At 77.3% G+C, this 55,852-nt stretch carries 58 protein-coding genes and 1 pseudogene (1 of these 59 cut by a window edge); 21 read left to right on the forward strand and 38 right to left on the reverse strand.

Annotation, left to right across the window (positions count from 1 at the left end):
• Nucleotides 1-33: 33 nt before the first annotated feature.
• From ACRYMN_RS09935 to ACRYMN_RS09945, 3 genes are read right to left on the reverse strand one after another with little or no spacing between them, the layout of a single operon-like run.
• Nucleotides 34-906, reverse strand: coding sequence for an LLM class F420-dependent oxidoreductase (locus ACRYMN_RS09935; RefSeq protein ID WP_432494503.1), 873 nt, complete (start codon nt 904-906; stop codon nt 34-36).
• Between the two features lie 29 nt (nt 907-935).
• A complete protein-coding gene (locus ACRYMN_RS09940) occupies nt 936-1,946 on the reverse strand; it encodes an aldo/keto reductase (protein WP_432494505.1) in 1,011 nt (336 codons plus the stop codon).
• Between the two features lie 33 nt (nt 1,947-1,979).
• The gene (locus tag ACRYMN_RS09945) at nt 1,980-2,372 is read right to left on the reverse strand and encodes a MerR family transcriptional regulator (RefSeq protein WP_432494627.1); all 393 of its coding nucleotides are present in this window, start codon (nt 2,370-2,372) and stop codon (nt 1,980-1,982) included.
• A gap of 160 nt (nt 2,373-2,532) precedes the next feature.
• On the opposite strand from ACRYMN_RS09945, the gene ACRYMN_RS09950 reads away from it, so the two are divergent.
• Nucleotides 2,533-3,954 carry an NADP-dependent succinic semialdehyde dehydrogenase gene (locus ACRYMN_RS09950; RefSeq protein WP_432494507.1) on the forward strand — a complete coding sequence of 474 codons (1,422 nt, stop codon included), beginning with the start codon at nt 2,533-2,535 and terminating at the stop codon, nt 3,952-3,954.
• 16 nt (nt 3,955-3,970) lie between these two features.
• Here the strand turns inward: ACRYMN_RS09950 and ACRYMN_RS09955 are convergent, their stop codons facing one another.
• Nucleotides 3,971-4,663 carry a class I SAM-dependent DNA methyltransferase gene (locus ACRYMN_RS09955; protein WP_432494509.1) on the reverse strand — a complete coding sequence of 231 codons (693 nt, stop codon included), beginning with the start codon at nt 4,661-4,663 and terminating at the stop codon, nt 3,971-3,973.
• A 110-nt stretch (nt 4,664-4,773) separates the two neighbouring features.
• Between ACRYMN_RS09955 and ypfJ the strand changes: the two genes are divergently transcribed.
• Nucleotides 4,774-5,715 (forward strand): KPN_02809 family neutral zinc metallopeptidase, encoded by a 942-nt coding sequence (ypfJ, locus tag ACRYMN_RS09960; RefSeq protein ID WP_432494511.1) that lies wholly within the window; start codon nt 4,774-4,776, stop codon nt 5,713-5,715.
• On the opposite strand, the gene ACRYMN_RS09965 is transcribed toward ypfJ, so the two are convergent.
• The 5 genes from ACRYMN_RS09965 to ACRYMN_RS09985 form a co-directional block, all read right to left on the reverse strand.
• Entirely contained in the window at nt 5,658-6,608 is a 951-nt protein-coding gene (locus tag ACRYMN_RS09965; RefSeq protein ID WP_432494513.1) for a hypothetical protein, read from the reverse strand. The genes ypfJ and ACRYMN_RS09965 overlap by 58 nt on opposite strands.
• 208 nt (nt 6,609-6,816) lie before the next feature.
• The gene (locus tag ACRYMN_RS09970) at nt 6,817-7,383 is read right to left on the reverse strand and encodes a dihydrofolate reductase family protein (protein ID WP_432494515.1); all 567 of its coding nucleotides are present in this window, start codon (nt 7,381-7,383) and stop codon (nt 6,817-6,819) included.
• Nucleotides 7,384-7,539: 156 nt separating this feature from the next.
• The gene (locus tag ACRYMN_RS09975; RefSeq protein ID WP_432494517.1) at nt 7,540-8,232 is read right to left on the reverse strand and encodes an NADPH-dependent F420 reductase; all 693 of its coding nucleotides are present in this window, start codon (nt 8,230-8,232) and stop codon (nt 7,540-7,542) included.
• Nucleotides 8,229-9,470 carry an MFS transporter gene (locus ACRYMN_RS09980; protein ID WP_432494519.1) on the reverse strand — a complete coding sequence of 414 codons (1,242 nt, stop codon included), beginning with the start codon at nt 9,468-9,470 and terminating at the stop codon, nt 8,229-8,231. Before ACRYMN_RS09980 ends, ACRYMN_RS09975 begins: the two co-directional genes overlap by 4 nt.
• Entirely contained in the window at nt 9,467-10,150 is a 684-nt protein-coding gene (locus tag ACRYMN_RS09985) for an SDR family NAD(P)-dependent oxidoreductase (protein ID WP_432494521.1), read from the reverse strand. The genes ACRYMN_RS09980 and ACRYMN_RS09985 overlap by 4 nt, the downstream gene beginning before the upstream one ends.
• Before the next feature lie 139 nt (nt 10,151-10,289).
• Between ACRYMN_RS09985 and ACRYMN_RS09990 the strand changes: the two genes are divergently transcribed.
• Nucleotides 10,290-11,147, forward strand: a complete 858-nt coding sequence (locus ACRYMN_RS09990; protein ID WP_432494523.1) for a helix-turn-helix domain-containing protein — start codon at nt 10,290-10,292, stop codon at nt 11,145-11,147.
• Between the two features lie 14 nt (nt 11,148-11,161).
• Here the strand turns inward: ACRYMN_RS09990 and ACRYMN_RS20875 are convergent.
• The 3 genes and pseudogenes from ACRYMN_RS20875 to ACRYMN_RS10005 form a co-directional block, all read right to left on the reverse strand.
• A pseudogene (locus ACRYMN_RS20875) lies at nt 11,162-11,347 on the reverse strand (GNAT family N-acetyltransferase); the annotation flags it as partial.
• A gap of 26 nt (nt 11,348-11,373) precedes the next feature.
• Nucleotides 11,374-11,784 (reverse strand): hypothetical protein, encoded by a 411-nt coding sequence (locus ACRYMN_RS10000; RefSeq protein WP_432494525.1) that lies wholly within the window; start codon nt 11,782-11,784, stop codon nt 11,374-11,376.
• Entirely contained in the window at nt 11,781-13,226 is a 1,446-nt protein-coding gene (locus tag ACRYMN_RS10005) for a dihydrolipoyl dehydrogenase family protein (RefSeq protein WP_432494527.1), read from the reverse strand. Before ACRYMN_RS10005 ends, ACRYMN_RS10000 begins: the two co-directional genes overlap by 4 nt.
• 61 nt (nt 13,227-13,287) lie before the next feature.
• Between ACRYMN_RS10005 and ACRYMN_RS10010 the strand changes: the two genes are divergently transcribed.
• A complete protein-coding gene (locus ACRYMN_RS10010; protein WP_432494529.1) occupies nt 13,288-14,442 on the forward strand; it encodes a glutamate--cysteine ligase in 1,155 nt (384 codons plus the stop codon).
• A gap of 63 nt (nt 14,443-14,505) precedes the next feature.
• Here the strand turns inward: ACRYMN_RS10010 and ald are convergent, their stop codons facing one another.
• Nucleotides 14,506-15,633: an alanine dehydrogenase gene (gene ald, locus ACRYMN_RS10015; RefSeq protein WP_432494531.1), complete on the reverse strand. Its 1,128-nt coding sequence runs from the start codon at nt 15,631-15,633 to the stop codon at nt 14,506-14,508.
• A 104-nt stretch (nt 15,634-15,737) separates the two neighbouring features.
• On the opposite strand from ald, the gene ACRYMN_RS10020 reads away from it, so the two are divergent.
• Nucleotides 15,738-16,250 carry an Lrp/AsnC family transcriptional regulator gene (locus ACRYMN_RS10020; RefSeq protein ID WP_432494533.1) on the forward strand — a complete coding sequence of 171 codons (513 nt, stop codon included), beginning with the start codon at nt 15,738-15,740 and terminating at the stop codon, nt 16,248-16,250.
• A gap of 54 nt (nt 16,251-16,304) precedes the next feature.
• Nucleotides 16,305-16,496, forward strand: a complete 192-nt coding sequence (locus ACRYMN_RS10025) for a hypothetical protein (RefSeq protein WP_432494535.1) — start codon at nt 16,305-16,307, stop codon at nt 16,494-16,496.
• Between the two features lie 53 nt (nt 16,497-16,549).
• On the opposite strand, the gene ACRYMN_RS10030 is transcribed toward ACRYMN_RS10025, so the two are convergent.
• The 7 genes from ACRYMN_RS10030 to purD form a co-directional block, all read right to left on the reverse strand.
• Nucleotides 16,550-17,650, reverse strand: a complete 1,101-nt coding sequence (locus ACRYMN_RS10030; RefSeq protein WP_432494537.1) for an NAD(+)/NADH kinase — start codon at nt 17,648-17,650, stop codon at nt 16,550-16,552.
• Nucleotides 17,651-17,760: 110 nt separating this feature from the next.
• Nucleotides 17,761-18,492: an LrgB family protein gene (locus ACRYMN_RS10035; protein ID WP_432494540.1), complete on the reverse strand. Its 732-nt coding sequence runs from the start codon at nt 18,490-18,492 to the stop codon at nt 17,761-17,763.
• Entirely contained in the window at nt 18,489-18,908 is a 420-nt protein-coding gene (locus tag ACRYMN_RS10040; protein WP_432494541.1) for a CidA/LrgA family protein, read from the reverse strand. The genes ACRYMN_RS10035 and ACRYMN_RS10040 overlap by 4 nt, the downstream gene beginning before the upstream one ends.
• A gap of 42 nt (nt 18,909-18,950) precedes the next feature.
• Nucleotides 18,951-19,895: an oxygenase MpaB family protein gene (locus tag ACRYMN_RS10045; RefSeq protein ID WP_432494543.1), complete on the reverse strand. Its 945-nt coding sequence runs from the start codon at nt 19,893-19,895 to the stop codon at nt 18,951-18,953.
• A gap of 10 nt (nt 19,896-19,905) precedes the next feature.
• Complete coding sequence (locus tag ACRYMN_RS10050; protein ID WP_432494545.1) at nt 19,906-21,363, reverse strand: diguanylate cyclase domain-containing protein; 1,458 nt, start codon at nt 21,361-21,363, stop codon at nt 19,906-19,908.
• A 65-nt stretch (nt 21,364-21,428) separates the two neighbouring features.
• On the reverse strand, nt 21,429-22,343 hold the full coding sequence (locus tag ACRYMN_RS10055) for a phosphoribosylaminoimidazolesuccinocarboxamide synthase (RefSeq protein WP_432494547.1): 915 nt from the start codon (nt 22,341-22,343) through the stop codon (nt 21,429-21,431).
• Nucleotides 22,340-23,602, reverse strand: coding sequence for a phosphoribosylamine--glycine ligase (purD, locus tag ACRYMN_RS10060; RefSeq protein ID WP_432494549.1), 1,263 nt, complete (start codon nt 23,600-23,602; stop codon nt 22,340-22,342). The genes ACRYMN_RS10055 and purD overlap by 4 nt, the downstream gene beginning before the upstream one ends.
• Nucleotides 23,603-23,677: 75 nt before the next feature.
• Here purD and ACRYMN_RS10065 point away from each other — a divergent pair, with 75 nt between their 5' ends.
• Nucleotides 23,678-24,766 (forward strand): FUSC family protein, encoded by a 1,089-nt coding sequence (locus ACRYMN_RS10065; protein ID WP_432494551.1) that lies wholly within the window; start codon nt 23,678-23,680, stop codon nt 24,764-24,766.
• A 31-nt stretch (nt 24,767-24,797) separates the two neighbouring features.
• On the opposite strand, the gene ACRYMN_RS10070 is transcribed toward ACRYMN_RS10065, so the two are convergent.
• The gene (locus tag ACRYMN_RS10070; protein WP_432494553.1) at nt 24,798-25,502 is read right to left on the reverse strand and encodes a hemerythrin domain-containing protein; all 705 of its coding nucleotides are present in this window, start codon (nt 25,500-25,502) and stop codon (nt 24,798-24,800) included.
• A gap of 181 nt (nt 25,503-25,683) precedes the next feature.
• Here ACRYMN_RS10070 and ACRYMN_RS10075 point away from each other — a divergent pair, with 181 nt between their 5' ends.
• Nucleotides 25,684-26,700 carry a siderophore-interacting protein gene (locus tag ACRYMN_RS10075; RefSeq protein WP_432494555.1) on the forward strand — a complete coding sequence of 339 codons (1,017 nt, stop codon included), beginning with the start codon at nt 25,684-25,686 and terminating at the stop codon, nt 26,698-26,700.
• Between the two features lie 94 nt (nt 26,701-26,794).
• Nucleotides 26,795-27,589, forward strand: coding sequence for a siderophore-interacting protein (locus ACRYMN_RS10080; RefSeq protein WP_432494629.1), 795 nt, complete (start codon nt 26,795-26,797; stop codon nt 27,587-27,589).
• A 25-nt stretch (nt 27,590-27,614) separates the two neighbouring features.
• Here ACRYMN_RS10080 and ACRYMN_RS10085 read toward each other — a convergent pair whose 3' ends face one another.
• Complete coding sequence (locus ACRYMN_RS10085) at nt 27,615-28,469, reverse strand: 3-methyladenine DNA glycosylase (RefSeq protein WP_432494557.1); 855 nt, start codon at nt 28,467-28,469, stop codon at nt 27,615-27,617.
• 84 nt (nt 28,470-28,553) lie between these two features.
• Between ACRYMN_RS10085 and ku the strand changes: the two genes are divergently transcribed.
• From ku to aroC, 4 genes are all read left to right on the forward strand, one after another.
• Nucleotides 28,554-29,411 carry a non-homologous end joining protein Ku gene (ku, locus tag ACRYMN_RS10090; RefSeq protein ID WP_432494559.1) on the forward strand — a complete coding sequence of 286 codons (858 nt, stop codon included), beginning with the start codon at nt 28,554-28,556 and terminating at the stop codon, nt 29,409-29,411.
• Between the two features lie 82 nt (nt 29,412-29,493).
• Entirely contained in the window at nt 29,494-29,835 is a 342-nt protein-coding gene (locus tag ACRYMN_RS10095) for a bifunctional 3-phenylpropionate/cinnamic acid dioxygenase ferredoxin subunit (protein WP_432494561.1), read from the forward strand.
• A 94-nt stretch (nt 29,836-29,929) separates the two neighbouring features.
• Nucleotides 29,930-30,415 carry an Lrp/AsnC family transcriptional regulator gene (locus ACRYMN_RS10100; RefSeq protein ID WP_432494563.1) on the forward strand — a complete coding sequence of 162 codons (486 nt, stop codon included), beginning with the start codon at nt 29,930-29,932 and terminating at the stop codon, nt 30,413-30,415.
• Between the two features lie 72 nt (nt 30,416-30,487).
• Nucleotides 30,488-31,729 (forward strand): chorismate synthase, encoded by a 1,242-nt coding sequence (gene aroC, locus ACRYMN_RS10105; RefSeq protein ID WP_432494565.1) that lies wholly within the window; start codon nt 30,488-30,490, stop codon nt 31,727-31,729.
• A 79-nt stretch (nt 31,730-31,808) separates the two neighbouring features.
• Here aroC and ACRYMN_RS10110 read toward each other — a convergent pair whose 3' ends face one another.
• From ACRYMN_RS10110 to ACRYMN_RS10145, 8 genes are all read right to left on the reverse strand, one after another.
• Complete coding sequence (locus tag ACRYMN_RS10110; protein WP_432494567.1) at nt 31,809-32,267, reverse strand: DUF4383 domain-containing protein; 459 nt, start codon at nt 32,265-32,267, stop codon at nt 31,809-31,811.
• 84 nt (nt 32,268-32,351) lie between these two features.
• Nucleotides 32,352-32,639: a glutaredoxin family protein gene (locus ACRYMN_RS10115; protein WP_432494569.1), complete on the reverse strand. Its 288-nt coding sequence runs from the start codon at nt 32,637-32,639 to the stop codon at nt 32,352-32,354.
• 143 nt (nt 32,640-32,782) lie between these two features.
• A complete protein-coding gene (locus ACRYMN_RS10120; protein WP_432494571.1) occupies nt 32,783-33,058 on the reverse strand; it encodes a hypothetical protein in 276 nt (91 codons plus the stop codon).
• 77 nt (nt 33,059-33,135) lie between these two features.
• Nucleotides 33,136-33,609, reverse strand: coding sequence for a GNAT family N-acetyltransferase (locus ACRYMN_RS10125; RefSeq protein WP_432494573.1), 474 nt, complete (start codon nt 33,607-33,609; stop codon nt 33,136-33,138).
• Between the two features lie 7 nt (nt 33,610-33,616).
• A complete protein-coding gene (locus ACRYMN_RS10130) occupies nt 33,617-34,903 on the reverse strand; it encodes an adenylosuccinate synthase (RefSeq protein ID WP_432494575.1) in 1,287 nt (428 codons plus the stop codon).
• A gap of 206 nt (nt 34,904-35,109) precedes the next feature.
• A complete protein-coding gene (locus ACRYMN_RS10135; protein ID WP_432494577.1) occupies nt 35,110-36,159 on the reverse strand; it encodes an NAD(P)/FAD-dependent oxidoreductase in 1,050 nt (349 codons plus the stop codon).
• Nucleotides 36,156-36,584, reverse strand: a complete 429-nt coding sequence (locus ACRYMN_RS10140) for a DUF3151 domain-containing protein (RefSeq protein WP_432494579.1) — start codon at nt 36,582-36,584, stop codon at nt 36,156-36,158. Before ACRYMN_RS10140 ends, ACRYMN_RS10135 begins: the two co-directional genes overlap by 4 nt.
• An 84-nt stretch (nt 36,585-36,668) precedes the next feature.
• Nucleotides 36,669-39,185 (reverse strand): ATP-binding SpoIIE family protein phosphatase, encoded by a 2,517-nt coding sequence (locus tag ACRYMN_RS10145; RefSeq protein WP_432494581.1) that lies wholly within the window; start codon nt 39,183-39,185, stop codon nt 36,669-36,671.
• Between the two features lie 286 nt (nt 39,186-39,471).
• Between ACRYMN_RS10145 and ACRYMN_RS10150 the strand changes: the two genes are divergently transcribed.
• Entirely contained in the window at nt 39,472-39,852 is a 381-nt protein-coding gene (locus tag ACRYMN_RS10150) for an STAS domain-containing protein (RefSeq protein ID WP_432494583.1), read from the forward strand.
• Nucleotides 39,853-39,942: 90 nt separating this feature from the next.
• On the opposite strand, the gene fbaA is transcribed toward ACRYMN_RS10150, so the two are convergent.
• Nucleotides 39,943-40,965 carry a class II fructose-bisphosphate aldolase gene (fbaA, locus tag ACRYMN_RS10155; RefSeq protein WP_432494585.1) on the reverse strand — a complete coding sequence of 341 codons (1,023 nt, stop codon included), beginning with the start codon at nt 40,963-40,965 and terminating at the stop codon, nt 39,943-39,945.
• Nucleotides 40,966-41,107: 142 nt separating this feature from the next.
• On the opposite strand from fbaA, the gene ACRYMN_RS10160 reads away from it, so the two are divergent.
• From ACRYMN_RS10160 to ACRYMN_RS10170, 3 genes are all read left to right on the forward strand, one after another.
• Nucleotides 41,108-41,674, forward strand: coding sequence for a type 1 glutamine amidotransferase domain-containing protein (locus ACRYMN_RS10160; protein ID WP_432494587.1), 567 nt, complete (start codon nt 41,108-41,110; stop codon nt 41,672-41,674).
• Nucleotides 41,671-42,681 (forward strand): TIGR03557 family F420-dependent LLM class oxidoreductase, encoded by a 1,011-nt coding sequence (locus ACRYMN_RS10165; RefSeq protein ID WP_432494589.1) that lies wholly within the window; start codon nt 41,671-41,673, stop codon nt 42,679-42,681. Before ACRYMN_RS10160 ends, ACRYMN_RS10165 begins: the two co-directional genes overlap by 4 nt.
• Nucleotides 42,682-42,824: 143 nt before the next feature.
• Entirely contained in the window at nt 42,825-44,948 is a 2,124-nt protein-coding gene (locus ACRYMN_RS10170; protein WP_432494591.1) for a glycoside hydrolase family 3 protein, read from the forward strand.
• Between the two features lie 19 nt (nt 44,949-44,967).
• On the opposite strand, the gene ACRYMN_RS10175 is transcribed toward ACRYMN_RS10170, so the two are convergent.
• Entirely contained in the window at nt 44,968-45,534 is a 567-nt protein-coding gene (locus ACRYMN_RS10175) for a PadR family transcriptional regulator (protein ID WP_432494593.1), read from the reverse strand.
• 207 nt (nt 45,535-45,741) lie between these two features.
• Between ACRYMN_RS10175 and ACRYMN_RS10180 the strand changes: the two genes are divergently transcribed.
• Nucleotides 45,742-46,074 carry a hypothetical protein gene (locus ACRYMN_RS10180; protein ID WP_432494595.1) on the forward strand — a complete coding sequence of 111 codons (333 nt, stop codon included), beginning with the start codon at nt 45,742-45,744 and terminating at the stop codon, nt 46,072-46,074.
• Between the two features lie 27 nt (nt 46,075-46,101).
• Here ACRYMN_RS10180 and ACRYMN_RS10185 read toward each other — a convergent pair whose 3' ends face one another.
• On the reverse strand, nt 46,102-49,032 hold the full coding sequence (locus ACRYMN_RS10185; RefSeq protein ID WP_432494631.1) for an FAD-binding and (Fe-S)-binding domain-containing protein: 2,931 nt from the start codon (nt 49,030-49,032) through the stop codon (nt 46,102-46,104).
• A gap of 347 nt (nt 49,033-49,379) precedes the next feature.
• On the opposite strand from ACRYMN_RS10185, the gene ACRYMN_RS10190 reads away from it, so the two are divergent.
• From ACRYMN_RS10190 to ACRYMN_RS10200, 3 genes are all read left to right on the forward strand, one after another.
• Complete coding sequence (locus tag ACRYMN_RS10190) at nt 49,380-50,117, forward strand: GNAT family N-acetyltransferase (protein WP_432494597.1); 738 nt, start codon at nt 49,380-49,382, stop codon at nt 50,115-50,117.
• Nucleotides 50,114-51,229: a hypothetical protein gene (locus ACRYMN_RS10195; RefSeq protein WP_432494599.1), complete on the forward strand. Its 1,116-nt coding sequence runs from the start codon at nt 50,114-50,116 to the stop codon at nt 51,227-51,229. The genes ACRYMN_RS10190 and ACRYMN_RS10195 overlap by 4 nt, the downstream gene beginning before the upstream one ends.
• A gap of 131 nt (nt 51,230-51,360) precedes the next feature.
• Nucleotides 51,361-52,695, forward strand: coding sequence for an extracellular solute-binding protein (locus ACRYMN_RS10200; protein WP_432494601.1), 1,335 nt, complete (start codon nt 51,361-51,363; stop codon nt 52,693-52,695).
• Nucleotides 52,696-52,758: 63 nt separating this feature from the next.
• Here the strand turns inward: ACRYMN_RS10200 and ACRYMN_RS10205 are convergent, their stop codons facing one another.
• From ACRYMN_RS10205 to ACRYMN_RS10225, 5 genes are all read right to left on the reverse strand, one after another.
• Nucleotides 52,759-53,037 (reverse strand): YciI family protein, encoded by a 279-nt coding sequence (locus ACRYMN_RS10205; protein WP_432494603.1) that lies wholly within the window; start codon nt 53,035-53,037, stop codon nt 52,759-52,761.
• A gap of 40 nt (nt 53,038-53,077) precedes the next feature.
• Complete coding sequence (locus ACRYMN_RS10210) at nt 53,078-54,211, reverse strand: amidoligase family protein (RefSeq protein ID WP_432494605.1); 1,134 nt, start codon at nt 54,209-54,211, stop codon at nt 53,078-53,080.
• 5 nt (nt 54,212-54,216) lie between these two features.
• The gene (locus ACRYMN_RS10215) at nt 54,217-54,924 is read right to left on the reverse strand and encodes a hypothetical protein (protein WP_432494607.1); all 708 of its coding nucleotides are present in this window, start codon (nt 54,922-54,924) and stop codon (nt 54,217-54,219) included.
• Complete coding sequence (locus ACRYMN_RS10220; RefSeq protein WP_432494609.1) at nt 54,921-55,466, reverse strand: SigE family RNA polymerase sigma factor; 546 nt, start codon at nt 55,464-55,466, stop codon at nt 54,921-54,923. The genes ACRYMN_RS10215 and ACRYMN_RS10220 overlap by 4 nt, the downstream gene beginning before the upstream one ends.
• A gap of 128 nt (nt 55,467-55,594) precedes the next feature.
• Nucleotides 55,595-55,852 carry the 3' portion of a carbohydrate ABC transporter permease gene (locus tag ACRYMN_RS10225; protein WP_432494611.1) on the reverse strand. 675 nt of this gene lie beyond the right edge of the window, so 258 of the gene's 933 nt are visible here — the last part of the coding sequence; its start codon lies beyond the right edge, outside the window; the stop codon is at nt 55,595-55,597.

Here is a 55,852-nt window from a genome sequence, read left to right on the forward strand (position 1 = left end):
GGCCCCGCCCCCGGCGGGGCGGGGCCGCGGCGCTCAGAGGTCGCGCAGGCGCGGGACGACCCGCTCGCCGACGCGGGCGACCCAGCCGGGCAGGTCCCCGCCGCCGTAGGGGCTGACCCACACCTGCGAGATCCCCATCCGCGCGTACGCCTCCATCGCGCTCAGGAACGCGTCCGGGTCGGCCAGCGGGTCGGTGCCGGTGATGACGGTGCGCTCCACCTGCGCGGGGTCGCGGCCGACGTCGGCGCAGTGCCGGTCGAGCACCTGCAGCTTGCGGGCCAGCACGTCCGGACCGGCGTCGTAGAGGTTGCACGCCTGCGCGTGCTCGGCGACCAGCCGCAGCGTCTTCTTCTCCCCCGAGCCGCCGATGAGCACCGGCGGCCCGCCGGCCCGCAGGGGCCGGGGACGGCACAGCGTCTCGGCGAGGCGGTAGTGCTTCCCCTCGAACGCCCCGTCGTCCTCGCTCCACATCTGCCGGCACACCGCCAGCGCCTCCTCCAGGCGCTCGAAGCGCTCGGCCAGCGGCGGGAACGGCACGCCCAGGCCCGCGTGCTCGCGCTCGTACCAGGCCGCGCCGATGCCCAGCAGCGCGCGCCCGCCGGAGAGCACGTCGAGGGTGGCGACGGTCTTGGCGAGCAGGCCGGGGTGGCGGTACGTGACGCCGGTGACCAGCAGCCCCAGCTGCAGGTGCTCGGTCTGCCCGGCCAGGAACCCCAGGGCGGTGTAGCCCTCGAGCATGGGGTCCGTGGCCGGCGCCATCGCCTCCATCTGGAAGAAGTGGTCCATGAGGGTCAGGGTGCGGAAACCCGCCCCGTCGGCGGTGCGGGCGGTGGCCGCCAGGCCGGCGGCGATGCGGTCGTCACCGCCGAAGGGGGTGAAGTCGGCGACGTGCAGGGCGATGTCCACGGTCGGGCTCCTCGGGTGGGTGGGTCGGCTCAGCGGTGCACGGTGCTCATGTCGGGGTAGCGCTCCCCGGCGGTGGCGCCGACCGGCAGGACGGACTCCAGCCGCGCCAGCTCCTCGGCCGTGAGCTGCACGTGGACGGCGGCGAGGTTCTCCGCGAGGTAGCTGCGCCGCTTGGTGCCGGGGATGGGCACGACGTCCTCGCCCTGCGCCAGCAGCCAGGCCAGCGCCACCTGCCCGGCGGTGACGCCCTTCGCGTCGGCCAGGGCGCGGACCTCGTCGACCAGGGCGAGGTTGCGCTGGAAGTTCTCGCCCTGGAAGCGCGGGTTGCTGCGGCGGAAGTCGTCCGGCGCCAGGTCCTCGACGCTGCGCAGGGCGCCGGAGAGGAACCCGCGGCCCAGCGGGGAGTAGGGCACGAACCCGATGCCCAGCTCGCGCACGGTCGTCAGGACGCCGTCCTCCTCCACGTCGCGCGTCCACAGCGACCACTCGGTCTGCACGGCGGTGACGGGGTGCACGGCGTGGGCGCGGCGGATGGTGGCCGGCGCGGCCTCGCTGATGCCCAGGCGGCGCACCTTGCCCGCGGCGACGAGCTCGGACATCGCCCCCCAGGTCTCCTCCACCGGCACGGTGGTGTCCACGCGGTGCTGGTAGTACAGGTCGATCACGTCCACGCCCAGGCGCTGCAGGCTGGCGTCGCACGCCGAGCGCACGTACTCGGGGCGGCCGTTGACGCGCCGGCCGCCGTCGGGCAGGAACTCGTTGCCGAACTTCGTCGCCAGGACGACCTCGTCGCGCCGGGAGGCGATCGCGCGGCCGACCAGCTCCTCGTTGGTGAAGGGCCCGTACATGTCGGCGGTGTCGAGGAGCGTGACACCGGCGTCGAGGGCGGCGCCGATGGTGGCCAGGGACTCGGCCTCGTCACCGGTGCCGTAGAAGGCGCTCATGCCCATGCAGCCCAGGCCGAGGGCGGAGACGGTCAGCTCGGTGCCGTTGGCGGCGCTGCCGAGCGTGCGGGTGGGGACGTCCGTCGCGGGAGCCATGCCCCGAGCCTGCTGCTTCGAGCGCGCTCTAAGTCAAGCGGGGGCGCCGGCCCGCGCGGCCGCCGCGCCGGGGAGCACCTGCCGCTCGTAGCCCTCGATCTTCGCGGTGATCGCCCCGAGGTGCTCGGTGACCTCCGCGAGCTGGGCCAGCACCCGCTCGCGGTGCGCGCGCAGCAGCGCCAGCCGGGCGGCCTCGGTGCCCTCGCCCGCGCGCACCAGCTCGGCGTACTCGCGCACCTCGCGCACCGGCATCCCCGTGGCGCGCAGCCGCTGGACCATGACGATCCAGGTCAGGTCGCGCTCGTCGTAGCGGCGCCGCCCCGCCGGGGTGCGCGCCGGGGTGCCCACGAGGAGCCCCTCCGTCTCGTAGTAGCGCAGCGCGTGCGTGCTCAGGCCGAGGCGCTGGGCGGCCTCGGCGATCGACATGTCCGCGGTGCCGCGCTCCTCGGTGGTCGTCACGGGGCCAGTGTGCCCCGCCGCGCCCCAGCGGGCGCCAGCGGTGGCAGGAGCGTCCCGGCGGGGGTAGGACGGGTCCGGCAGCGTCGGCGGGGCGTCGGCGTCGGACGCGTGCGGAGGAGGACCCCAGGTGGCGATCGCGACGATCAACCCGGCGACGGGCGAGACGGTGCGGGAGTTCGAACCGCTGGGCGAGCAGGAGCTGGAGGACCGGATCGCGCGGGCCTCGGCGGCCTTCGCCTCCTACCGCCTGACGGACGTGCAGCAGCGGGTGGGCTGGCTGCGCGCGGCCGCCGACGTGCTGGACGCCGACGCCGACGACGTCGCCGCCCTGATGACGCTGGAGATGGGCAAGACGCTGGCCGCCGCGAAGGCCGAGGTCGCCAAGTGCGCCGGCGCGCTGCGCTACTACGCCGAGCAGGGACCTGGCTTCCTCGAACCCCGCCCGGCCGACGCCGCCGCGGTGGGCGCGCAGGACGCGTACGTGACGTACCAGCCCCTCGGCGTGGTGCTGGCGGTCATGCCGTGGAACTTCCCGCTGTGGCAGGCGATGCGCTTCGCGGCCCCGGCGCTGATGGCCGGCAACGTCGGGCTGCTCAAGCACGCCAGCAACGTGCCGCAGACCGCCCTGTACATGGAGGAGCTGTTCCGCGAGGCCGGTTTCCCCGACGACGTGTTCCAGACGCTGCTCATCGGCTCGGGCACCATCGAGCGGGTCCTGCGCGACGACCGGGTGGCGGCGGCCACCCTCACCGGCAGCGCCCCCGCCGGGCAATCGGTGGCCTCCATCGCCGGCGACGCCCTCAAGCCCACCGTGCTCGAGCTCGGCGGCAGCGACCCGTTCGTCGTGATGCCGTCGGCGGACCTGGAGACCGCCGCGGGGGTGGCGGTCACCGCGCGGTGCCAGAACAACGGGCAGAGCTGCATCGCCGCCAAGCGGTTCTTCGTGCACGCCGACGTGGCCGAGGAGTTCACCCGCCTGTTCGCCGAGAAGCTGTCCGCGCAGCGGGTCGGTGACCCGATGGACGAGGACACGCGGATCGGCCCGCTGGCCACCGAGTCGGGGCGCTCCGACGTCGAGGAGTACGTGCGCGACGCCGTGGACAAAGGCGCCACCGTCGTCGTCGGCGGCGAGCGCCCGGACGGGCCCGGCTGGTACTACCCGCCCACGCTGCTCACCGGCATCACCGCCGAGATGCGCGTGTACGACGAGGAGGTGTTCGGCCCCGTCGCCGCGCTGTTCACCGTCTCCAGCCTCGAGGAGGCGATCGACATCGCCAACAGCCACCCCTACGGGCTGGGCTCGAACATCTGGACCGAGGACGAGGACGAGCGCGCGCGGTTCATCCGCGACGTGCAGTCCGGCATGGTGTTCGTCAACGGGATGACCACCAGCTACCCGCAGCTGCCGTTCGGCGGGGTCAAGCAGAGCGGGTACGGCCGCGAGCTGACCGACCTGGGCATGCACGAGTTCATGAACGCCAAGACCGTGTGGGTGGGCCCGCCCAGCAGCGAGCAGCACCAGGGCGACACCTCCACCGCCTCGGAGTGAGCGCGACCCGCGCGGGTCAGCCGGGCACGTCGAGCCGGGCGAGCAGGAACGCCTGGTCGTCGCTCTCGGCGCCGCGCGGGCGTCGCACCACGCGCGCCCGCTCGTGCAGCCCGGCGCGCCGCAGGTGCCGGGCGACCTCGTCGGGCGTGAACAGGTGCCGCTCCAGCCGCACCTCGCGGCCGTAGCGGCGGTACGCCGCCGACACGTCGCGGGTGCCGCGGCCGGACTGGAAGCCGACGAGGACGTGCCCGCCCGGGCGCAGCACCCGGGCGGCCTCGGAGAACACCCGCGCCTGCCCGGCCGGGGGCGTGTGGATCGTGGAGTACCACAGCAGCACCCCGGCGAAGCGGCCCGCGGGGAACGGCAGGTCGGTCAGCGAGCCCACGGTGAAGCGCAGGTCGGGGTGCGCGCTCCGCGCTTCGGCGACCATCCCGGGCGAGAGGTCCACGCCCTCGACGGTGCAGCCGCGGTCGGCCAGGTGGCGGCCGATGCGGCCCGCGCCGCACCCGGCGTCCAGGACCTCCGGGTCGCCGCCAGCCGTCACCGCCTCCACGAACGCGTCCAGGGCGGCGAGGTCGAGGGGGGCCTCGGCGCGCGTGTCCGGCAGGTGGGTGGCGTACAGCCCGGCCACGTCGTCGTAGGCCGCGCGCACCGCCGCGGCGCCGGACCGGTCCACCGGCTCGTCCACGGGGTCGTCCGGGGGCGCCACCGGCCCATCGTGGCACGGGCGGGCGCGGGCGGGCCGACGACGGGCGCCGCGGGCCCGGCACCGGCAGGCTGGGCGGGCGGGCGAGCGGCGCCCGGCGGGGAGGAGAGCTCGTGAGGTACCGGGACGACGCCAGCCTGGACCCCGGCGGCGTGCAGGACCGCCGCCGCGGGGGCGGGGGGCGGGCGGTGGCCGTGGGCGGCGGCGGGCTCGGCCTCGTCGGCGTGCTCGTGCTCGTGCTGATCCAGGCCCTCGGCGGCGGGGGTGGTGCGACGACCGACCCGGGCGCGGGCGGGTACGGCGGGTACGGCGGCTACGGGCCCGTGCTGGACGGGCTCGGGGAGGGGCAGAGCACGGGCCTGGGCGAGCTGGGCGCCTCCTGCCGCACGGGGGCCGACGCCAACGCCAGCGCCGAGTGCGCGGTCGTCGCCGACGTCGAGTCGATCCAGGACTACTGGGGCGGCCTGCTGGGCGAGCGGTACGTGCCCGCCGAGACGGTGTTCTTCGCCGGCTCGACCCCGACCGCCTGCGGCACCGGCACCTCGGGCACGGGGCCGTTCTACTGCCCCGGCGACCAGCTCGTGTACATCGACCTGTCGTTCTTCGACGAGCTGCGCTCGCGGTTCGGCGCCGAGGGTGGCACCTTCGTCGACGCCTACGTGCTCGCCCACGAGTACGGCCACCACGTGCAGAACCTGCTGGGCACCTCCGACGCCGTGCCGGCCGGTGCCAGCGGGCCCGAGAGCGCCAGCGTGCGCCTGGAGCTGCAGGCGGACTGCTTCGCGGGCGCGTGGGCGAACCACGCGACGACCGTGCCCGACGACTCCGGCGCACCGCTGATCGCGGAGATCACCGCCGACGACGTCGAGCGGGCGCTGGACGCCGCCGGGCGCATCGGCGACGACTTCATCCAGACGAACCTCGGCGACGGCACCACCGACCCGAGCACGTACACGCACGGCACCTCCGAGCAGCGGCGGCTGTGGTTCAGCACCGGCTACGAGAGCGGGGACCCCGCGCGGTGCGACACGTTCGCGGCGGCCGACCTGGGGTGACGGGCGGGTACTGCGAATCGGTGGGCAGCCGCGCGTGGTGGTGGCGCGTCAGGCGTTGAGGTGGTCGGCGAAGGCGGACAGGTCGTCGTCCTCGTCGACCGGCCACGCCTCCAGGCCGGGCGCCGCCAGGACGGCGTCGACCAGCTCGGCCGGGCCGCCGAGCAGGGTGGAGTCGAAGTCGACCTCGCTGGCCAGGCACCAGGAGCGGTCGGCCGGCCCGCCCCCGCAAGCGGGAGGTACCCCCGCAGGTTCGGCGACTGCGGCAGGAACCAGTCGTCGGTGACCTGGTGGCCCACGGCCAGCGCGGAGCGCAGCGGGCCCGTGAACAGCAGGTGCTCGCGCCCGGGCAGCGACAGGCGCGGAAGACCCAGCGCCTCCTCGAGCACGTCGGGCGGCGCGGCCGGCACCGGTGCCGGCGCGTGCGGGCCGGGACCGTCGTGGAAGAAGACGACCAGGGTGCTGGTGCCGGTGAGCCAGCCCCAGCCCTCCCACAGCGCGTGGTGGCACGCCTGCTGCCCGTCGGGGTCGGTCGTCCAGGACGCCAGCACGTCCAGCGGCGGACCCAGCGCCTGCGGCGCCAGGCTGCCGCGCTCGACCTGGACGTCGTCCCAGCGACCCTCTCGGGAGACGGGCAGGTCGACTCCCGGTGCGGGCGTGGTGACGGCCTCCCACTGCATCGCGGCGTGCGCGGTGCGGCCGGTGCGCCGGCAGACCCCGGCCCAGGTGGTCGGCCCGTCGTGCGGCGCGGGGTCCACCGGGTGCAGGACGCGGGCGTACGCGGTGAACCCGCGCGGCACGGTGCGGCACACCGCGCCGAACCCCCCGCGCAGGCGGGGCGCGATCCAGTCCCCGACCGAGGGGTCGGGCACGGCGCGCAGGCCCTCCATGCTCACCCGCTCATGGTGCCGCCTCACGGTGCCGTCCGCGGTGCTCAGCGGGGTCGGCCGTCCTGGGGACCCACCGCTCGGCCCGGTCGCAGTCACGGGACCAGCACCCCGGCGCACCCGCCCCTGCGTCCCGGGCGGGAGGGCCCGGGAGGGTGTTCCGCGCGACGCGGGCGCAGGAGGCGATCGGCCCGCCGGTGCGGGTTCGCGCGCGGCGTCAGGCGCCCGCACGCACGGCGTGGCGCACGAGGACCGCGCCGCCGCCGAACCGCCGCTGCTCCAGCAGTTCCAGCCGGGCCCGCACGCCGCGGGGCAGGGCGGGTCTGCCGCCGCCGACGAGCACGGGGTGCAGGAGGATCACGCACTCGTCGACCAGGCCGTGCCGGAACGCCTCCGCCCCCAGGGTCGCGCCACCGACGCTCAGGTCCGTGCTGGACGTCTCCTTGAGCCGCCGCACCGCCTCCGGCTCGAAGCGCCGCTCGATCCTCGTGCGCGCCGTCGACACCTCCTGCAGCGACGAGGAGTAGACGACCTTGTCGGCTGCGCGCCAGACCTGCGCGTACTCGCGCACGACGGGCGGTTCACCCGCCAGCCAGTCGTCGTCCTCCCAGACGCGCATGACCTCGTACATGCGCCGGCCGTAGAGCGAGGTGCCGATCCCCCGCTCGTGCTCGTTCCAGAACGCGTGCACCTCCTCGCTCGGCTCGGCCCAGTCGAAGGAGCCGTCCTCGTCCTCGACGTAGCCGTCGAGGGAGGTGTTGGCCGCGTAGACCAGCTTGCCCATGAGTGCCTCCGTGGGGTGGGGACCCCAGCCTCCCCCGCCGGGGCGCCACGGGCGAGCAACGCGGCCACGCCCGGCGCCCGCGGCAGGCGGGTCCCGGGGATCGTCACGACCCCGGAGGGGCCGTGGACGCCGGGTGGCGTCCGCCGCCCGGGGGCGTCAGGTGGTGCCCCGCTGCGCACGCCGCAGGTCGTGGACGAGCCCCTCGCGGCCCTGCCCGTCGACGTGGTGGCGCCACATCGGCGTTCCGGGGGCGCTGCGCCACGACTCGCTCAGCGGGCTGTTGTCGACCGCGTCGAAGCCGAGGTCGTCGTACAGGCGGGTCACGACCTCCACGGCGTCCGGGGAGTCGCTGGAGACGACCAGCGCCTTCCGGTCGGGTGCGCCGGCCGGCCTGGCCAGCCGAAGCAGGGCCGGCAGCGCGTCGCTCGGCACGCGGATCGGGTGGCGCTCGTGGAACTGGACGTGCGTGAACGCCTTCACGACCTTCGACGCGGGCAGCTGCTCCTGGCGCAGCTCGTGGATCGTCTTCCGTCCCGCGTCGACGTCGGGGATGTTCCCGTCGCGCCACGGCATGTAGTTGTTGTTGTCGATGACGACCTTCCCCGCGAGCTCCTCGACCGGCAGCCGGGCGCCGGGTGCGTAGGGGAACGCGAGGACCACGACGTCGCCCAGGGCTGCGGCCTGCTCGGCGCGCGCCGCGCGCGCCCGTGGGCCCAGCTCCGCGACCAGGTCCCGGAGCGTCTCGGGCCCGCGGGAGTTCGCGAGGACGACGTCGTAGCCGGCCGCGACCGCCGCCCGGGCGAGGGTGCTGCCCGCCTGCCCGGCGCCGATGATGCCGAGGGTCGTCACGCTGCTGCTCCCGACCTCGTGGGGGACGTCCGGCGTCCTGCGCGCACGGGTCGGCCCCGCCGGCCCAGGCACGTCAGCAGTGCGGCGCCGGCGATCGCCGCGGTGCCCCCCACCACCAACGGGGCGCTGGCCGCGACCTCGTCGACGAGCAGCCCGCCGACGATGCCACCGACGGCGATGCCGACGTTGCAGGTGGTCACGATGAGCCCGCCGATCTGCTCCAGGCGGGCCGGCTCGGCCCGGGCGCCCCAGGTCAGCACCGCCGTGGGCACCCCCCCGAACCCGAAGCCCCACAGCGCACCGGCGGCGAACAGGGCGAGGAGGGAGCCGCCGACGAGGTGCACCAGGAGCATGCCCGCGCCCAGCACGACGGGGAAGAGGAGCAGGCCGACGCGGAGCGAGCGGTCGACCAGGGGGCCGCTCACCGCGGTGCCCACGAGGTTGGCGACGCCGAACACCAGCAGCAGGGCGGCGAGCCCGCCGACGCCGGTGGTGGACAGGCTCTCCACGGCGGGCCGGACGTAGGTGAAGCCGCTGAAGTGACCGCCGAAGACCAGCAGGACGGCCAGCAGACCGAGCAGGACGGCACCGGAGCGCAGCGTCGCACCGAGCGCCCGCACCCCGCTGGTCACCGCCGGGGTGATCCGCGGCAGGGTCGCCGCCTGCACGAGCAGGGCGAGGGCGGCCAGGCCGGCGCCGAGCAGGAACACGCCGCGCCAGCCCCAGACCTCCCCGAGCCAGGAGCCGAGCGGGACGGCGGCGACGGTGGCGAGCGCGACGCCGGAGTTGATGACGGTGAGCGCGCGCCCGAGGTGGTCGGCCGGCACGAGGTGCGCGGCCATCGCGGTGGCCATGGCCCAGAAGCCGCCGAGGGCGAGGCCCAGGAGGAGGCGGGCGGCCAGGAGCACGGCGAGGTTCGGCGCCAGGGCGACGAGCAGGTTCGAGGCGACGGCGAGGACCGTCAGGCCGATCATCACGTGGCGTCGATCCGCGCGGGGCAGGACCACGGCGATGAGCAGGGCGGACAGCGCCGCGGCGACGGCGGTCACGGTGACGCTCTGGCCCGCCGCGCCCGTCGAGACCCCCAGGTCGTCGGCGATGCGCGGCAGCAGGCTCGCGGGCAGGAACTCCGACACGACGATGGCGAAGATGCCCAGGCCCAGGGAGACGACGCCGGCCCACGACGCCGTCCCGGGCGGGACGGACCCGGCGCTCGAGGTGCTCGCGGTGGTGCTCACCAGGGGAGCACCCCGGCCTCGTCCGAGAGGGTGCCGGTCGGGCCGTCCGGCCCCAGGGTCGCCATGCGCACGACGACCCGCGCGCTCTCCTGCGGCGATCGCCCGATCCCGAAGGCGGCGGTCATGTCGGTGGCCGTGGTGCCCGGCTCGACGGCGTTGAACCTGATGCCGGGCTCGGCCTTGGCGTACTGCAGCGTCAGCATGGTGGCCGCCGCCTTCGACGCCGAGTACAGCGCCAGCGGCAGGCCGGACTCGGGCCGCTCGGGGTTGGTCACCGCCCAGAACGACCCGGCGCTGCTGGAGACGGTGACGACGTTCGCGTTCGCGGACCGGCGCAGCAGGGGCAGCGCCGCCTGCGTCACCCGCACGATCCCCACGGCGTTCGTGTCGAAGGAGCGCAGCGCGGCGGGCCCGTCGAGCCCGGTCTCCAGCACACCCGCGTTGTGCACGAGCACGTCGAGGCGGCCCTCGTCCGCGTCGATCCGCGCCAGGGCGCGGGTCACCGACGCCTCGTCGGTGACGTCGAGCTGGACCGCCCGCGCGCCCAGCTCCGCGGCGGCCCGCTCCCCGCGGCCGGTGTCGCGCGCACCCAGGTACACGACGTGCCCCAGCTCCACGAGCTGCCTGGCGGTCTCGAGACCGATGCCCTTGTTGGCACCGGTGATCAGTGCGGTGGTCATGTGCTCCCTCTCGGAGGATCCGGCCCGGTCGGGCCGTCGGAGAACGTAGGCGCGGGCGCTCGCCGCACCCAGAGCCCTGAGCAGCCGGGGGTGCGGCAGGACCCCCGCTGCGCGCGCCCCGTGGACCTACGCTGGTCGCGTGAGCGAGACGACCAACGCCCTGGGGGCCTTCCTGCGCGCCCGGCGCGAGCTGGTGACGCCCCAGCAGGCGGGCATCCCCGCCCCGGGGGTGCGTCGGACGCCGGGGCTGCGCCGCGAGGAGGTCGCGATGCTCGCCGGCATCAGCGCGGACTACTACCTGCGCCTGGAGCGCGGGCGCGACCGCCACCCCTCCCTGCAGGTGCTCGAGGCGATCGCCCGCGTGCTGCAGCTCGACGACGACCACTTCAGGCACCTGCTGACGCTGGTCGCGGAGGTGCCCGGGCGGGGACGGCGCCGGACGCGGAAGCAGGCGCCCCCGGCGGGCGCGCTGAAGCTGCTGGACTCCCTCCAGCAGCCCGCGTTCATCGAGGACCGGTACTTCGACGTCCTCGCGGCGAACCCCCTGGCCACGGCGCTCTCGCCCAGCCTCGTCGCCGGGGGCAACCAGCTGCGGGACCTGTTCCTCGACCCGGCCGAGCAGGCGCTGCACCTGGAGTGGGAGAACGTCACCGAGTGCTTCGTGGCGAACCTGCGGCAGGCCGTGGGCACCGACGTCGACGACCCCCGCTTCATCGAGCTCACCGGCGAGCTGTCGCTGGGGAGCCCCCGCTTCCGCCAGCTCTGGGCCCGCCACGAGGTGCGCGGCCAGCGGGGCACCCCGATCCGCTTCGACCACCCCCAGGTCGGGGAGATGACCCTCAACCGCGAACGGCTCGCCATCAACGGCACCGACGACCAGGTGCTGGTCGTCTTCCACCCCGACGCCGGCTCCAGCGACGCGGACCGACTGGCCCTGCTGGCCTCCGCCGCGCTGCCCGCGTCGAGCACCGGGCGCGGGAGCCTCGAGCGCACGTGACCAGCGGCCAGCAGCGCCCGCCCCAGCCCGCGGCCGCGGTGCTCGGCCTCCACCTCGATGTCGTGGAGGAAGGCGCGGTCGGGGGTGCCGCGCGGGTGGCGCGACCCGATCCAGACCCGGCCGACCACCGCGCCGGACGGCGTGGCGTCGTCCGCGGCGCCCAGGACGCCCTGCAGCAGCAGCGCGCCCCGGGTGCCCAGGCCCCCCGCCGGGCGGACCGGCGCCGCTACCGCAGCCGGCGCGCCAGCAGCACCTCGCTGACCGTGCCCGACAGGTCGAAGGCGGCCAGCCCCGCCGCGCGGCCCGGCGGCACCGCCCCGCGCAGCCCGGCCACCGCGGTGACGGCCCCGTTGAGCGCGTCGGCCGCGGCCATCGCCAGCACCCAGCCGCGCACCGGGCGCCGGCGCACCAGGGCGGTGGCCGTCCCGGCCCCGAGCACCAGCTCCCGCGCGGCCACCGCGAGCGCCAGGCGGCGCGCGCCGGTGGAGGCGGGCCGGCCCCACGCGCGGGCCGGGGCGTCGGGGCGGACCAGGAACCACCCCGCGAAGGCCAGGCGCAGCGCCGCCTCGCCGGCCACGGCCGCGCGCAGGGCCCCGCCCGGCCCCACGACCCCGCCCGGCTCCACGGCGGTGCTCACAGCCCGTACGTCTCGAGCAGGCGCAGCCACACCTCGCTGATCGTGGGGTAGCTGGGCACCGCGTGCCACAGGCGCTCCAGCGGCACCTCCCCCACCACGGCGACCGTCGCCGAGTGCAGCAGCTCGGCGACGCCCTGGCCGACGAACGTGGCGCCCACGACGACGCGGCGGCGCTCGTCGACGACGAGGCGGGCGCGGCCGGTGTAGCCGTCGGCGACGAGCGAGGCGCCGGCGACGCCCGCGAGGTCGTAGTCGACGACGCGCACGTCCAGGCCCTCGCGGCGGGCGCGCTCGGAGGTGCGGCCCACCGAGGCGACCTCGGGGTCGGTGAACGTCACCTGCGGGGTGGCCACGGCCGTGGCGGTGGCCGCGTACCGCGACCAGGCGGGCGCGGTGCCGCTCAGCTCCCCGCGGGCGCGCGCGGCGATCGCGTCACCCACGGCGCGCGCCTCGTACTTGCCCTGGTGGGTCAGCTGCACCCGCCCGGAGACGTCGCCCACCGCGTGCAGCCACAGCCCCTCGACGCCGGCGACCAGGCCGGAGTCGTCCACGTCCAGGTGCGCGCCGTCCTGCAGCCCGACGCTCTCCAGACCCAGGCCCTCGGTGGCCGGGCGGCGGCCGGTGGCCACCAGCAGCTCGTCGGCCACCACGGTGGAGCCGTCCTCCAGCACGACGGTGACCTCGCCGCCGCCCTCGGGGCGCACCTCGCGCGAGACGGAGGCCGGGGAGGCGCCCAGGCGCACGTCCACGCCCTCGGCGCGCAGCGCGTCGGCGACCAGCTCGCCGGCGAAGTCCTCCTCCTTGGCCAGCAGCCGCGAGCGCACCAGCAGCGTCACCGTCGAGCCCAGCCGCGCGTAGGCCTGCGACATCTCCGCGGCCACGGTGCCGCCGCCGACCACGACGAGGCGGCCGGGCACGTCGTCGGCGCTGGTGGACTCCCGGCTCGTCCACGGGTTCGCCGCGGCCAGGCCGGGCACGTCCGGCAGCACCGGCACCGAGCCGGTGGCCAGCACCACCGCGTGCCGCGCGCTCAGCGCGGTGGTGGTGCCGTCGGAGCCGGCGACCTCCAGGCGCCGCGGACCGGTCAGGCGCGCGCGCCCGCGCAGCAGGTGCAGCCCGGCGGAGCCCATCCACTCCACCTGCGAGGAGTCGTCCCAGTCGTGGGTGAACGTCGTGCGCCGCCGCAGCACCGCGGCCGCGTCCAGGCCGCCGGTGACGGCGGCCGCCGCGCCCGGCAGGCGGCGCGCCGCGGCCAGCGCGTGCCCGGGCAGCAGCAGGGCCTTGCTGGGCATGCAGGCCCAGTAGGAGCACTCCCCGCCGACCAGCTCGTCCTCGACGACCACGACCTCCAGGCCGGTGCGGCTCGCGCGGTCGGCGACGTTCTCGCCCACCGCGCCCGCACCGACGACCACGACGTCCGTCTCCTGCTCGCGTGTGCTCACGCCCCGGACGGTACGCACGCGGTGGCGCGCGCACCACGGGGGCGTGTGGTGAGATCGATCGGTGAGCAGGGCCACGCGGATCGACTTCAACGCCTCCCCGCGCCCCACGCTGGGCGTGGAGTGGGAGGTGGTGCTCGTCGACCGCCGCACCCGGGACCTGTCCTCCTCGGCCGCGGAGGTGATGGCGGCGCTGGAGCTGCCGGACGACCCCGCCGGCCCGCGCGTCACCAAGGAGCTGCTGCGCAACACCGTCGAGGTCGTCACCGGCGTGTGCGACACCGTCGCCCAGGCCGCCGAGCAGCTGTCCACCTCGCTGGGCGCGATCCGCCGGGTCACCGACGCCCTGGGCCTGGAGGTGGTGTGCGCGGGCACCCACCCGTTCGGGGTCTTCGACAACCAGCTGGTCTCCGACGACCCGCGCTACGCCGAGCTGCTCGAGCGCACCCAGTGGTGGGGCCGGCAGCTGCTCATCTGGGGCGTGCACGTGCACGTCGGCGTCGACTCCGTGCACAAGGTCCTGCCGATCCTCAACACGCTGCTGAACCACTACCCGCACCTGCAGGCGCTGTCGGCGTCCTCGCCGTACTGGGCCGGCACGGACACCGGGTTCGCCAGCAACCGCTCGCAGATGTTCCAGCAGCTGCCCACCGCCGGGCTGCCGTTCCAGTTCGGGGAGTGGGGCGAGTTCGAGGGCTACGTCGACGACATGCTCGTCACCGGCGTGATCGACGGCCTGTCGGACGTGCGCTGGGACATCCGCCCCTCCCCGAAGCTGGGCACCATCGAGGTGCGCGTGTGCGACGGCACCCCGACCCTGCGCGAGCTGCGGGCGCTGACCGCGCTCGTGCACTGCCTCGTGGTGCACCTGGACGGCGAGCTGGAGGCCGGGCGCGAGCTGCCCACGATGCCGCCGTGGCACGTGCAGGAGAACAAGTGGCGCTCGGCGCGCTACGGGCTGGACGCGGAGATCATCGTGGACGCCGCCGGGCGCGAGCGCCTGGTCACCGACGACCTCGACGACTGGCTCACGCGGCTGGAGCCGGTGGCGAAGAGGTTGCACTGCGAGGACGAGCTGCGGCTGGTGCCGGGGATCCCGGCGCTCGGCGCCAGCTACCAGCGCCAGCGCGCGGTGTTCGAGGCGGCGAGCGCGGCCGGTTCGGCGCACCCGCTGGTGGACGTCGTGGACTCCCTGGTCGCGGAGATGCGCGAGGGCTGAAACCCGGGGTTCCGGGGTTCCGGGGTTCCGGGGTTCCGGTTTCCGGGGTTCCGGTTCCCGGGCTCAGGAGCGCAGCGCCTCCTGGACGTCCGTGCACGGCAGGCCGTGCGCCTCCGCGACCTCGGCGCTGGTCAGCCGGCCGGCGTGCGCGGACAGGCCGTGGGCCAGGGCGGGGTCGCCGGCCAGCGCGGCGCGCCAGCCGCGGTCGGCGATGCGCAGCACGTACGGCAGCGTCGCGCCGGTCAGCGCGTAGGTGGAGGTGCGCGGCACCGCGCCGGGCATGTTCGCCACGCAGTAGAACAGCGAGCCGTGCACCGCGAAGACCGGGTCGTCGTGCGTGGTGGGGCGCGTGGACTCGAAGCAGCCGCCCTGGTCGACGGCGATGTCCACCAGCACCGAACCGGGCCGCATCTGCGCCACCAGCTCGTCGGTGACCAGCTTCGGCGCCCGGGCCCCGGGCACCAGCACCGCCCCGATCACCAGGTCGGCCTCGCGCACCGCGCGCGCCAGCTCGAAGGCGTTGGACGTCACGGTGCGCACCCGGCCCCCGAACCGCGCGTCGACCTCGCGCAGCGTGGGGATCGACAGGTCCAGCACCGTCACCTGCGCGCCCATCCCCAGGGCGGTGCGGGCGGCGTTCTGCCCGGCCACGCCCGCACCGATCACGACGACGTCCGCGCCGGGCACCCCGGGCACCCCGCCCATCAGCACCCCGCGCCCGCCGGTCGAGGCGCCCGCGCTCATGAGGTGGTGGGCGCCGACCTGCGGCGCCAGGCGTCCGGCGACCTCGCTCATGGGCGCCAGCAGCGGCAGCGAGCGGTCCGGCAGCTGCACCGTCTCGTAGGCGATCGCGGTGGTGCGCGAGGCCAGCAGCGCGTCGGTGCACTCCCGCGAGGCCGCCAGGTGCAGGTACGTGAAGAGCACCTGCCCCTCGCGCAGCCGGTGGTGCTCGGCGGGCACCGGCTCCTTGACCTTCAGCACCAGCTCCGCCGCGCCCCACACCTCGTCCGCGTCGGCGACGAGCTTCGCGCCGGCCGCCTCGAACTCCGCGTCCGGCAGGGAGCTGCCCAGCCCCGCGCCCGCCTCGACGAGCACCTCGTGGCCGTGGGCGACCAGCTCGTGCACGCCCGCGGGCGTCAGCGCCACGCGCTGCTCGCGGTTCTTCAGCTCGCGGGGGACGCCGATGCGCACGGGGACCTCCAGGTCTCGGTGGGGCGGTGCTGCGGACCCCTCCAGCGTGAAGATGCCGCGCCCGCGTGGCAACGGATCCGAAGGAGCTTCGCTACGGTGGGCCGGTGGCGACGACTCCTTCGGCCGAGGGGCGGGGACCGGCGGGTGCGCCGAAGAAGGTTCGGCCGCCCGTGGACGCGGTGGACCGCGCGATCCTGCACGTGCTGGCCGAGGACGCGCGCACCACCAACGCCGCCCTGGCCCAGCGCGTGGGCATCGCGCCGTCCACCTGCCTGCTGCGGGTGCGCGCGCTGCGCGAGTCCGGCGTCATCCGCGGCTTCCACGCCGACGTCGACCCCGACGCCCTCGGCCTGCACCTGCAGGCGATGATCGCCGTCAAGCTCGCCGCGCACGCGCGCGGCAGCATGGGGCCCTTCGTCGCCCGGCTGCGCCGCCAGCCCGAGGTGCTCGACGTGTACTTCGTCGCCGGCGCGAACGACTACCTGCTGCACGTGGCCGTGGCCAGCACCACCGCCCTGCGCGACTTCGTCGCCGAGCACCTCAACCGCGACGAGGACGTCGCCCTGACCGAGACCAGCCTGATCTTCGAGCACACCCGCGCCGCCGGGCGCTCCTGACGCGCCCGCGCCGCTGCGGGTGCGGGCGGGCGCCCACGTGCCTAGCGTCGGGGCATGAGCCAGCAGAACGACGAACCGGACCTCGGCGTCATCCAGCCGGAGATCGCCGCGCCCCGCGACCGGCAGGAGCACGGCAAGGTGCCGGCCCGGCCCAGCGACGACGAGCTGGAGATGCGCGTGGAGCACGAGCGGCGCGAGGCCGGCCTGGTCGAGGAGCGCGAGGAGGTCCCGCCCGCCACGGACTGAGCGGCCGCCCGGGCCGTCCCCGGGCCGCCCCCGGCGCGCCCGGGGGGGTCCGCTCAGGCGCCCGCGACGCCGTGCCCGTCGCGCCCGTCCTCCGGCTCGGGCTCGACGAGCGGCAGGTGCAGGTGCGCCATGCTCGCCGGGCGCGGCGCGGCCGGCACGTACAGCGGGTCCAGCCGCCCGTCGGCCACGGCCGCCGTGGAGTCGGTGACGCCCAGGCGCCGGCGCACCCGGCCGTAGAAGTCCGGCGTGCGCAGGCGCACCAGCTGCACCTTCCACGGGCGCGCGTGCACCGCCACCCAGTCCCCCGGGTCCAGCACCGCGCGGATCTGCCCGTCCACCGACATCGCCACGCGGCCGCTGCGCTCGAGCACGCGAACCGAGATCACCTCGTCGGCGGCCACGACGAACGTGCGGTCGAAGACCATGTGGGGCGCCACGGGGGTGAACACCAGCACCTGCGCGCGCGGGGAGACCACCGGGCCGCCGGCGGCGAAGGAGTACGCCGTCGAGCCCGTCGGGGTGGAGACCACCACCGCGTCCGCGGAGTACGAGGCGAACAGCCGGTGCCCCACGTACACCCCCAGGCTGGCCTGGCGGTCGCGGCTGAGCTTCTCGAAGACGACGTCGTTCAGCGCGGTCAGGTCCACCTCCACGCCCCAGCCGACCGCGTCGGGGTCGCCGTCGTGCACCTCCGGCGGCGGCAGCGTCGGGCCCCTGCCGTAGCGCAGCAGCGACTCCAGCTCGCCGGGGATGCGCAGCGGACGGCTCGCCCGCGCCGTCACCGTCAGGCGCTCCTCCAGCACCGCCTCCCCCGCCTCGAACAGCGCCAGGGCCTCCAGCAGGTGCTCGGGGCGCACCTCGGTGAGGAAGCCGACGCGGCCCACGTCCACGCCCAGCACCGGCACGTCGGCCACCTGCGCCACCGCCACCCCGCGCAGGAACGTGCCGTCGCCGCCGACGGTGACCACCAGGTCCATCGGCTCGGCCTCGTCCACCTGCGCGCGCACCGACTCGCGCGCGCCGTCGCCGGACCACACGTCGAACTCGGCGACCTGCGTGCCGCGCTCGGCGGCCCAGCGGCGCAGCCGGGCGGCGGTGTCGCGGGCCTCCTCCTTGCCGCCGTGCACGACCAGGCCGATGCTGCGCAGCGTCACAGGGTCCCCCGGGTCTCGTCGGACGCGCTCCACGGGCATCCTCGGCGCTGCCGGGCCGCCGCGCGAACCAGCGCGCCACCGCCGCTGCGCGGACCAGCGCGCCACCGCCGCTACGCGGACCAGCGCGCCACCACGGGCAGCACCACCGTCATCACCAGCGCGTTGAGCACCATCGCCGCGCTGGACCAGCCGCCGGCGACGTGGGAGTGGCCCAGGGCCCGCGCGGTGCCGATGCCGTGCGAGACGACGCCGAGGGCGAAGCCGCGGGCGCGGCCGTCGTGCACCCGCACGCGGTCCAGCAGCCACGGGCCCGCGGTGGCGCCGAGCAGGCCGGAGACGAGGGTGAGCACGACGACCAGGCCGGTGTCCGCCCCGACCGCGCCGCCGATCGTCAGCGCCACGGGGGTGGTCACCGAGCGCGGCAGCGCGGTGCGCAGCAGCTCCGCGGGCACGCCGAACGCGCGCAGCGAGACGACGGTGACCGCCACGCTGACGGCACCGGTGACCAGCAGGGTCACGAGCACGGCCAGGCGGTCCGCGAGCAGGGCCCGCCCGGCGCGCAGCAGGGGCAGGGCCAGGGCGACGGTGGCCGGGCCCAGCAGGAGGGTGAGCACGGAGACGGACGCGAGGTACTCGGCGTAGCCGACGCCGAGCACCTCCAGCACGAGCGCGACGGCGACCACCGCCACGAGCACGGGCGCCAGCAGGGCCGGGCGGCCCAGCCGGCGGTGCAGCGCGTCGGCGCCGAGGTGGGCGGCCAGGGTCAGCGCCAGCCCGAAGCCGGGCGCGTGCGCCACGGCGCCCACGGCGCCCACGGCGCCCGCGACGGCCCCGGCGCTCACGGCCGCACCACCGCGCCGCGCCGGCGCAGCAGCGCCTGCAGCAGCACGCCGGCCACCACCAGGCCGGCGGCGAAGGAGCCCACCACGGCCAGGGCCAGCGGGGCGGCGTGCTCGGCGACCGCGGACAGCTGCGTCACCGCCCCCACGCCCGGGGGCACGAAGAGCAGCTGCAGGTGCCGCAGCAGCGGGTCCGCGGCCGGCTGGGCGCGCGCGACCAGGCCGCGGTGGCGCGCGCCGACGGCCAGCAGCACCACCAGGCCCACGACGGTGCCCGGCACGGGCAGGCCGGTCAGCTCCACGAGCAGCGTGCCGAGCAGCTGCAGGCCCAGCAGCAGCGCGAGCACGGCGAGCACGGCCGGCACGTGCCGGCCCCAGCCGAGGTGCGGGTGGGCGGGCTGCTCGTCCGGTGCGCTCACCGGCCCAGCGTGCCAGCGCCGCGGCCCGGGCCCGCGGGCGGCTCAGGACGCCCAGGCCGGGCGCGGGCCGGTGCCCAGGCGGTGGCGGGCGGCCTCCTCCGAGGGGCTGTACGGGCCCAGGACCGCCCGCAGCGCCCGCAGCAGCGCGCGGGTGCGCGCCAGGCGCGCCCGCTGGGCCGCACCGCGCGCGCCGCGGCCGGGCACCCGCGCCAGCGGCGCGACCACCGGCGGCAGCAGCAGCTCCCCCGCACCGGCCAGGGCGCCGTACACGCGCCGCTCGGCCCGCCCCAGGCCCGGCGGGGCGGCCAGGAAGCGCAGCAGGTCGGCGGGCACCGGCTCCAGCTGCGGGGCGAACGCGGTCAGCGCCTCGCCCAGCTCCGCCTCGCTGCCGGGCAGGTCCTGCGCCCCCAGCGCGCGGGCCGTGCGCGCCCACTCGCGCACGTACTCGTCGGCCCAGCGCCGCCCGAAGCGCGGGGCGAGGTCGGCGCCCAGCTCGCGCTGAGCGGCCAGGAAGGCGTCGGTGAAGACCAGGTGCACCCAGCGCAGCAGCTGCGGGTCGCCGGCGGAGTAGGCGCGCCCGTCGGCGGTGGTGCCGCGCACCCGCCGGTGCATCCCGCGCACCCGTGCCGACTCCCGCTCGGCCAGGCGCTCGGAGCCGAAGGTGCACACCGTCAGCCAGCGCGCGGTGCCGGCCAGGCGCGCCCACGGGTCCTGCCGGTACGTGGAGTGCCCCTGCACCCCGGCCAGCGCCAGCGGGTGCGCGCCCTGCCCCAGCAGCGCCACGACACCGCCGACGAGGGTGGACAGGTCCCCGTGCACGCGCCAGACGACCCCGTCGGGCTCGAACCAGCCGGGCCCCTCGCCGACCAGGGCGATGTCGCGCACCCACGGCGGCGCGCCGGTGGGGTCGCCGGAGACGCGGGTGCGGAAGCCGCGCCGGGCGCGCTCGGGCAGGCCGGTCAGGGACGGCGGCAGCAGCAGCAGCACACGCGCAGCCTCACCCGGCGCGGCGCCGCCCGCTCGTCGTGGCGCACGAGCCGCCGTCGCGCTTGGCGGCGTACATCGCCCCGTCGGCGCGCCGCAGCAGCTCCTCGGCGTGCTCCCCGAGGTGCTCCCCGGCGAGGTTCCCGGCGTGCTCCCCGGGGTGCTCCCCGGCGAGGTTCCCGGCGTGCTCCCCGGCGGCCCGCCCGCCGCGCTCGCCCGGTGCCCCGGTGCACGCCGCCCCCACGCTGGCGCCGACGTGGTCCACCGCGGCGCCGCGCACCGCGTAGGGCGCGCCCAGCGCGGCGACGACCCGGTCGGCGACCTCCTCGACCAGCGCGGCCCGGCCCGGGACGACCACCGCGAACTCGTCGCCGCCCAGGCGCGCGGGGGTGCCGGCCTCCGGCACCGCCGCGCGCAGGCGCTGCGCCACCTGCACGAGCAGCGCGTCGCCGGCCTCGTGGCCCAGCTCGTCGTTGACGCGCTTGAAGCCGTCGAGGTCCACGACGAGCACGCCCACCGGCCCCCGCCCCAGCGCGTCGCCCAGGCGCTCGTGCAGCGCGGCCCGGTTGGGCAGCCCCGTCAGGTCGTCGTGGGCGGCGCGGTGGCGCAGCTCGGCCTGGCTGCGCGTCAGGCGCTGCACCAGGGCGCGGTTCTCCGCGAGCGTGAGCGACTGGCGCACCGCCACCAGCACCAGCAGCAGCACCACCGCGCCCACCTCGGGGCTGTCCAGGCGGCCCTGCGCGCTGCGCCGGGCGAGCAGGGCGGCGAAGGCGGGCAGCAGCAGCACGTTGGGCACGGCGGCCACCAGCCGCGCCGTGCTGCGGGTGTCGCGGCGCGGCGAGGTGCCGCGGTAGACCAGCGCGGCGCCCGCCCACAGGACGCAGCACACCGGCCAGCCGGCCTGCACCACCCACGCCGCCGCGTCGGTGCCGGTGAGCACCCGGTGCCCACGGGCGACCTCCGCGACGGTCAGCGCCACCAGCGCCGCGCCGACCAGCAGCGGCATCGGCCAGCGCCGCGGCGGGATCTCGGTGACGGCGATGAGCAGGTACAGCAGCCCCAGGAACAGCGGCACCGTCGGGCGCAGCAGCAGCACCGCGTCGTGGTGCGGCAGCGCGTCCCACGCCTCGTCCAGGACCAGGGCGTGCGCGGCGGTCGCGCCGGCGACCGCGCCGACGCCGGCGTCCAGCAGCACCCGGGCGCGGGCGCGCGGGTCGGCGGTGCGGGAGGTGGCCCACATGCCGGCCAGCACCAGCAGCGCGGCGGCGGCCTCGAGCACCGCCGCGGGCGCACCGACCCCGGGCGGCGCACCCAGCGGGGCGCGCACGGCCACCACGGCGAGCGCGGCGGCCTGGCAGCGCCAGCCGAACGCCCCGCGCGGGGAGGCCAGGCGCGCGGCGCGCAGGCACGCGGCCGCGGCGAGCAGGGCCGCGACGACGGTGGCCGCCGCCGCAGCGCTCTCCCAGGTCACTCTGGGATCATCGACGCTCACCGGGGGTGCGCTGAACCCCCCGAACGGGGGTGTCCGGCCGCCCCTCAGGCGGGGAACGCGCGCCCGGTCAGGCGCTCGTAGGCCTCCACGTAGCGCGCGCGGGTGCGCTCGACGACCTCCGCCGGCAGCGGCGGGGGCGGCGCGCCGCCGGAGCGGTCCCAGCCGGAGGCGGGCGAGGTGAGCCAGTCGCGCACGAACTGCTTGTCGAAGCTGGGCTGCGCCCGCCCCGGCGACCACTCCTCCGCCGGCCAGAACCGCGAGGAGTCCGGGGTGAGGACCTCGTCGCCCAGCACGGTGCGCCCGCCGTCGCGGCCGAACTCCAGCTTGGTGTCGGCCAGCACGATCCCGCGCTCGCGGGCGACACCCTCGGCGCGGCGGTACACGGCGAGGGTGAGATCGCGCAGCTCGGCCGCGGCGTCGGCGCCGACGGTGGTGGCGACGTGCTCGAAGGAGACGTTCTCGTCGTGCTCGCCGAGCTCCGCCTTGGTGGCGGGGGTGAAGACCGGCTCGACCAGCCGGGAGCCGTCCACCAGCCCCGGCGGCAGCGCGATGCCGCACACCGCCCCGGAGGCGCGGTACTCCGCCAGCCCCGAGCCGGTCAGGTAGCCGCGGGCCACGCACTCCACGGGGAACATCTCCAGCTCCCGGCACACCATCGCCCGCCCCGCCACCGCCGCGGGCACGTCGGTGGACAGCACGTGGTTCGGCACGAGGTCGGCCAGGCGCTCGAACCACCACAGCGACAGGGCGGTGAGCACCCTGCCCTTGTCGGGCACCTCGGTGGCCAGGACGTGGTCGTAGGCGCTGATGCGGTCGCTGGCCACGACGAGGACGCGGCCGCGCTCGCCGGAGGCGGGCACGTACAGGTCGCGCACCTTGCCCGAGTACGTGTGCCGCCAGCCGGGCAGCTCGGGCGCGGCGGGCGGCTCGGGCGCGGCGGGCGGCTGCGGGGCGCTCACGCGCCGGCCGCCGCGGCCGCGATGTCGCTGCGCGAGCGGGCGCCGTCCAGGTGCACCGAGCCCAGCGCCGCGTAGGCCGCCTCCCGCGCCCGCGCCAGGTCCGCGCCGGTGCCCACCACGGACAGCACCCGCCCGCCGGAGCTGACGATCCCCGTGCCGTCGGGCGCGAGCGCCGTGCCCGCGTGCAGCACGTGCGCGCCGGGCACCGCCTCGGCGTCCTCCAGCCCGCGCAGCACCCCGCCGGTCACCGGCGCCTCCGGGTAGCCCGGGGCGGCCAGCACGACGGTGACGGCGGCGTCCTCGCGCCAGCGCAGCGGCGGCAGGTCGCGCAGCGCGCCGGGGCGGGCGCACGCGCGCAGCACCTCCCCCAGCGGGGTGGCCAGGCGCGCCAGGACCACCTGCGTCTCCGGGTCGCCGAAGCGGGCGTTGAACTCCACCACCCGCAGGCCGCGCGAGGTCAGCGCCAGCCCGCAGTACAGGACGCCGCTGAAGGGCGTGCCGCGCCGGGCCATCTCGTCGACGACCGGCTGCGCCACGCGCCGCACGACCTGCTCGGCCAGGTCCGCCGGCGCCCACGGCAGCGGCGAGTAGGCGCCCATGCCGCCGGTGTTGGGCCCGGCGTCGCCGTCCAGGGCGCGCTTGAAGTCCTGCGCGGGCGCCAGCGCCACGACGCCCTCGCCGTCGGTGAGGCAGAAGACGGACACCTCCGGGCCGTCGAGGAACTCCTCGACGACGACGGGCCCGTGGCCCAGGCAGGCGCGCGCGTGGGCCAGGGCCTCCTCGCGCTCGTCGGTGACCACGACGCCCTTGCCGGCGGCCAGGCCGTCGTCCTTGACGACGTGCGGGGCGCCGAAGGCGTCCAGGGCGGCGGCGACCTCCTCCTCGGTGGTGCACACGCGCGCCATGGCGGTGGGCACCGCGGCGGCGGCCATCACCTCCTTGGCGAACGCCTTGGAGCCCTCCAGGCGCGCGGCCTCGGCGGAGGGCCCGAAGCAGGCGGTGCCGCCGGCGCGCACGGCGTCGGCCACGCCCGCCACCAGCGGCGCCTCCGGGCCGACGACGACGAGGTCGGCGCCCAGGCGCTGCGCCAGCGCGGCCACGGCCGCCGGGTCGGTGGCCTCGACCGGCTCGCACGAGGCGACCAGGGAGATGCCGGCGTTGCCCGGGGCGGCGACGACGCGGTCCACCCCCGGGTCGTCGAGCAGGGCGCGCACCAGTGCGTGCTCACGGGCGCCGGAACCGATGACGAGGACGTCCACGGCGGACGAGCGTAGGGCCTGGCGCGGCGGCCTCCGGAACGGGCGCGGGCCGCACCGGTGCGGGAGGATCCCCGCGTGCCCCGCAGCCTGCCGATCCCCGTCGCGGCCCGGCGCCGCGCGCGCACCGGCTGGCAGCGCTGGCGCGGCTCGTGGTGGCAGATCCTGCAGTGCGGCCTGGGCGCGGGCATCGCCTGGAGCCTGGCGCGGGCCCTGTGGGACCAGGCCTACCCGGTCTTCGCGTGCGTGGCGGTCGTCGTGGCGCTGGGGGTGCAGAACAACCAGCGGCTGCGCCGCGTCGCCGAGATCGGCGCCGGGGTGACGGTGGGCGTGCTGCTGGGCAGCGCCATCGCCCTGGTCATCGGGCGCGGGCCCTGGCAGATCTCCCTCATCGTCGTCGCCGCGATGGGCATCGCCCGGTTCCTGGACTCCGGGGTGCTGCTGGTGAACCAGGCGGCGCTGCAGGCGACGTTCATCATCGCCTTCCCCCCGCAGCAGGGCGGCGGCACGGGGCGCTGGCTGGACGCCATGACGGGCGTGGGGGTGGCGCTGGCCATCGCGGCGCTGCTGCCCAACGACCCCGCCCGCGACGTGCGCGGGCGGGCGAGCGCCTTCACCGGCCAGCTCGCCGACCTGCTCGACGACGCCGCCGCCGCGGTGCGCACCCGCGACGTCGAGCAGGCCGCCGCGGTGCTCGAGCGCGCCCGCGCCACCCAGGGCGAGCTGGACGCGTGGGCGCAGTCCGTCAGCGCCGGGCTGGAGGTGCACCGCCTGTCCCCGCTGCGCCGCCGGCACCGCGGGGAGATCGTCGAGCAGCAGCGGCTGCAAACCGGGGTGGAGCGCGCCACCCGCAACGTGCGGGTGATGCTGCGCCGGGTCTCGACCGCGCTGGAGTACGGCGAGGAGCTGCCGCAGTCGCTGGCCGGGGCGATGCAGTCCCTGGCCGCGGCGCTGCGCTCGCTGGGCCGGCCGGCCTACGAGGGCGAGTCGGTGACCCCGTCGGTGGCGGGCCTGAAGGAGCTGGCGGTCACGCTGGGCCCGCGCACGCTGGGTGCTCACTCCCTCTCGGCGACGGTGGTGGTCGCCCAGCTGCGCTCGGCGGTGGTGGACCTGCTGCAGGCGCAGGGGGTCTCCACCGAGGAGGCGCACCGGCTGCTGCCGCACTGACCACCGCCGCACTGACCACCCCGGGAGCCTGTCAGCGCCGGCGCAGCGCGCGCACCGCCAGCCCGAGCGCGAGCGCCCCGCCGGCCACCGCCGCGGCCCGCCCGGCGCCGCGCGCCGCGCGCGGACCCAGCAGGTGCTCGGCGGCGTCCTTGACGCGGTCGGAGACCGCCAGCGGCACGCCGGCCAGGACGTTGCCCGGCGGGCGGCGCGGCACGCCCGGGTGGGGCCGGGTCGGGGAGGTGCGCCGCTGCACCTCCCAGGCGGCGCCGATGGCGCGCAGCTCCTGCGGCGAGGCGACCCGCTGCAGGCGCGGCAGCAGGTCGTCCTCCTCGTCGCGGGCGTCGTGCCGGATGGTCTCGAAGGTGCGCCGCACCAGAGCGTCGTAGCCCGCCGAGCGCGGGTCGGCGTCCTGCAGCTGCACGAGCAGCTCGTTGACGCGCTGGTGGTCGCCCTCGATGTGGGCGGTCAGCGCCTCGCCCTGCTCGGGCAGGTGGTGCCGGTAGGCGGGGAAGAGCACCGTCTCCTCGGCGAAGGCGTGCCGCAGGGCGCGCTCGGCCAGCTCGGCGACGAGGCGGCCGCGCGCGTCGGGGTCCGTCTCGGCGTCGTGGGCGCGCATGAGCGCGTCGAGGTCGGCGTGGTCGCGGCTCTGCCGGGACAGGATGCTGCCCGGCCCGCCGCGCTCGTCCTCGCTCTGGTCGGCCACCGGGCGCAGCCCGTCCCCCCGTGGGTTCGTCATGCCCCTCCCCTACCCCCGGCGCGGGGCGGTACCCGTGCGGCGGGCGGGTCGTGGGCGGGTGGTGGTCGGGTGGCGGCCGGGTGGCGGCCGCGTGGCGGCCGGGTGAGGGTGGTCACGCCCCCTTCCCCCACCCCCCGGTCGTGTGGTTAGCCTGTCCTCACCGATCGACGAGGGGGACGGCATGACGCTCACCACCGAGCACGCCGCCGTGACGGCCGTGCGCGCGCCGCGGCCCGCGGCGGCACCCGCCGCACCCGCGCAGCGGGCCGAGCCGAGGGCCGAGTACCGCCTCTTCCGCGCGGCGGTGGTGCGCCGGGAGCCGCTGGGGCCCAACGGCGCGCGCGTGACCTTCTCCTCCCCCGAGCTGGCCGGCTTCGGCGCCGGCGGCTTCGACCAGCGGCTGAAGCTGCTGCTGCCGCAGGTGCCGCTGGAGGCCCTGGGCGCCCCCCGCGGCGACTGGTACGCCTGGTGGCGCGCGCTGCCGCAGGAGGTGCGCCCCGTCATGCGCACCTACACGGTGCGCGCGCTGCGCCCGGCCGGACCCGGCGCCGACGCGGAGCTGGACGTCGACTTCGTGCTGCACGGCGTGCGCGGCGGGGCGGCGGGCCCGGCGGCGACGTGGGCCGCGAACGCCCGCCCCGGCGACGAGGTCGCCCTCGTGGGGCCCACCGCGCCCGGCGGCGGGCGGATGTGGGGCGTGGAGTGGGCGCCGCCGCCGGAGGCGCGCACCCTGCTGCTGGCCGGCGACGAGACGGCCGTGCCGGCGGTGTGCGCGGTGCTGGAGCAGCTGCCCGCCGGCGCGCGCGCCCTGGCGGTGCTGGAGGTCCCCGAGATCAGCGACGCCGTGGACGTGCGCTCGGCGGCGGAGGTGACCGTGGAGTGGCTGCCGCGCGGCGGCCGGCACGCGCACGGCGCGCTGCTGGTGCCGCGCGTGGAGGAGGTCGCCGGCCCGCTGCTGGACGCCGCCTCGCGCACCCTCGACCCCGACCTCGAGGACGTCGACGTGGACGCGGGGATCCTGTGGGACGTGCCCGAGCGGGCCGTGGCCGCCGGCCCGCAGTGCCTGTACGCGTGGCTGGCCGGCGAGGCCGGCGTGGTCAAGCGGCTGCGGCGGCACCTGGTGCGCGAGGTGGGCCTGCCGCGCGCCTCGGTCGCCTTCATGGGCTACTGGCGCGAGGGTCGCGCCGAGGGCGCCTGAGCGCCCCGGACAGGAGGAGCACAGGGTGAGGAACCCCTTCCGCCGCGAGCGCGGCGGTGCCCCGGAGGCCCGGCGCCAGCGCCGCGCCGTCGTCGTGCGCACGCACCGGCCCACCCCGGGGGTGGTGCGCGTTGTCCTCGGCGGCGAGGACCTCGCCGACCTGCGCGCCGAGCACGCCGACTCCTACGTCAAGCTCGTCCTGCCGGCGCCGGGCACGGTGCTCGACGAGCCGCTGGACGTCGCCGCCGTGCGCGCCTCGCGCCCGCGCGAGCAGTGGCCGCTGGTGCGCACCTACACCCTGCGCGCGGTGGACCCCGCGCGCGGGGAGGTGACGATCGACTTCGTCCACCACGGCGACGAGGGCGTGGCGGGGCCGTGGGCGGCCGCCGCCCGCCCCGGCGACGTGGTGCACCTGCTCGGACCCGGCGGCGCCTACTCGCCCGACCCGCGCGCGCCGTGGCACCTGCTGGTCGGCGACGCCAGCGCGCTGCCGGCGATCGCCGCCTCGCTGGAGCGGCTGCCCGCCGGGGCGCTCGCCGTGGCGGTGGTGCAGGTGCACGACGCCGCCGAGGAGCAGCCGCTGGCCTGCCCGGGCGAGCTGCGGCTGCACTGGCAGCACCGCGCCGAGCCCGATCCCGAGGGCCTGCTGGAGCTGCTGCGCTCGCTGGAGCTGCCCGCCGGCGCCCCGCACGCGTTCCTGCACGGCGAGGCCGACGGCGTGCGCGCGGTGCGCCGCTGGGCGCGCACCGAGCTGGGCGTGCCGCGCGAGCTGCTCTCCGCCTCGGGCTACTGGCGCCGCGGGCGCACCGAGGACGGCTGGCGCGCGGAGAAGCCGCAGTGGGCCGCCGCGGTCGACTCCGACGACGCCGCGGCGCCCTCCCCCGCCTGACGCGCCTCGCCCGAGCGCGGCCCGCTCAGGCGGCCAGGACCGCGTCGCAGACCTCCACCAGCGCCGCGCGCAGCGGGTCGGCCCGCTCGGCGAACGCCCGCTGCGCGCGCACGTACTGCGCCTTGCCCTCCGGCGTCTCGATCGGCACCGGCTCGTGGCCCAGCGAGGTCACGTCGTACGGGGAGGCGCGCATGTCCAGCACCCGCACGTCGCGCGCCAGCTCGAAGCAGTCCAGCAGCAGCTCGCCGGGCACCGCGGGCGAGAGCTTCATCGCCCACCGGTAGCAGTCCATCGTCGCGTGCAGGCACCCCGGCTGCTCCTGCGCGGCCTGCTGCTCGCGGGTGGGGCTCAGCTCGTTGAGCGGGACCGCGGAGGGGGTGAAGAAGCGGAACGCGTCGTGGTGGCTGCACCGGATGCGGTGCGACTCGACCACGGCGTCGGTGCCGGCGTGCCCCAGCCGCAGCGGCAGGCCCGCGTGGCGCACCTGCTGCGGGGTGGCGCGGTGCACCATCGCCCACTCGTGCAGCCCGAAGCAGCCCAGCTGCGCCGGGCGGGCGCGGGTGGCGGCCAGCACGTCGCGCGCCAGGCGCACCGTCGCCGCGCGCTGGGCGCGCAGCGCGGCGAGGTCCACGACCACCCCGCGGCCGGTGCTCGCGTAGTGCGCCCACCCGGCCCGCTCCGGCGCGTCGAGCAGCTCCACCCCGGCGCCGGGGTGCCAGCGCCGCAGCCGGCCCGGCGCCCACGAGTAGTACGTGAAGAGGAAGTCCTCCACCGGGTGCGCCTGCCCGCGCCCGCGCCGCTCGACGGCCGCCGCGGTCAGCGCGTACGCCCGCGCGGCGTGCGCGGCCTCGCGCGCTGCCCAGCGCGGGCGCTCCAGCACCGCCGCGGCGCCCGCGCGCTCCCGGCTCGCCGCGCCGGCGCCGGCTCCGTACGGTGGTGCCCCGGCGGACGGGAGGGGCTCGGCGTGGCGCGCGCTGTCTGGAAGGGTGCGGTCTCCTTCGGCCTGGTCCACGTGCCGGTGCGCCTGCACCCGGCCACCGTCGAGCACGACATCCGCTTCCACCAGGTCCACCGTAGCGACGGCGGGCGCATCCGGCTGCGCCGCACCTGCGAGGTGTGCGGCGAGGAGGTGCCCCTGGCGGACGTCGCGCGCGCCTACGAGGCGCCCGACGGGCGCGTGGCGGTGCTGGCCGAGGAGGACCTCGAGCGCCTGCCGGTGCCCGGCGAGCACGTCGCGGAGGTGCTGCGCTTCGTGCCGGCCGACCAGGTCGACCCGGTGCTGCTGGGGCGCGCGCACTTCGTGGAGCCGGAGCCGGGCGCCGCGCGCGCCTACGCGCTGCTGCGCTCGGCGCTGGCCGCCACCGACCGCGTCGCCCTGGTGCGCTTCGCGCTGCGCCGGCGCGAGTCGCTGGGGGTGCTGCGGGTGCGCGGGGAGGTGGTGGTGCTGCAGTCGCTGGCCTGGCCGGACGAGGTGCAGCCGGACGGCTTCGACGTGCTGCGCGCCGACGTGGAGCTGCGCCTGCAGGAGCTGCGCACGGCCGCCACCCTCGTGGAGGCGATGTCCGGGGACCTCGAGCCGGAGCAGCTGCGCGACGAGCAGACCGAGGTGCTGCGCCGCCTGGTCGAGGCGCGCCTGCGCGACCCCGCCGCGCCCGCCCCCGGCGGCGGGGGCGGGCAGGACGCCGCCGAGGACGTGGTGGACCTGCTCGGCGCCCTGCAGCGCAGCGTCGAGCGCGCCCGCGCCGCGCGCGCCGGCGAGCGCGGCGAGGACGCCGGCGAGGGGTCCGGCGAGGACGGGGTCGGCACCCGCGAGTCGGCCTGAGCCCGGCGGCTGGCAGCATCGCGCCGACGGCGGCGCACCCCGCCGCGCGCGGCGCGCCGGTGGCGCGCGGAGAGGAGACGACGTGCCCGGCACACAGGACGGTCCCCTGGTGGTCTGCGCCGTGGAGGAGCTGCCCGAGGGCGAGGTGGTCCGCGTGGACCGCCCGGAGCTGAGCGGCCCGATCTCGGTCTTCCACGTCGACGGCGAGCTGTACGCCATCGACGACACGTGCACCCACGCGAACCAGTCGCTGGCCGAGGGGTGGGTGGAGGACTGCGCGGTGGAGTGCCCGCGGCACGCCTCGGCCTTCGACCTGCGCACCGGTGAGCCCTCGGGACCGCCCGCGGTGCGCCCGGTGCGCACCCACCGCGTGGAGGTCGTCGACGGGCGGGTCCTGGTGCACGTGGGCACCCCGCGCCCCTGAGGGGCCGCGCCCTCCCCCGCACCCCCCCGGTCGGGGGACCTGCACAGCGTGCCGCGCCGCCAGTGGGCACGTTGACCACCTCGGTGCGCCCGGCATGAGCGAGGATGTCCCGGTGCGCCGCCTCGATGCCATCGATGCCCGGATCCTGCTCGCGCTGGACCAGGACCCCCGTGCCACGGTCCTGGGGCTCTCGCGCCGGCTGGGCCTGGCGCGCGGCACGGTGCAGTCGCACCTGGAGCGGCTGGAGTCCGACGGGGTGCTGCACCGCTTCTCCCGGCGCCTGTCGCCGGCGGCGCTGGGCTTCTCCATCTCCGCGTTCGTCATGGTGGAGATCCACCAGGGCCAGCAGGAGGACACCCTCAGCAGGCTGCGCGAGACGCCGGAGGTGCTGGAGGTGCACGGCATCACCGGCGACGGGGACCTGATGTGCCGGGTCGTCGCCCGCGACGCGGAGGACCTGTACCGGGTGGGCCAGGACGTCCTCGCCATCCCCGGGGTGGTGCGCACGCGCACCTCCCTGGCCATGCGCGAGCTCGTGCCCTACCGGGTGGACCCCCTGCTGGCCGAGCTGGCCGACTGAGCCCGCCCGAGCCACCGCCCCCGCGCCCCCGCCCGCGCGGGGGGCCCGCGCGCGTGGGGCACAATCGGGCGCGTGCTGCGGTGGCTGACATCAGGCGAGTCCCACGGTCCTGCCCTCGCGGGCATCCTCGAGGGGCTGCCCGCCGGCGTGGAGGTGTCCAGCGCCAACGTGCGCGCCGCCCTGGCCCGCCGGCGCCTGGGGCACGGGCGCGGGGCGCGCATGGGCTTCGAGCAGGACGAGCTGGAGGTCATCGGCGGCATCCGGCACGGCCTCACCCAGGGCGGGCCGGTGGCGCTGCGCATCGGCAACTCCGAGTGGCCGCGCTGGCAGGAGGTCATGGCCGCCGACCCGGCCGACGCCGACGGGCGCCGCTACGACGAGCCGGGCCGGCTGCCCGCGCGCGGGCGCTCCGCACCGCTGACGCGCCCGCGCCCGGGCCACGCGGACCTGACCGGCATGCAGAAGTACGGCTTCGACGACGCTCGCCCCGTGCTCGAGCGCGCCTCCGCGCGCGAGACCGCCACCCGCGTGGCGCTGGGCGAGGTGGCGCGCGCCTTCCTGGCGCAGGCCGTGGGCGCCGAGGTGCTCTCCCACGTCGTCTCCGTCGGCACCGTGCAGGTGCCCGCCGGCACGGTGCCCGGCCGCGGCGAGCGCGAGCGCGTCGACGCGGACCCGGTGCGCTGCGCGGACCCGGCCACCAGCGCCCGCATGGTCGCCGAGATCGACGACGCGCACTCCTCGGGCGACACCCTCGGCGGCGTCGTGGAGGTCGTCGTGCACGGCCTGCCGCCGGGGCTGGGCTCGTACGTGCACTGGGACCGCAAGCTCGACGCCCGCCTGGCGGCGGCGCTCATGGGCATCCAGGCCATCAAGGGCGTCGAGGTCGGCGACGGCTTCGAGACCGCCCGCCGCCGCGGCTCGGCCGCCCACGACGAGATCGAGCGCGTCGACGGCGGCGAGGGCGCGGCGGGCATGACGGTGCGCCGGCGCACCGACCGCGCCGGCGGGATCGAGGGCGGGATGAGCAACGGCGAGGTGCTGCGCGTGCGCGCGGCCATGAAGCCGATCTCCACCGTCCCGCGGGCCCTGGACACCGTGGACACCGCCTCCGGCGGTGCGGCGCAGGCCATCGCCCAGCGCTCGGACGCGTGCGCGGTCCCGGCCGCCGGCGTCGTCGCCGAGGCCATGGTGGCGCTGGTGCTGGCCGACGCGGTCCTGGAGAAGTTCGGCGGCGACAGCGTCGCGCAGGTGCGCGCGAACGTGGCGAGCTACCTGGACGGGCTGGTCGTGCGCACCGCCCCCGCGCCGGCCTGAGAACCGTCGCCGGCCCGGGACCCGTCGCCGGGGAGGTACCCGTGGCCGGCCCCGGTCGCCCGGGGCCGGCGCCGCGGCCTCAGAAGATGCCGTTGTCCTTGATCTCCTTGGCGCGCGAGCGGTTGGCGCCGACGAGGAAGAAGACGCCCAGCGCCAGGTAGAGCCAGTTGCTCTGCGGGTCGGTGGGCAGCAGGCGGTGCGGGGAGTTGACGACGAGGCCGGCCCCGACGATCCCCATGCCGATCAGCAGCAGGGCGTGCAGCACGACGCTCTTGTGCGCCTGGCGCACCGACCCCGAGAACACCAGCACCGTGATGCCGTACAGGAACAGCAGCACGGAGGTGAGGACGCAGACGGTGAAGACGCCGAAGAGCTCCGCGCCGCTGCGGAAGAGGCCCATCTCGTCGTAGTTCGTCGTGATGCCGGGGATCAGGCCCAGGACGCCCAGCACCATGAGGAACAGGCTGGTGAACTGGGCGTGGCGCCGGACGGGACCGCCGTCCTTGCGCGCTGCTTCGATGGCCGCGGTAGCGCTCATGGGCACATGCTCCCAGGAACGCCGTGCACCCGCGTGCCCGGGCCGGGCGCGCCCGGCGGGGCCCGGCCGGGCGCGCGGCGGGGCTCAGGCCCGCGCGGCCCGCAGGGCCTCGCGCACCTCGCGCACGCTGGGGTTGGTCAGGTGGCGCCCGGCGACGACCACCGTGGGCGAGAGCTCGTAGCCCTGCGGGTGGTGCTCGCGCACGGCCGCCGCGCCCTCCTCGTCGTCGCGGAAGCGCACCCTGGTGTGCGGCACGCGCGCCAGCAGCAGCGCCAGGTGCAGCTTCGTGGAGTACGGGCACCCCGGCTTGTAGTACATGACCGCGTGCGCCGCACCGGACCCGCGCGTCCCGCCCGTCCTCGTCCCGACCACCGCACGGCCCTCCCCGCCCGTCTGGCGCTCCCGACGAGCAGGAGGGTGCTCCGGCGCCCGGCCGCTGTCAACGCCCCCCGCAGGGGGCCCGTGCGGGCCGCTGCGGGCGCTCGCGCGGGTGCCGCCTGAGCGCGGGTGGCGCCTCAGCGGGTGGCGCGGCTGGGGGCGTCGCGGGTGGAGGCGTCCAGCTCCGCCAGGACCAGCACGGCACCGGGCAGGCCCCCGCACTCGCCCACCCAGTCCCGCTCGACCGGCAGGGCGTCCAGCTGGGCCGTCAGGCCCCGGCCGCCGTCGGCCAGCACGTCGGCGACGACGTCGGGGGTGGTCCAGCGGGCCAGCTGCTCCTCGCGGCCGTCGTGCGGGGAGCGGTGGGTGAGCACCCGGGCCCAGGTGGATCGGTGGTGGGGGGCTGAGGTCACGCGGAACCCTAACCCGCCCCCGGGCGGGCGCCGGGGGCGACGCGCCGCAGCGCCCGCGCCGCGCCGGCGGGGCGCGCTCAGGCGCCGCGCGCGCGGCGCATCGGCACGTGCGGGATGCCGTCCTCGGCGTAGGCGGGGCCGTCGGCGACGAAGCCGAAGCGGGCGTACCAGTGCTCCAGGTGGGCCTGGGCGCCCAGGACGACCTCGACGTCCCCGGCCAGCTCCAGGGCGCGGCGCACCAGGTCGGCGGCCACGCCGCGCCCGCGGGCCTCGCGGGCGGTGGCGACGCGGCCGACGCGGGCGGTGCCGTCGGGCTCGCGCAGCAGGCGCACGGTGCCGGCCACGCGCCCGGCGGCGTCCTGCGCCCACAGCAGCACCGCGTCCGGCTCCAGGTCGCGCCCGTCGAGCTCGGGGTAGGCGCACTCCTGCTCGACGACGAAGACGTCCACGCGCAGCTTCAGCAGCTCGTACAGCACCCGCGCGGGCACGTCCTGCAGGGCCGCCGCGTACAGCGGCAGGCCGCTGGCGGTGGTCCCGGGGGTGGCGCTCACCGGGCGCTCAGCCGAGCAGGTCGTGGCGCACGACCGTCTGCTCGCGGTCCGGGCCCACGCCCACGGCGGAGATGCGCGCCCCGGACAGCTCCTCCAGCGCCTCCACGTAGCGCTGCGCGTTCTTGGGCAGGTCGGTGAAGGAGCGCGCGGCGCTGATGTCCTCGCTCCAGCCGTCGAAGAACTCGTACACCGGCGTGGCGTGGTGGAAGTCGCTCTGCGACATCGGGACCTCCTCGTGGCGCACGCCGTCGACGTCGTACGCCACGCACACCGGCACGCGCTCCCAGCCGCTGAGGGTGTCCAGCTTGGTGAGCACGAAGTCGGTCACGCCGTTGATGCGCGCGGTGTAGCGGGCCACGAGCGCGTCGTACCAGCCGGTGCGCCGGGGGCGGCCGGTGGTGGTGCCGTACTCGCCGCCGTCGCGGCGCAGCTTCTCGCCGTCGGCGTCGAGCAGCTCCGTGGGGAAGGGGCCCTCCCCCACGCGCGTGGTGTACGCCTTGACGACGGCGATGATGCGGTCGATGCGGTTCGGCGGCACGCCGGTGCCGGTGCAGGCGCCGGCCGCGGTGGCGTTGGAGGACGTCACGAACGGGTAGGTGCCGTGGTCGATGTCGAGCATCGTGGCCTGCCCGCCCTCGAAGAGGACGATCTCGCCGCGGTCCAGGGCGCGCGTCAGCTCCAGGCCGACGTCGCGCACCATGGGGCGCAGGCGCTCGGCGTGGGACAGCAGCGTCTCGACGGTCTCGTCCACCGACACCGCGCGGCGGTTGTAGACCTTCACCAGCAGGTGGTTCTTCTGGTCCAGGGCGCCCTCGACCTTCTGGCGCAGGATGCTCTCGTCGAAGAGGTCCTGCACCCGCACGCCGACGCGGTTGATCTTGTCCGCGTAGGTGGGCCCGATGCCGCGGCCGGTGGTGCCGATCCTGCGCTTGCCCAGGAAGCGCTCGGTGACCTGGTCCAGCGAGCGGTGGTACGGCGCGATGACGTGCGCGGACGCGGAGACGATGAGCTTCGAGCAGTCCACCCCGCGGCTGGTGAGGGCGTCGATCTCCTCGAAGAGCACGCCGGGGTCCACCACGACGCCGTTGCCGATGACGGGGGTCACGCCGGGGGTGAGGATGCCCGAGGGCAGCAGGTGCAGGGCGTACTTCTCGTCGCCGACGACGACGGTGTGCCCGGCGTTGTTGCCGCCGTTGAACTTCACGACGTGGTCGACGCGGGCGCCGAGGGCGTCGGTGGCCTTGCCCTTGCCCTCGTCCCCCCACTGGGCGCCGATGAGCACGATCGCGGGCATGACATCCCCTGCTTCCTGGAGGTTGCGCGGTCTGCGGGCACGAGCCCCGCCGCGGACCTCCCGCGGCGGCCGTCGCCGAGCGCGTCGAGCTTACCGGCCCCGCCGCGGGGCGACCCCGCCCGTCGTCCCGCCCGTCGTCCCGCCCGTCAGCCCGCCCGTCAGCCCGCCCGTCAGCCCGCCCGTCAGCCCGCCCGTCAGCCCGCCCGTCAGCCCGCCAGGCGGCGCACCAGCTCCCGGCCCAGCGCGTCGCCGGAGGTCCAGGCCGTCTCCACCTTCGAGGTGCGCCCCCAGGAGTCCCCGCACACGGCGGTGCCGCTGGCCGCGTCGAGGCCGAAGAGGTCCTCGGCGTGCTGCTTGAGGGGCTGCGCCAGCGACCAGCGGTGCGCCCGGTTCCACGACGGCGCCGGGGTGGGCGCGCCGGTCAGCAGCGGGCCCAGGGCGGCCACCACGGGCGCCACGGCCCCGGCCGGGTCGTCCAGGTGCTCGGCGGAGAAGTCCGGCGCGGCGTGCGCGACGAGCACGGGGGCGCCGTCGCCGCGGCGGGCGCCGTCGTCGGCGACGAAGCCGAGCAGCTCGTCGCCGTTGACGAAGGCGCCGTGGAAGTCCGGCCACCAGCGCTGCGGCCAGGCCGCGTACACCGTCACGGTGGGCTGGTAGTTCCAGCGCGCGGAGACGTCCAGGCGCGAGGCGACCATGCGCGGCAGCAGGTCGGCCGCCTGCGGGTCGGGCATCGCCAGCACGACCGCGGCGGCCTCGCGCCCGTCCACCGACGGGCCCTGCGGGCCGGTCCCGACGGCCTCGACGTCGGTGCCGCTCTCCACGGGCACCGGCGCGCGCCCCGGCGGGGCGAGCAGGTCGTCGACGAGGCTGCGCAGGCCGGTGGGCGAGCCCCAGCGCCACGGGCCGCTGGAGGTGCGCGCGCCCACGCGCGCGCCGTCGGCGACGCGGCCCTCCACGACGGCGAAGGTGTCCGTCCAGCGCCGCACCAGCCCGCGCGCCTCCCAGTCGGCGACCTGCGCGGAGAAGGCGTCGCCGGAGGCGGTCAGGTACGCGGCGCCCAGGTCGGTCACGCGCACGCCCGCGGACGTCTCCACCCGCCGCCCGCTCATGCGCCCGCCGGGGCGGCGGCCGCGGTCGAGCAGGCGCACCGGCACCCCGGCGTCGACGAGGGCGCGCGCGCAGGCGGCGCCGGCGATGCCGGCGCCGACGACCACCACGGGCAGCTCGGGCGAGGGGGTGCGCCCGAACCCGCTCACGGCAGCAGCTCGGCGGCCGCGGCCGGGTCGCAGTCGGCGAGGAACTCGCGGCAGCGCCGCGCCTCGGGCTCCTCGCCGATCGCCTCGGCGGCGCGCTGCAGCGCGGCCAGGGCCCGCAGGAAGCCGCGGTTGGGCCCGTGCGACCACGGCACCGGGCCGTGCCCGCGCCAGCCGGCGCGGCGCAGGGCGTCCAGCCCGCGGTGGTAGCCGGTGCGGGCGAAGGCGTAGCCGCCGACCGCGCCGCCGCCGACCGCGCCGCCCTCCAGCGCCCGCTCGGCCAACAGCGCCCACGGCAGCGAGGCCGCCGGGTGGGCCGCGGCGACCTCGGCGGGGTCGGTGCCGGCGGCCAGCGCGGCGTCGACCTCGGGGTGCTCGGGCAGCAGCGCGGGCGGCGGTCCGCCCAGCAGGTTCGTGCCGGTGCTCACGGTGGTGCTCCTCTCGGGTGGCGCTCGGGCGGGGCCCGGGCGCGCCCGGGCCGGGGTCGGCGGGACCGGCCGGTCCCGCCGGCGTCAGGTGGTGGGCACCTCGACCCAGACGATCTTGCCGCGGCGGGTGGGGGTCACGCCCCAGCGGCCCAGGGTGGCGACCACGCGCATGCCGTGCCCGCCGGCGCCGTCCGGGCGCGCGTCGACCACGCGCGGGTGCTCGGGGCTGTCGTCCTCGACCTCCACGCGCAGCGCGCCGGGCAGGTCGAACAGGCGCAGGCCCACCGGCCCCCAGGCGTGCAGGACGGCGTTGGCCACCAGCTCGGAGACGACGATCTCGGCCTGCGGGCCGACGCCCAGCCCCCACACGGCGCACGCGCGCAGCGTGGCGTGGCGGGCCTTGCCCACCGAGGACGGCTCGGGGGGCAGCTGCCAGCGCCGCCGGCGGGGGGTGTCGGCCGCGCGGTGGACGGGCTGCTCGGCCTCCTCGGGCACGCGCACCACGACCAGCGCGGTGTCGTCCTCGGGCGCCTCGCCCAGGCCCCGCAGCAGCTCCTCGCCGATGCCGGCGGCGTCGCGCGCGGCGGTGCCGGCGAGCACCTCCACCAGCACCTCCATGCCGTCGCGCAGGGGCCGGCCGCGGTCCTCGATGAGCCCGTCGGTGTAGAAGACGAGCACGTCGCCGGGGCGCAGGGCCCGCTCCCGCGTCGGGCGCGGGCGCTCGCCCAGCCCCACGAGGGTGCCGGTGGCCTCGCTGAGGGCCTCCACGGCGGGCCCCTCGCCCGCCGCCGCGGCGCGGCGCAGCAGCGGCGGCAGGTGCCCGGCGCTGCTCCAGGCCACCTCCCAGCCGCCGTCGTCCAGGCGCTGCAGCGCGGCGTAGACCAGGCTCGCCATGCGCGGGATGCCCATGCCGGCGGCCAGGGCGTCCACGCGCATGAGCACGCTGCCGGGGTCGTCGAGCTCGTGCGCCGCCGAGCGCACCACCGAGCGCATCTGCGCCATCGCGGCGGCGGCCTCCACGTCGTGGCCGACGACGTCGCCGACGACGACCCCGGCGCCGCCGTCCGGCGCGTGCAGGACGTCGTACCAGTCGCCGCCGCCGTGGCCCCGGACGGCGCTGGGCGCGTAGTGCGCCCACACGTCCAGGCCCTCCACCGCCGTGCGCTCCGGCAGCGTGCTGCGCTGCAGCGTCTCCGACACCTCGTGCTCCCGTGCGTGCAGTCCCGCGTTCTCCAGCGCCAGCCCGGCGCGGCGGGCGGCGGCGCGCAGGACGACCCCGTCCCCGCCCGCCCCGCCCTCACCGAGCAGGACGACCAGCCAGCCCAGGACGTGCCCGAGGCCGGTCAGGGACACCACCGCCACGCCCGGGCCGGCCGGGCCGGTCAGCTCCGTCAGCCACGCCGAGGGCGAGCCCGGCACCCCGCCGGTCAGCGGCAGCAGCGGCGGCGCGCCGGGCCCCGGCTCGCGCAGCAGCGGGTCGTCGACGCGCGCGCCGGGCGGGCGCCGCCAGCGCCGGCCCAGCAGGCCCTCGAAGGCCTCCCCGGCGGTGGCGACCACCTCGGCACCGCCGCTGCGGGTGCCGCCCGGGTCGGCCAGCACCGCCAGCGCCGCGCGCACCGTCGCGCCGCTCAGCGCGCGCACCGTCGCGCCCAGCCCGGCGACCACGGCCGCGCGGTCGCGCGGCTGCGGGGCCAGGGCGTCCACCTCGTGCAGCGGGTCGACCCCGCCGGCCGGCGCGGTGGTGACGTCGGCGTGCCAGGTGACGACGTGGCGCACCCGCCCGTCGCGGTCCAGCAGCGGCGAGGTGCGCACGCGGTGCAGGAAGCGCGAGCCGTCGGTGCGCTCGCCCAGCAGCGTGACCCCGGCGCCGCGCCCGGCGCGGGCGGCCCGGCGCAGCGACGCGCGGGCGGGCTCAGCGCCGGCGCCGGCGGGCGCCAGCAGCCGCGCGCAGCCGCGGCCCACGACGTCCCGGGCCGGCACGCCCGTCACCCGCGTGAAGCCCTCGGCGACCCAGCGCACCACGCCCTCGGCGCCCTCGGCGCCGCCGTCGTCCGCATCGTCCGCGTCGTCCTCCCCGTCCGCGTCGTCCCCCGTCCCGCCGCGGTGCCCGGCGACCGGCGGGTCGGTCAGGGCCGCCCCGGGCACGGCGGCCACGACCTCGACCGGCCCGCCGGGCGCGTCGAGCCCGTCCGGCGCGTCGAGCCCGTCCGGCGGGCCGAGCGGGCCGAGGTCCGCTGCCACGGCCTCGACCTCGTGCAGCGACAGCAGCGCGTGGCGGGCAGCGGCGCCCGCGCCGTCCCGCGCGCCCGCGCCGCCCAGCTCGACGGGCGCGACCGTCAGCCACCAGCGGCCGGCGACCAGCTCGCCGGGCAGCGGCGCCGACGCCGCGCGCCGGGCCGGCTCGCCGGGCAGCCCGGCGGCGCGGAACCAGGCGGGCAGGTCCGCCGGCACCCCGGCGGGCGGCACGGCGGCCAGGCGGGCGGCGGCGGGGTCGGCGGCGAGCACGGCGGCGGGCGCGCCGGGCGCGTCGGGCAGGCGCAGCAGGAGCACCGCGGCGGGCTCCTCGCGCAGCACCAGGCGCTGCGGTCGGCTGCCTGGCATGCGGGGGGCTCCTCGGGGTCGCAGGGAGGGCTGGGCCGGGCGGTGCGCGACGGCGACCACGACCTCGCTGGACAGCATGCAGGGGGGCCGCGCGGGCCGCGCGCCGAGGGGTCGGCGCTCCCCCGCGCGGGGGACACGTCGCGCGCCGGGCCGGTCGTGACCTACTGTGCGGCGACGAGCCGTGCGGACCTCGCTGCCTGCAGCCCCCGGGAACGGCGACGGAGCACGGCAGTACTGCGGAGGGACGATGACGAACGACGCGACACCCCCGGGCGAGACGTCCCGCATGCCCGAGGTGCGCGCGGTCGACCCCGGCTCGGTGCACGTGCTCTACGAGCCGCGCGCCACCCGCGTGGTCCTGACCGGCGAGATCGACGCCGAGCTCGGCCCGGACCTGCTGGAGGCGGCCGAGGACGCGCTGTCCTCCGGGCGCCCGCTGCAGGTCGACGCCCACCACGTGACCTTCATGGACTCCACCGGGCTGGCGTTCCTGGCCCGGCTGGCCTCGCGCTCGCGCGGGCGGCGGGTCACGCTCATCCGCCCCCCGGCGGTGGTGAAGTTCCTCATCGAGACGACGAACATCGTGCAGCTGCTCGACGTCGTCGACGAGGAGCCGCGACCGGCCGCCGACCCCGGCACCCCGGACGACGGGCCCGAGCCGGCCTGAGCGCGGCCGGGCCCGGGCGCGGCCCACCGGGGCAGCCCCGGGCCCGGCGGGCACCGGCCCGGACCCCGCGGGACCCGGGCCGGCGGTGCGTCACTTCAGGCGCTGCCCGGCGCTGCGCAGCGACTGCGCGGCCTCCACGACGCGGGCCGCCATGCCCGCCTCGGCGCTCTTGCCCCAGGCGCGCGGGTCGTACTGCTTCTTGTTCCCGACCTCGCCGTCGACCTTCAGGACGCCGTCGAAGTTGCGGAACATGTGCTCGGCGACGGGCCGGGTGAAGGCGTACTGGGTGTCGGTGTCGACGTTCATCTTCACCACGCCGTGGTCGACGGCGGCGGAGATCTCCTCGGGCAGGGAGCCGGAGCCGCCGTGGAAGACGAGGTCGAAGGGGCGCTCCTTGCCGACCTCGCGGCCGACCGCGTCCTGAATCTCCTCGAGGATCTCCGGGCGCAGCTTGACGCCGCCGGGCTTGTAGACGCCGTGGACGTTGCCGAAGGTCAGGGCGGTCAGGTAGCGGCCCTTCTCGCCGGTGCCCAGGGCGCGCACGGTGGCCATGGCGTCCTCGACGGTGGTGTAGAGCTTGTCGTTGATCTCGTGGGCGACGCCGTCCTCCTCGCCGCCGACGACCCCGATCTCGACCTCCAGGACGATGCGCGCGGCGGCCGCCTGGCCCAGCAGCTCCTCGGCGATGCGCAGGTTCTCCTCCAGGGGCACCGCCGAGCCGTCCCACATGTGCGACTGGAACAGCGGGTCGCGGCCGGCGTCGACGCGCTCCTGCGAGATGGCCAGCAGCGGGCGGACGTAGCTGTCGAGCTTGTCCTCCGGGCAGTGGTCGGTGTGCAGGGCGATGTTGACGTCGAACGCCTTGGCGACGTGGTGGGCGTACTCCGCCAGCGCCTGCGCGCCGAGGACCATGTCCTTGACGGTGGTGCCGGAGAGGAACTCCGCCCCGCCGGTGGACACCTGCACGATGCCGTCGCTCTCGGCCTCGGCGAAGCCGCGGATGGCCGCGTTGAGGGTCAGCGACGAGGAGACGTTGATGGCGGGGTAGGCGAAGGACCCGGCCTTCGCGCGGTCCAGCATCTCGGCGTAGACGTCCGGGGTGGCGATGGGCATGGCGACTCCTCGTCGTGGCGGCTCTGGCGGGGCGATCCTTCCACGCGGCGGCCCCGCGGGGCAGCGGGGTGGGTGAGCCCGGCGGCCGCCCGCCAGGTCCGCCCGACGTGCCGGACGGGCGCGGCGGTGCCAGCGTGGGGGCATGACCGACACGCAGCTGCAGGGCAAGAAGGTCGCCTTCCTGGTCGCCCCCGAGGGCATCGAGCAGGTGGAGCTGACGGAGCCGTGGAAGGCGGTGCAGGAGGCCGGGGGGCAGCCGGTGCTGCTGTCCACGCAGCCGGGGCGGGTGCAGGCGTTCGACCACCTCGACAAGGCGGACACCTTCGAGGTGGACGTGCTGGTCTCCGACGCCAGCGTCAGCGAGTACGCGGCGCTGGTGCTGCCGGGCGGGGTGGCCAACCCCGACGCGCTGCGCACCAGCCGCGAGGCGGTGGCGTTCGTGGGGCAGTTCGCGGCCTCCACGCGCCCGGTCGCGGCGATCTGCCACGCGCCGTGGACGCTGGTGGAGGCCGACGCGGTGCGCGGGCGGCGCGTGACGTCGTGGCCGAGCCTGCAGACGGACCTGCGCAACGCGGGCGCGCAGTGGGTGGACGAGGAGCTCGTCGTGGACACCTCCGGCCCCGGCCCGCTCATCACCAGCCGCAAGCCCGACGACCTGGACGCGTTCTCGAAGGCGGTCGTGGAGCACGTCGCGGCGGTGGACGCGTGAGCGAGGTCCGCATCGGCTACACCTGCATGTCGGAGCAGTCCGACCCGCGCTGGCTGGTGCGCGACGCGGCCGCGGCGGAGGAGGCCGGCTTCGACCTCGTCGTCTTCTCCGACCACTACTCGCCGTGGCTGACCACCCAGGGGCACGCCCCGTACGCGTGGAGCGTGCTGGGCGCGGTCACCCAGGCCACCTCGCGCGTGGAGCTGATGACGTACGTGACGTGCCCGACGATGCGCTACCACCCGGCGGTGGTGGCGCAGAAGGCGGCGACGGTGGGCCTGCTGTCCGGGGGGCGCTTCACGCTGGGCCTCGGCGCCGGCGAGAACCTCAACGAGCACGTCGTCGGGCAGGGCTGGCCCGCGGTGGAGGAGCGCCACGACATGCTCGTCGAGGCGCTGGAGATCATCTCCACGCTCTTCGACGGCGAGCTGCTCAGCTACGCGGGCGAGCACTTCCGGGTGGACTCGGCCCGGTTGTGGGACCGCCCCGAGCAGCGCGTGCCGATCGCGGTGGGCGTCTCCGGCCCGAAGTCGTGCGCGCGCTTCGCGCCGCTGGCCGACCACATGATCGCCGTGGAGCCGGACGCCTCGCTGGGGCCGCTGTGGGACGGCGCGCGCGAGGCCTCGCAACCGGCGGCCAGCCGGCGCATCGGGCAGCTGCCGGTCTCCTGGGACGCCGACCGCGACGCGGCCGTGGCCCGCGCGCACGAGCAGTTCCGCTGGTTCGCCGGCGGGTGGAAGGTGAACGCCGACCTGCCCACCCCTGCCGGTTTCTCCGGCGCCAGCAAGTTCGTGCGCCCGGAGGACGTGGCGCAGCAGATCCCCTGCGGCGACGACGTCGACGCCGTCGTGGAGGCCGCCTCGGCGTTCTTCGAGGCGGGGTTCACGGACTTGGCGCTGGTGCAGATCGGCGGCGAGCACCAGGAGGGGTTCCTGCGCGCGGCGTCCGCGGAGATCGTCCCGGCGCTGCGCGAGGCCGCGGCGTCGAAGGACCCCTCGCCCAGCTGAGCGCGGCGCACCAGCCCCGTCCCGCTCCCCCGTCGCGCGCGGCGGGCGCGGGACGGGGCCGGTGCCCGTTGACCCCGGGTGCGCGGTGCAGGATGCTGCCCTGCACGATGCTTACGCATCGTCACACCTAGGAACGGTCCGCGATGGCGCGGCCGTGGTGTGCTCCGCAGGAGGTCTGCGTGACCGTCCCCCACCGCACCCCGCAGCGGCGTCGCCGCACCACCGCCGCCCTGGCCACGGCGGCGCTGCTCGCCCCGCTCGCCCCGATCACCCTCACCGCCGGCGCGGCCGGCGCCGCGGGTCCCGTGAACACCGCCGCCGGCGCCGAGAGGGCGGACGCCGCTCCCGACGCGCGCCACCGCGGCGGGCCGGGCAGGCCCGGCAGGCCCGGCGCGCTGCCGTACCGCGACGCGCGCCTGCCCGTGGAGGCGCGCGTGCGCGACCTGCTCGGGCGCATGACGCTGGAGGAGAAGGTCGGTCAGATGACCCAGGCCGAGCGCGCCGCGGTCACCGCCGACCCCTCGCTCGTCGCCGGGCTGGGCCTGGGGTCCGTCCTCTCCGGCGGCGGTTCGGCGCCCACCCCGAACACGCCCGAGGCGTGGGCGGACACCGTGGACGCGTTGCAGCGCCAGGCGTTGAGCACCCGGCTGGGCATCCCGCTGATCTACGGCGTGGACGCCGTGCACGGGCACGGCAACGTGTTCGGCGCCACCGTCTTCCCGCACAACATCGGCCTGGGCGCCACCCGCGACGCGCGCCTGGTGGAGCAGGTGAACGCCGTGACGGCCGAGGAGGTGCGCGCCACCGGCATCCCGTGGAACTTCGCGCCGTGCCTGTGCGTGAGCCGCGACGCGCGCTGGGGCCGCAGCTACGAGAGCTTCGGGGAGGACCCGGAACTGGTCTCCCGGCTGGGCACCGCGGCCGTCGCCGGCCTGCAGGGCCGCGGGCAGCGCGACCTGCACCGCCCCGAGCGCGTGCTGGCCACCGTCAAGCACTTCGCCGGCGACGGCGGCACCGAGTACGGCACCGGCAGCGGCGACTACCCGATCGACCAGGGCGTGACGGTGACCAGCCGGGAAGAGTTCGAGCGCACGCACCTGGCGCCGTACCGGCCCGCGATCCAGCGCGCGCGCGCCGGCAGCGCGATGCCCTCGTTCTCCAGCGTCGACTTCACCGACGACGGGGTCGGGAACCCCGGGAAGATGCACGCGAACCGCCAACTGCTCACCGACGTGCTCAAGGGCGGCCTGGGCCTGGACGGTTTCGTCGTCAGCGACTGGGAGGCCATCCACCAGCTGCCCGGCGAGTACGCGGACCAGGTGCGCGCCGGCGTGAACGCCGGCGTGGACGTGTTCATGGAGCCGAACTCCGCGCCCGCGTTCGTCGAGGCGCTGCTGGCCGAGGTGCGCGCCGGCCGCGTCCCGCAGGCGCGGATCGACGACGCGGTGCGCCGCATCCTGACGAAGAAGTTCCAGCTCGGCCTCTTCGAGAACCCCTTCGCCGACCGCACGCACCTCGACGAGGTCGGCTCCGCCGAGCACCGCGCGGTGGCCCGCCGCGCCGTGGCGCGCTCGCAGGTGCTGCTGCAGGACTCCGGCCGGGTGCTGCCGCTGCGCCGAGACGCGCACGTGTACGTCGCCGGCCGCAGCGCCGACGACGTCGGCCTGCAGTCCGGCGGCTGGACGCTGAGCTGGCAGGGCTTCCCCGAGGCCAACGCCGGCGGCGTGCCGCAGCAGCCGGGCACGAGCATCCTCGAGGGCATCCGCGAGGTCGCCCCCGGCGCGGAGGTGACGTACAGCGCCGACGGCACCGCACCGGTCGGGGACGCCGACGTGGCGGTCGTGGCGGTCGGCGAGACCCCGTACGCCGAGGGCTTCGGCGACGTCGGCGGGCCGCTGTGGGCCTACGACCCCGCCGACGCCGGGCAGCCGCGCGAGCAGAAGTCGCTGGAGCTGCAGCCGCAGGACCGCGCCACCGTCGAGCGGGTGTGCAGCCGGGTGGCCACCTGCGTGCTGCTGGTGGTCTCCGGCCGCCCGCAGGTCGTCACCGACCTGCTCGACGACGCCGACGCCGTGGTGGCCTCCTGGCTGCCGGGCACCGAGGGCGCCGGCGTGGCCGACGTCCTCTTCGGCCGCGCGCCCTTCACCGGCAAGCTGCCGGTGAGCTGGCCGCGCACCGCGGAGCAGGAACCGCTGAACGTCGGCGACGCGGGCTACGACCCGCTGTTCCCGTACGGCCACGGGCTGAGCACCCGCTGGCGGCGCTGACCGCCCGGCGCGCGAGCGCTCACGCGCCGCCGGGACCCGCGGGTCCCGGCGGCGCGTGCCCGGGCGCCTCCCCCAGCAGCTCCAGCGCCTCGCGCGCCCACTGCGCGCGCGCCGCGGCGCCGTGCACCCCGGCCAGCAGGGTGAGCAGGCGGTACCGGCCGCCGGGGGCGCCCTCGAGCTCGGGGCGCAGCGCCTCGTAGCGCGCGCGGGCCTCCTCCGCCTCGGCCAGGGCCGCGGTGAGCCAGCCGCGCACCAGCGCGGGGTCGACCTGGTCGCCGAAGAACAGGCGCAGCAGCAGCGGGTCGCGCGGGGGCGGCTGCCGGAAGGGCTCAGCGAGCAGCTCGCGCAGGCGCTCTCGGCCGGCGGCGGTGATGCGGAAGGGCGTGCCGGCCCCCGCGGCGCCGGGCTCGCGCTCGACCATCCCGGCCGCCTCCAGGGCGGCCAGGGCGGGGTAGACCTGCCCGAAGCTCTCGTGCCAGAAGTGCCCCAGGGTCTGCACGACCTCCGCGCGCAGCCGGTAGCCCGTCATGGGCTCGATCGACAGGGCGCCGAGCACGGCCAGCTGCGTCTGCGGGGTCCTCGCCACCCCTTGAGCATATCTACTAGATACCCTAGGGTCCGCGTCGTGCCCGCCGACGCCCCCACCGACGCACCCGACGTACCTGACGCACCCGATGCACCCGATGCACCCGATGCACCCGATGCACCCGATGCACCCGACGCGCCCGCCGGGCTCCCCCGCCACCTGCCGCGCCGCCGCACGGCCGCGGCCGCCGCGGCGCTCACCGCGGGCGTGGCCGCCTTCCAGCTCGCCCTGGCCGCCGGCGCGCCGTGGGGCGCGGCGGCGTGGGGCGGGGCGAACCCCGGGGTGCTGCCCGCGGGCCTGCGCGCGGCCAGCGCCGCCTCGGCCGCGGCGTACGGGCTGCTGGCGGTGACCGCCGGCACCGCCCTCGTGCCCGCCCGCGCGCGCCGCCGCGTGCTGACCGGCGCCGGCGCGCTGATGGTGGTGGGCACGGCGCTGAACCTCGCCTCGCCCTCGCCGGTGGAGCGGGCGCTGTGGACGCCCGTGGCCGCCGCCCTGGCGGTGCTGCTGCTGCGCGCCAGGGGGGCGGCGCCCGCCCGCTGAGCGCGGGCGGGCGCTCCGGCCGGCGGGTCAGCGCCGGGCGGAGGCGCCCTGCCGCTCCAGCGCGTCGACGAGCAGCTCGGCCAGGTGCTTGGGCCGCACCCCGGCGAGGTTGTCGGCCTGGGTGCGGCAGGAGTACCCGTCGGCCACCACGAGCGCGCGCGGGTCCTGCTCGATGCCGCGCAGCGCCGGCAGCAGCCGGTGCTCGGCGACCTTCACGGAGACGTCGTAGTGCCCGTCCTCGGCGCCGAAGTTGCCGGCCAGGCCGCAGCAGCCGGAGAGCACCTGCGCGTCCACGCCCGCCTTGGCCAGCAGCGCGGCGTCGGGGGCGAAACCCATGACGGCGTGCTGGTGGCAGTGCGGCTGCACCACCGCGCGCACGTCGCCGTCCGGGTCCAGGCGCGGGGGCACCCAGTCGGGGCGCTGCTCGGCGATGAGCTCCGAGAGCGTCTTGACCCGCAGCCCCAGCGCACGCGCGCGCGGGTCGTCGGGCAGCAGCTCGGCGGCGTCCTCGCGCAGCAGCGCGGTGCACGACGGCTCCAGCCCCACGATCGGGGCGCCCTCGGGCAGGCCCGGCGCGCACAGCGCGTCCAGGGAGGCGCGCAGCTGCTTCTTGGCGCCGTCGAGCTGGCCGGTGGACACCCACGTCAGCCCGCAGCACACCCGCTCGGTGGTGATCGAGACCTCGAAGCCGAGGTGCTCCAGCAGCGTCACCGCGGCCCGGCCCACCTCCGGGGAGAAGTGCTCGGTGAAGGAGTCCACCCACAGCACCACCGGCTGCCCGCCGGTGCGGGCGGCGCCGGCGCGGGCGCGCTGCCCGAACCAGGCGCGGAACGTCTGCTCGGCGAACCTGGGCAGCGGGCGCTCCTGCGCGATGCCGCCGACGCGCTTGGCCAGCGACGCCAGCGCCGGCACGGCGGTCAGCGCGTTGACGAGCCTGGTCTCGAGGCGGTGCAGCGTGGCCAGCCGCGACCAGCGCGGCAGCCAGCCGAGCAGGTAGTGGTTCGTCGGGCGCAGCCGCCCGGCGTAGTGCTTGTCGAGGAACTCCGCCTTGTACGTGGGCATGTCCACCCCGGCGGGGCAGTCCACGGTGCACCCCTTGCACGACAGGCACAGGTCCAGGACGTCGAGGACCTCCTTGGAGCGCCAGCCGTCGGTGACGAGGGTGCCGTTGGCCATCTCCTGCAGCAGCCGCGAGCGCCCGCGGGTGGAGTCCTTCTCGTCGCCGGTGGCCAGGAAGCTGGGGCACATGACGCCGCCGGAGTCGGCGCGGCACTTGCCCACCCCCACGCAGCGGTGCACCGCGCGGGTCAGGTCGCCGCCGTCGTGGGAGTAGGCGAACGCCAGCGGCCTGCCCAGGGCGTGCGCGGGCCGGGCGGCCGGCACGCGCAGGTCCGCCTCCAGCGGGGCGGGGCGCACGAGCACCCCCGGGTTGAGCAGGTCCGCGGGGTCGAAGGCGCGCTTGACCTCCTCGAACGCGGTCAGGGACTCCGCGTCGTACATCAGCGGCAGCAGCGCCCCGCGGGCGCGGCCGTCGCCGTGCTCGCCGGACAGCGACCCGCCGTGGCGGGCCACCAGCCGCGCGGCGTCCTCCAGGAACCGCTTCGTGCGCTGCGCGCCGTCCTGCTCGTACAGGGGGAAGTCGATGCGCACGTGGATGCAGCCGTCGCCGAAGTGCCCGTAGGCCAGGCCGTCGACGCCGTGCGAGGCCATGAGCGCGTCGAACTCGCGCAGGTAGGCGCCCAGTCGCTCCGGCGGCACGGCGGCGTCCTCCCAGCCGGGCCAGGCGGGCAGGCCCTCGGGCGAGCGCCCGGCCAGCCCGGCGCCGTCCTCGCGGATGCGCCACAGCCGGCGCGCCTCGGCGGCGGTGGGGATGACCACGGAGCCCAGCGCGGCCGAGCCGTCGACCAGGGCGCGCGCGGCGGCCAGGGACTCCTCGGGGCTCTCGCCGCCGACCTCGACGAACAGCCAGCCGTCGCCGGTGGGCAGCCCGTCCACGGAGCCGCCGCGGCGCACCACCGCGTCGGCCAGGCGCCGGTCGATGCCCTCCACGGCCAGCGGGCGGTGCGCCAGCAGGGCGGGGGTGTCGTCGGCGGCCTCGTGCATGGAGGCGTAGCCCAGGACGACGAACGTGGTCGAGGGCGACTGGCGCACCAGGCGCACCCGCGCGCGCAGGATCGTCGCCAGCGTGCCCTCGGAGCCGGTGAGCAGGCGGGCCAGCGCGGTGCCGCGCGGGCCGCCGGTCTCGGGCAGCAGGTGCTCGAGCGCGTAGCCGGAGACCTGCCGGCCGAACGTGGCGAACCGCGTGCGCACGACGGCCAGGTGGCGCGCGGCGACGGCCTCCAGCTCGGCGAGCAGGTCGGCGGGCGGGTCGTCGGTCCAGAACCGGCGGCCGTGCCCGTCGAGGACCTCCAGCGCGACGACGTTGTGGCTGGTGCGCCCGTACGCCAGCGCGTGGGAGCCGCAGGCGTCGTTGCCGATCATGCCGCCGATCGTGCAGCGGGCGTGGGTGGAGGGGTCCGGGCCGAAGCGCAGCCCGTGCGGGGCGGCCTCGCGCTGCAGGTCGTCGAGGACCACGCCCGGCTCGACCAGGGCCGTCATGCCCTCCGGGTCGACCTCCAGCACGCGGTTCAGGTGCCGGGAAAAGTCCAGGACCACCCCGGTGCCCACGGCATTGCCCGCCACCGAGGTGCCGGCGCCGCGGCTGGTGGAGGGCACGCCGAGCTCGCGGCAGACGGCGAGGGCGGCGACGACGTCCTCGGCGCTGCGCGGGAAGACCACCACCTGCGGCACCACGCGGTAGTTCGAGGCGTCCGAGGTGTACTCGGCGCGGCGGCGGGTGGAGGCGTCGACGGCGTCGGCGCCCAGCGCGGCGGTCAGCCGCGCCACGAGGTCGGCGGCGGGCCGCCCGGCCGCGCCGGCCGCGCCGGCCGCGTCGTCCGCCTGCTGCACGGGCTCCACGAGGGTCACCCCTCCAGTGTCGCGTGCGCCGGGACGTGCTCCGCGCGACGGCGGTGTGGCGCGGACGACACTCCCGCACGACGGGCGGTGCCCGGGTCGTCACACCCCGTCGAACGGCAGGGTCCCGCGGGAACTCCCCGCGGGAGCCGGTCGCTCAGCGGGCAGGAGCACGGCACACCGGGGGCAGCGCCCAGCGCGCGGACGGGAGGACGCTCGTCGTGACCGGACCGACGCCACCCGCACGCCCGGCACCCCCCTCCGGGCCCCGGGCGGCCGCCGCCCGGATCCCCGCCGCGCCCGGCCCGCTCCCCGCGCCCGACGGCACCCCTGGGCCGCGCGTGCGGGCCATGGGCGCGGCCGACACCGCCCGCACGGCGCGGCTGCACCAGCGGCACCTGCCCCTGGGGCTCTTCCCGCGCCTGGGCCCGGCGTTCCTGGCGCGCTGGCACCGCACCTTCGTGGAGTGCCCCTCGGGCTGGGCCGGCGTCGTGGAGGACGCCGACGGCCGCGTCGTGGCGTACGCGCTGCTGGCGACCGACCAGGCGGCGTACGTGCGCGAGGTCCTGACCGCGCACCGCCGCCCGCTGCTCCTGCTGGGCGCGCGCGGGCTGCTGCGCCACCCGCGCACGCTGGCGCGCTTCACCCGCACCCGGGCCCGCCGCTACCTGCGCCGCCTCGCCCGGCCCGGTGCCCGGCCCGGTGCCCGGCCCGGCGAGCGCGCGGGCGCCGCCGCGCAGCCGGCCGAGGGGCCCGTGGCCGTCCTGCACGCCCTGGTCACCGAGCCCGGGCACCGCGGGCGCGGGATCGCCACCGCGCTGCTGGCACACTCGGTGGGGGCCGCTGCCGCGGCCGGCGCGGCGACCGTGGCGCTGGTCACGGACGCCGACGGCGACGCGCAGGGCGCCGAGGGCTTCTACCGGCACCTGGGGTGGCGGGTCGTGGACCGCCGCCAGCGCGACGGGCGCACCCTGGTGGAGCTGCGGCGCGACCTGCGCCCGGACGCCGCCCCGGCGACCCGGCAGGCCCCACCCGCCAGACCGACCAGACCGAGCAGACCGACCCCGGACGAGGACCCGCCCCCGTGACGCGAGCAGGACGCGACCGCCGCACCTCCCCCTCCCGCCGCACGCTGCTGACCGGTGCCCTCGGCGGCCTGGGCGCGCTGACGGCCGGCTGCGTCGGGCGCACCCCCGGGGCCCCCGAGGCCCCCGCCGCCACCCCGGCGCCGCCGTCCCCCACCGCACCGCCCGTGCCGCCGGTGCCGCCGGCGCCGGTGCGGCTCTCGCTGCCGGCGCTGCCCGCCTACGCGCCCCACCCCGGTGAGGTGGAGCCCGACTGCAAGGTGGCGGCGGTCGCCTACGTCACCGCCGCCCTGACCACCGGGCCCGCCTCCTTCCCGCCCGGCGCGCCGGCGCCGGACGTGCCGGCCGCGCTGGCCGCGCGCCTGGGCGGCACGGGGCTGGACCCGCGCCCCGGGGCGTCCCTGGCGCCGCTGCTGCCGGTGCGCGGCATCAGCGCGGTGCAGACCGTCTACCCCCAGTACGGCGGGCTCGACGCCGGCCGCCGCACCGCCAGCGTCATGGTCGTGCTGCAGCAGCTCTCGCTCGACCCGGCCGCCCCCGACGTGCTGCGGCGGCGCAGCGTGATCGTCGACGTGCGGTTGCGCCGCCGGGGCGGCTGGGGCGTGGAGCAGGTCCTCGTGCCCGCGGTGGACCACGAGCTCGACGTGCCGGCGCGCCCGCAGGTGCAGCGCGTCTTCGACGACGACCGCGTGTGGCTGCCCGACCCCGCGCGCTTCGACCTGCTGCAGGAGGACGTCGACGTGCGCGTGGCCGAGCTGCTGAGCACCTTCGCCGAGCGCTGGCCGGTGCACGTGCAGGAGGTGCGCTCCGGGCACCCGGTCACCGTCTTCGACAAGGCCCACACGTCCAACCACACGCTGGGGCGGGCGGTGGACGTCTCGGGCCTGGACGGCGTCATGGTGGTCGACCGGGACGCGTGCCCGTGGCGCGAGGCGATGGAGATCGCCGCGGTCGTGGCCGGGGCGAGCGAGGTGGGCGGCCCCGTGGACCTCGGGGACCGGCCGTTCTTCTCCGACGCGGTGCACCAGGACCACGTCCACGTCGGCTGGGACCACCCGCTCCCGGGACCGGGCGGGCCGGGCGCTGGACCGGGCGCGGGGCCGGGCGCCGCCTGAGGGCGCGCCCCCCGGACGCCGTCCGGGCGAACCGCGACGTGTCGGTCCCCCGCGGCGGGGCGAGGGGGTACGGTCCGGACGCAGGAACCTCCCGCTGCCGCGACGACGCGGCTCGACAGACGGAGATCACCGTGGATCCCAGGAGCACGTCCCGCCGCACCCTCCTCGGCGCCCTCGTCACCGCGCCGCTCGCGGCCACCGCCCTGTCCGCCTGCGGGGGCGGCTCGGCCGGCCCCGGCCAGCCCGCCGAGGGCGGGGCGAGCATCTGGTACCTGACCGGCCAGCCGAAGGAGGGCATCCGCGACGCGTACGTGGCGGCCTTCAACGAGGCCTCCGACGACGGCCAGCTGACCGCCACGCCCTTCGAGAACGACGCCTACAAGTCCAAGATCCGCACCGCGATCGGCGCCGGGCAGGCGCCGACGATCATCTACGGCTGGGGCGGCGGCACCATGCGCAGCTACGCCGAGGCCGGGCACATCGAGGACCTGACCGACTGGTTCGCGGAGAACCCCGAGGTCCACGACCGGCTGCTGGACTCCGTCTGGCCGGCGGCCACCGTGGACGGGCGCATCTGGGCGGTGCCGAACGAGACCGTGCAGCCGATCGTCATGTTCTACAACAACCGCCTGTTCGAGCAGGTCGGCGCGCAGCCGCCGGCCACCTGGGACGAGCTGCTGGCGCTGGTGCCGGTGTTCACCCAGGCCGGCATCGCGCCGATCTCGCTGGCGGGGCAGTCGCGGTGGACGACGATGATGTGGCTGGAGTTCCTCTTCGACCGCGTCGGCGGCCCGGAGCTCTTCCAGGCCATCTACGACGCCCAGCCGGACGCCTGGTCCGCGCCGGACTCGCTGAAGGCGCTGACGATGGCGCAGGACCTCGTGCGCGCCGGCGGGTTCGTCGACGGCTTCAACTCCATCGTCGCCGACCAGAACGCCGACCAGGCCCTGCTCTACACCGACCGCGCCGCGATGATGCTGCACGGCACCTGGACGTACGGCTCCATGAAGGTCGACGGCGGCGACTTCGTCAGCGGCGGCCACCTCGGCTACGGCAACTTCCCCACCGTCACCGGCGGCAAGGGCGACCCCAGCAACTCCGTGGGCAACCCCGCGCAGTACTTCTACCTCTCGTCCAGCGCCACCGACGAGGAGAAGGACCTGGCCAAGCGGTTCTTCGCCGAGGGCCTCATGACGAACGAGGTGATCACCGCGTTCATCACCGAGGCCGGCGAGGTGCCCGTGGTCAAGGGGGTGGAGGACCAGCTCACGCAGGCCGAGGACCCCGAGTGGATGGACTTCGTCTACCAGACGGTCAGCGGCGCCTCGTTCTTCGGCCAGTCCTGGGACCAGGCCCTGCTGCCGGTCTCGGCCGAGGAGCTGCTGACGAACATCGAGCGCCTGTTCCAGCTGTCCATCACGCCCGAGGAGTTCGCCGCCAACATGAACGCCGTCCTGGGTCAGTGACGCGCTGACGCGCCGGGGACCCGCGCCCCGCCGCCCCCGTCCGGGGCGGCGGGGCGCGGCGCGTCACAGGGAGTCGCGCAGGCGCCCCAGCACCGGCGTGAAGCCGACCACGCGGCTCTCGGCCACCACGCCGGCCAGCACGAACGGGTCCTGCTCCAGCAGGGAGCGCACCGCCGAGGCGTCGGCGTCCTCGAACAGCAGCACCGCGCCGTCGGCGTCGGTGGGTCCGGAGAGCACCAGGCGCTCGCCCAGGCCGGCCAGCCAGCGCCGGTGCTCGGGGCGCACCTCGTCGCGCCGGGCGGTGTCGGGCGTGTAGGCGTAGGTGGCGACGAAGTACGGCACGGGGGTTCCCTCCTGCGGCGACGGCTCTCGCGGCAGGACGTTACCCCCGCCGCGGCGCGCCACCTCGTGCACCGCCCGGCGCGCGCCCGGCCAGCTCCAGCAGCGCAGCCGCGGCGCCGGGCGCGCCGCCGGGCGGGGGCGGCGGCAGGGGCTCGCCCGTCAGGCACCGCTCCAGCAGCGCCTCCACCAGCGCCGCGCGCCGCACCACCTCGCCGCCGTCCGCCGCGCCCGGCAGCACCCGCACCTCCAGCGTCGGCGGGCCCGGGCGCACGCCCAGGACCTGGGTGAGGTTCACGTCGCGGAACTTCGAGACCCCGGTGCCCGCGGCGGCCGCGCGCAGCGGCTCCCAGCCCGCCCACGGGCGCTCCACGAGCTCCACCAGGGTGTCGGGCAGCGCGCCCAGGCGCCGGCAGGCCGGGTTGGTGCCCAGCAGAAGGCGCAGCCCCGGCACCCAGCCGCTGAAGAGACGCACCACGTTCGCGAACGCCGCGACGTCGCGGAACGGCGCGGCGTCGAGGTGCAGGTGCACCGCGGCCTCGGCGGGCACGGTGAAGCCCAGCTCGCGCGCCGGTCCCAGCAGCGCCTCCAGCGCGCGCACGTGGTCGCGCTGCAGGGGAGGGGTGATCACCTCGCAGGGTCGCTCGCGCTCCCCCGGCAGCGGCGCGGCCATCGCGATGCTGGCCCCGGCGGCGTCGTCGAGGCGCACGACGCCGCCCACGCGCGCGGGGCGGGTGCCGAACAACCGCGCCACCGGCTCCAGCACCGAGTCGATCCCGGCCGCCGGGTCGGCGTGCGCGGCCACCAGGCGCAGCAGGCGCGCGTCGTCGGACAGCACCCGGTACCACCCCGGCCGCGGCGCGGCGGCCGCGTCCAGGTCCGCCGCGATCGTGGTGTCGTCCACCAGCCGGCACCGCACCGCCCCGTCGGGGCCGAGCACCTCGAAGCCCCGGGTCAGGTGCCAGAACCGCGGCACGCCCGGGGCGGCGGAGGCCTCGCTGTCCGTGTGGAACACCGGGCGCACCGCGCCGGCGCACCGGCGGGCCAGCTCGTCGGCCAGGTGCCGACGGCTGGACCCGCGCGGTGCGAGCAGCTCGACCTCCACGCCGGTGCGCCGGCGCAGCACCGGTGCACCGGCCGCGGCGGTCGGGGCGCTCGCGGCGGCGCGAGCGGTCACCGCGCTCAGGGCTGCAGCGGCAGCGGCTGACCGGCCAGCAGCCGCTCCCCGGCCAGGGCCTTGGCCTCCCAGGAGTCCACCCGCCACAGCTCGGCCAGCCGCACGGCGTCGTCGTAGTCGTACCCGGCCGCGAAGAACGCCTCGCGCTGCGGGGCGCGCGGGTCCGGCGGGACCGGCGCCCCCGGCCCGGCACCCAGCTCGGCGCCCGGTTCGGCGACCGGTTCGAACGGCAGGTCCTCACCGGCCAGCAGGTGGGCGCCGGCGGTCGTCTTGGCCTCGTCGGGCTCGACGTTCCACAGCCTGCCCAGCTCCACGGCGTCGTCGTAGTCGTACCCGGCCGCGAAGTAGGCGTCCAGGGCCGCGGCCTCCTGCACCGCCGCCCGCGCCGCCTGCTGCAGCGCCTCCTGCCCGGCCGGCTCCGGGGCGCTCCCGGGCACGGGGTCGACGGCGGGGCCGGCGGCACCGCGGGCCGCCGGCCCGGCGGGGGTCGCCGTCGACGTGCCGCCCGGGCGGGGCCAGCCGCCCTGGACCAGCGCCCCCACCCCCACCGCGCCCACGGCCGCCGCCGCGGCCGGCGCGGTCAGCAGGGCGCGCCGGCGCCTGAGCCGGCGCCGCCCGCCGGCGCGCGCCGCGCCCACCAGCCACGCCGGCGCCTGCACGTCCTGCACGGCGGCCGCCAGCTCGCGCCGCAGCCGCTCCTCGACCTCGTTCACCACCGGCTCATCGCCTCCTCGTCGCTCCCGGCACTGCTGCTCCCAGCACTGCCGCTCCCAGCACTGCCGCTCCCGGCACCCATGAGCTCGCGCAGCTTCGCCAGCCCCTTGGAGGCCTGGCTCTTCACCGTCCCGCGCGAGACGTCCAGCTCGTCCGCGATGCGCTCCTCGGACCAGTCCTCGAAGTAGCGCAGCACGATCACCGCGCGCTGCCGCGGCGGCAGGGCGCGCAGGTGCTCCACCACGTCCGCGCGCACGGCCCGGTCCACCGCCCCGTCGGGGACGGCGTCCCCGTGCCAGTCCTGCAGCGGCACCTCCCGCGGCCGCCTGCCCCGCCGCCGCCACCGGTCGGTGACGGCCCGGCTCATCGCCGTGCGGGTGTAGGCGTGCGGGTCCTCGATGGAGCGCCAGCGCACGTACGCGCGCTCCAGCACGTCCTGCACGAGGTCCTCGGCGGCCGCCCGGTCCCCGGTGAGCAGCAGCGCAGTCCGCAGGAGCCTGCCGCCGCCGGTGGCGACGAACTGCTCGAACGACCCCTCCACGGCCCCCTCCTCACGACGACTGCCCCCCTAGACGCCCCGGGGCGCCGCGGGGTTGCCCGCCCGGCGCACCCGCGCCCCCGCGCCCGGCAGGACGAGGGGGCGCGGGGGCTCGGGGACGGCGGGGGCCTTCAGCCCTTGACCGCCCCGGAGGCCAGCCCGGCGACGTAGAAGCGCTGCAGGGCGACGTACAGGACCACGCAGGGCACCATCGCCACGACGGCCCCGGCGACGAGGTAGCCGAAGTTCACCGCGCCGTAGGCGCCGGACTGCAGGTTCACCAGGGACAGGGGCAGGGTGTACTTGCGGTCGTCGGTGAGGAAGGTCAGCGCGCCGAGGAACTCCGTCCAGGAGGCCAGGAAGGCGTACAGGGCGCTGGTGGCGATGCC

The sequence above is a fragment of the Kineococcus gypseus genome, assembly GCF_050871305.1.
GTDB classification, from domain to species: Bacteria; Actinomycetota; Actinomycetes; order Actinomycetales; family Kineococcaceae; genus Kineococcus; species Kineococcus gypseus.

Coding starts and splice junctions, on each gene's coding strand:
- ACRYMN_RS09940 (WP_432494505.1), bottom strand. CDS start 1,946: ATGGCTCCCGCGACGGACGTCCCCACCCGCACGCTCGGCAGCGCCGCC.
- ACRYMN_RS09945 (WP_432494627.1), bottom strand. CDS start 2,372: ATGTCGATCGCCGAGGCCGCCCAGCGCCTCGGCCTGAGCACGCACGCG.
- ACRYMN_RS09970 (WP_432494515.1), bottom strand. CDS start 7,383: ATGGGCAAGCTGGTCTACGCGGCCAACACCTCCCTCGACGGCTACGTC.
- ACRYMN_RS09985 (WP_432494521.1), bottom strand. CDS start 10,150: ATGACCACCGCACTGATCACCGGTGCCAACAAGGGCATCGGTCTCGAG.
- ACRYMN_RS10025 (WP_432494535.1), top strand. CDS start 16,305: ATGAGCCAGCAGAACGACGAACCGGACCTCGGCGTCATCCAGCCGGAG.
- ACRYMN_RS10070 (WP_432494553.1), bottom strand. CDS start 25,502: ATGACGAACCCACGGGGGGACGGGCTGCGCCCGGTGGCCGACCAGAGC.
- ACRYMN_RS10075 (WP_432494555.1), top strand. CDS start 25,684: ATGACGCTCACCACCGAGCACGCCGCCGTGACGGCCGTGCGCGCGCCG.
- ACRYMN_RS10100 (WP_432494563.1), top strand. CDS start 29,930: ATGAGCGAGGATGTCCCGGTGCGCCGCCTCGATGCCATCGATGCCCGG.
- ACRYMN_RS10110 (WP_432494567.1), bottom strand. CDS start 32,267: ATGAGCGCTACCGCGGCCATCGAAGCAGCGCGCAAGGACGGCGGTCCC.
- ACRYMN_RS10130 (WP_432494575.1), bottom strand. CDS start 34,903: ATGCCCGCGATCGTGCTCATCGGCGCCCAGTGGGGGGACGAGGGCAAG.
- ACRYMN_RS10145 (WP_432494581.1), bottom strand. CDS start 39,185: ATGCCAGGCAGCCGACCGCAGCGCCTGGTGCTGCGCGAGGAGCCCGCC.
- ACRYMN_RS10150 (WP_432494583.1), top strand. CDS start 39,472: ATGCCCGAGGTGCGCGCGGTCGACCCCGGCTCGGTGCACGTGCTCTAC.
- fbaA (WP_432494585.1), bottom strand. CDS start 40,965: ATGCCCATCGCCACCCCGGACGTCTACGCCGAGATGCTGGACCGCGCG.
- ACRYMN_RS10160 (WP_432494587.1), top strand. CDS start 41,108: ATGACCGACACGCAGCTGCAGGGCAAGAAGGTCGCCTTCCTGGTCGCC.
- ACRYMN_RS10170 (WP_432494591.1), top strand. CDS start 42,825: ATGGCGCGGCCGTGGTGTGCTCCGCAGGAGGTCTGCGTGACCGTCCCC.
- ACRYMN_RS10190 (WP_432494597.1), top strand. CDS start 49,380: ATGGGCGCGGCCGACACCGCCCGCACGGCGCGGCTGCACCAGCGGCAC.